The 46,434-nt window shown below is 52.3% G+C and carries 33 protein-coding genes, 1 tRNA gene and 3 pseudogenes; 15 read left to right on the top strand and 22 right to left on the bottom strand.

Annotated features, from left to right (window positions below; all coding sequences use genetic code 11):
* The 4 genes and pseudogenes from FH871_RS33865 to FH871_RS30220 form a co-directional block, all read right to left on the bottom strand.
* Positions 1-177, bottom strand: a pseudogene (locus tag FH871_RS33865) (NAD-dependent epimerase); the annotation flags it as partial.
* A 210-nt stretch (positions 178-387) separates the two neighbouring features.
* Positions 388-618 carry a hypothetical protein gene (locus tag FH871_RS30230; RefSeq protein ID WP_138995080.1) on the bottom strand — a complete coding sequence of 77 codons (231 nt, stop codon included), beginning with the start codon at positions 616-618 and terminating at the stop codon, positions 388-390.
* A gap of 81 nt (positions 619-699) precedes the next feature.
* Positions 700-2,493 (bottom strand): M3 family oligoendopeptidase, encoded by a 1,794-nt coding sequence (locus FH871_RS30225; protein WP_138995079.1) that lies wholly within the window; start codon positions 2,491-2,493, stop codon positions 700-702.
* 69 nt (positions 2,494-2,562) lie between these two features.
* Entirely contained in the window at positions 2,563-3,633 is a 1,071-nt protein-coding gene (locus FH871_RS30220; RefSeq protein ID WP_138995078.1) for a ferredoxin--NADP reductase, read from the bottom strand.
* Between the two features lie 239 nt (positions 3,634-3,872).
* On the opposite strand from FH871_RS30220, the gene FH871_RS30215 reads away from it, so the two are divergent.
* Both FH871_RS30215 and FH871_RS30210 read left to right on the top strand, forming a co-directional pair.
* Positions 3,873-4,982 carry a glycosyltransferase family 4 protein gene (locus FH871_RS30215; protein WP_138995077.1) on the top strand — a complete coding sequence of 370 codons (1,110 nt, stop codon included), beginning with the start codon at positions 3,873-3,875 and terminating at the stop codon, positions 4,980-4,982.
* A gap of 560 nt (positions 4,983-5,542) precedes the next feature.
* On the top strand, positions 5,543-11,926 hold the full coding sequence (locus FH871_RS30210) for a putative Ig domain-containing protein (protein ID WP_171063004.1): 6,384 nt from the start codon (positions 5,543-5,545) through the stop codon (positions 11,924-11,926).
* 98 nt (positions 11,927-12,024) lie between these two features.
* On the opposite strand, the gene FH871_RS30205 is transcribed toward FH871_RS30210, so the two are convergent.
* Both FH871_RS30205 and FH871_RS30200 read right to left on the bottom strand, forming a co-directional pair.
* On the bottom strand, positions 12,025-12,891 hold the full coding sequence (locus FH871_RS30205; protein ID WP_138995075.1) for an N-acetylglucosamine kinase: 867 nt from the start codon (positions 12,889-12,891) through the stop codon (positions 12,025-12,027).
* A 21-nt stretch (positions 12,892-12,912) separates the two neighbouring features.
* Positions 12,913-13,167 carry a cytochrome b5 domain-containing protein gene (locus tag FH871_RS30200; RefSeq protein ID WP_138995074.1) on the bottom strand — a complete coding sequence of 85 codons (255 nt, stop codon included), beginning with the start codon at positions 13,165-13,167 and terminating at the stop codon, positions 12,913-12,915.
* Between the two features lie 128 nt (positions 13,168-13,295).
* Here FH871_RS30200 and FH871_RS30195 point away from each other — a divergent pair, with 128 nt between their 5' ends.
* Complete coding sequence (locus FH871_RS30195) at positions 13,296-13,742, top strand: hypothetical protein (protein WP_138995073.1); 447 nt, start codon at positions 13,296-13,298, stop codon at positions 13,740-13,742.
* A 93-nt stretch (positions 13,743-13,835) separates the two neighbouring features.
* Positions 13,836-14,870 (top strand): thiamine-phosphate kinase, encoded by a 1,035-nt coding sequence (gene thiL / locus FH871_RS30190; RefSeq protein ID WP_138995072.1) that lies wholly within the window; start codon positions 13,836-13,838, stop codon positions 14,868-14,870.
* Positions 14,871-15,002: 132 nt separating this feature from the next.
* Here the strand turns inward: thiL and FH871_RS30185 are convergent, their stop codons facing one another.
* Complete coding sequence (locus FH871_RS30185) at positions 15,003-16,076, bottom strand: mannose-1-phosphate guanylyltransferase (RefSeq protein WP_138995071.1); 1,074 nt, start codon at positions 16,074-16,076, stop codon at positions 15,003-15,005.
* Between the two features lie 472 nt (positions 16,077-16,548).
* On the opposite strand from FH871_RS30185, the gene FH871_RS30180 reads away from it, so the two are divergent.
* Positions 16,549-19,521 carry a TonB-dependent receptor gene (locus FH871_RS30180; RefSeq protein ID WP_229317721.1) on the top strand — a complete coding sequence of 991 codons (2,973 nt, stop codon included), beginning with the start codon at positions 16,549-16,551 and terminating at the stop codon, positions 19,519-19,521.
* Positions 19,522-19,572: 51 nt separating this feature from the next.
* On the opposite strand, the gene FH871_RS30175 is transcribed toward FH871_RS30180, so the two are convergent.
* The 7 genes and pseudogenes from FH871_RS30175 to FH871_RS34235 form a co-directional block, all read right to left on the bottom strand.
* On the bottom strand, positions 19,573-20,451 hold the full coding sequence (locus tag FH871_RS30175) for a MerR family transcriptional regulator (protein ID WP_138995069.1): 879 nt from the start codon (positions 20,449-20,451) through the stop codon (positions 19,573-19,575).
* A 222-nt stretch (positions 20,452-20,673) separates the two neighbouring features.
* On the bottom strand, positions 20,674-21,321 hold the full coding sequence (locus tag FH871_RS30170; protein WP_138995068.1) for a carotenoid biosynthesis protein: 648 nt from the start codon (positions 21,319-21,321) through the stop codon (positions 20,674-20,676).
* 81 nt (positions 21,322-21,402) lie between these two features.
* Positions 21,403-21,478 (bottom strand) — tRNA-His (locus FH871_RS30165).
* A 109-nt stretch (positions 21,479-21,587) separates the two neighbouring features.
* On the bottom strand, positions 21,588-22,196 hold the full coding sequence (locus tag FH871_RS30160; RefSeq protein ID WP_138995067.1) for a superoxide dismutase: 609 nt from the start codon (positions 22,194-22,196) through the stop codon (positions 21,588-21,590).
* A gap of 67 nt (positions 22,197-22,263) precedes the next feature.
* On the bottom strand, positions 22,264-22,701 hold the full coding sequence (locus FH871_RS30155) for a nucleoside deaminase (protein ID WP_138995066.1): 438 nt from the start codon (positions 22,699-22,701) through the stop codon (positions 22,264-22,266).
* Positions 22,702-22,748: 47 nt separating this feature from the next.
* Positions 22,749-24,425, bottom strand: a complete 1,677-nt coding sequence (locus FH871_RS33320) for a T9SS type A sorting domain-containing protein (protein WP_171063003.1) — start codon at positions 24,423-24,425, stop codon at positions 22,749-22,751.
* Between the two features lie 1,095 nt (positions 24,426-25,520).
* A pseudogene (locus FH871_RS34235) lies at positions 25,521-25,727 on the bottom strand (hypothetical protein); the annotation flags it as partial.
* Positions 25,728-25,761: 34 nt separating this feature from the next.
* Between FH871_RS34235 and FH871_RS34035 the strand changes: the two are divergent.
* Positions 25,762-25,890 carry a hypothetical protein gene (locus FH871_RS34035; protein WP_255516990.1) on the top strand — a complete coding sequence of 43 codons (129 nt, stop codon included), beginning with the start codon at positions 25,762-25,764 and terminating at the stop codon, positions 25,888-25,890.
* A gap of 104 nt (positions 25,891-25,994) precedes the next feature.
* Here the strand turns inward: FH871_RS34035 and FH871_RS34230 are convergent.
* The 4 genes and pseudogenes from FH871_RS34230 to FH871_RS30135 form a co-directional block, all read right to left on the bottom strand.
* A pseudogene (locus FH871_RS34230) lies at positions 25,995-26,669 on the bottom strand (hypothetical protein); the annotation flags it as partial.
* Between the two features lie 641 nt (positions 26,670-27,310).
* Positions 27,311-30,295, bottom strand: coding sequence for a glycoside hydrolase family 3 N-terminal domain-containing protein (locus FH871_RS30145; protein WP_306439257.1), 2,985 nt, complete (start codon positions 30,293-30,295; stop codon positions 27,311-27,313).
* Positions 30,296-30,689: 394 nt separating this feature from the next.
* Positions 30,690-30,923: a hypothetical protein gene (locus FH871_RS30140; RefSeq protein ID WP_138995063.1), complete on the bottom strand. Its 234-nt coding sequence runs from the start codon at positions 30,921-30,923 to the stop codon at positions 30,690-30,692.
* A gap of 323 nt (positions 30,924-31,246) precedes the next feature.
* Positions 31,247-32,101 carry a T9SS type A sorting domain-containing protein gene (locus FH871_RS30135; protein WP_138995062.1) on the bottom strand — a complete coding sequence of 285 codons (855 nt, stop codon included), beginning with the start codon at positions 32,099-32,101 and terminating at the stop codon, positions 31,247-31,249.
* Positions 32,102-32,290: 189 nt separating this feature from the next.
* Here FH871_RS30135 and FH871_RS30130 point away from each other — a divergent pair, with 189 nt between their 5' ends.
* The 4 genes from FH871_RS30130 (at position 32,291) to FH871_RS30115 (ending at position 37,354) form a co-directional block, all read left to right on the top strand.
* The gene (locus FH871_RS30130) at positions 32,291-34,207 is read left to right on the top strand and encodes a sensor histidine kinase KdpD (RefSeq protein ID WP_138995061.1); all 1,917 of its coding nucleotides are present in this window, start codon (positions 32,291-32,293) and stop codon (positions 34,205-34,207) included.
* A gap of 106 nt (positions 34,208-34,313) precedes the next feature.
* Positions 34,314-34,994 carry a response regulator transcription factor gene (locus FH871_RS30125; protein ID WP_138995060.1) on the top strand — a complete coding sequence of 227 codons (681 nt, stop codon included), beginning with the start codon at positions 34,314-34,316 and terminating at the stop codon, positions 34,992-34,994.
* 42 nt (positions 34,995-35,036) lie between these two features.
* A complete protein-coding gene (gene hemB / locus FH871_RS30120) occupies positions 35,037-36,023 on the top strand; it encodes a porphobilinogen synthase (protein ID WP_138995059.1) in 987 nt (328 codons plus the stop codon).
* On the top strand, positions 36,020-37,354 hold the full coding sequence (locus tag FH871_RS30115; protein WP_138995058.1) for a dihydroorotase: 1,335 nt from the start codon (positions 36,020-36,022) through the stop codon (positions 37,352-37,354). Before hemB ends, FH871_RS30115 begins: the two co-directional genes overlap by 4 nt.
* Positions 37,355-37,406: 52 nt before the next feature.
* Here the strand turns inward: FH871_RS30115 and FH871_RS33860 are convergent, their stop codons facing one another.
* A complete protein-coding gene (locus tag FH871_RS33860; protein WP_114404339.1) occupies positions 37,407-37,610 on the bottom strand; it encodes a hypothetical protein in 204 nt (67 codons plus the stop codon).
* A 196-nt stretch (positions 37,611-37,806) separates the two neighbouring features.
* Between FH871_RS33860 and FH871_RS30105 the strand changes: the two genes are divergently transcribed.
* The 3 genes from FH871_RS30105 to FH871_RS30095 all read left to right on the top strand — a co-directional run bounded on the left by FH871_RS30105 (position 37,807) and on the right by FH871_RS30095 (position 41,348).
* Positions 37,807-39,159, top strand: coding sequence for a BatD family protein (locus FH871_RS30105; RefSeq protein WP_171063002.1), 1,353 nt, complete (start codon positions 37,807-37,809; stop codon positions 39,157-39,159).
* A 96-nt stretch (positions 39,160-39,255) separates the two neighbouring features.
* Positions 39,256-40,344 carry a chorismate synthase gene (gene aroC / locus FH871_RS30100; RefSeq protein ID WP_138995056.1) on the top strand — a complete coding sequence of 363 codons (1,089 nt, stop codon included), beginning with the start codon at positions 39,256-39,258 and terminating at the stop codon, positions 40,342-40,344.
* Positions 40,341-41,348 carry an FAD:protein FMN transferase gene (locus FH871_RS30095; protein ID WP_306439256.1) on the top strand — a complete coding sequence of 336 codons (1,008 nt, stop codon included), beginning with the start codon at positions 40,341-40,343 and terminating at the stop codon, positions 41,346-41,348. The genes aroC and FH871_RS30095 overlap by 4 nt, the downstream gene beginning before the upstream one ends.
* Here the strand turns inward: FH871_RS30095 and FH871_RS30090 are convergent.
* From FH871_RS30090 to FH871_RS30080, 3 genes are all read right to left on the bottom strand, one after another.
* Entirely contained in the window at positions 41,320-41,712 is a 393-nt protein-coding gene (locus FH871_RS30090; protein ID WP_114404336.1) for a biopolymer transporter ExbD, read from the bottom strand. The two genes, FH871_RS30095 and FH871_RS30090, sit on opposite strands and share 29 nt — an antisense overlap.
* Before the next feature lie 100 nt (positions 41,713-41,812).
* Positions 41,813-42,514, bottom strand: a complete 702-nt coding sequence (locus tag FH871_RS30085; RefSeq protein ID WP_138995055.1) for a MotA/TolQ/ExbB proton channel family protein — start codon at positions 42,512-42,514, stop codon at positions 41,813-41,815.
* A 156-nt stretch (positions 42,515-42,670) separates the two neighbouring features.
* Positions 42,671-43,642, bottom strand: a complete 972-nt coding sequence (locus tag FH871_RS30080; protein ID WP_138995054.1) for a zinc-dependent alcohol dehydrogenase family protein — start codon at positions 43,640-43,642, stop codon at positions 42,671-42,673.
* A 165-nt stretch (positions 43,643-43,807) separates the two neighbouring features.
* Here FH871_RS30080 and FH871_RS30075 point away from each other — a divergent pair, with 165 nt between their 5' ends.
* Positions 43,808-44,407 carry a HupE/UreJ family protein gene (locus FH871_RS30075; protein WP_138995053.1) on the top strand — a complete coding sequence of 200 codons (600 nt, stop codon included), beginning with the start codon at positions 43,808-43,810 and terminating at the stop codon, positions 44,405-44,407.
* 197 nt (positions 44,408-44,604) lie between these two features.
* Positions 44,605-46,434: M1 family metallopeptidase (locus FH871_RS30070; protein ID WP_138995052.1), on the top strand; the 1,830-nt coding region annotated here is incomplete at its 3' end.

The following is a 46,434-nucleotide window of genomic DNA, read 5'->3' as shown; positions in this document are numbered from 1 at the left end:
GTTGGTATACGAATCTTTCAGACGGTCGCGGTTCCAATCGGTCGAACCGTCCGTACCGAAGAAATACTGTCGGAGGTTGTTATCGACGCCAATTACCAAATCGAATTTTTCTGAGAAAAAGGCAACTGATTCACTACCGATGAGCCCGGCAGAACCTGTAACTAATGCAATATTCATATCGCTTCTTGACTAAATAAGGTTGGATACATTAAAAAAATACTATTCTCCACTCGAAATCGGGTGTAAAGTAAATCAAAAAAAGTATAATAGTCTATACCGCAGGATAAAACCGGAAATCGAACAAAAGGCGATGCAATGACTTCATGAAGCCTTTACATCGCCCGTATCGTCTTGTCTATTTCTTTTTGCTATGGCAGCGTCACTCGATTACTTCGCGAACAGTTTCTGACGAATCTTGTTCGTGCGCTCGGCCAATTCGGGCCGTGAAGCATATTTATACGTGGTTTGAACGGCGGCCGAATCCAGGCCGGGGCCGTATACGTATTTATCGCCATCCCGGAAATCCTTCTGACGAATGGTATTATATTTCTGGTAATCGCAGGAAGTCAGCGAACCAACCACCAGCAGGAATACTCCTATATTCAAAAGACCTTTCATACAAACGGTTTCAAAATTCAGTACAAAACTATAGACTACCAGCCAATTCGCCAATAATACTTCAAATTTTTATCATTCTGATCAGAATCCCTTTTTCAACCGCTCGATTTCGTCCCAGACAAACCGGATCAGTCGCCCGATGTGTGCTTCTGAAAAGTCGAACGGAACGTCGGCGGCCCGGTAAATGTCGCGGATGGGCGCGGTATAGCCCAATTTCAGTGCGTTCATGTAGCCCTGTAAGCCCTTTTGCGGGTCCTGCCGGAAATTCATCCAGACACCAATGGCTCCCAACTGCGCAATCCCGTATTCGATGTAATAGAACGGCACTTCGTACAGATGCAACTGCTTTTGCCAGCTATAGGCTTCGTATTTCTCCAGCCCGTCCCAACTCGTAATCGTATCCGAAAACTCCTCGAAAATGCGTACCCAAGCGGTTTTGCGCGCGTCGACGGTCGCAGCCGGGTCGGCTGCCGTTTCATATACCCAATGCTGAAATTTGTCGATGGTGGCCACCCACGGCAGTGTTTCGATGATGGACTCCAGGTGCTGGATTTTGGCCCGCTTCAGGTCTTCGGGATTCTCAAAAAATACGTCCCAGGAATCCATCGTCAGTAATTCCATCGACATCGACGCCAGTTCGGCCACTTCCATTGGCGGATTGCGGAACGGTTTCAGCGGCAGATCGCGGGTCAGAAACGAATGCACGGCGTGGCCGCCTTCGTGTACCATCGTCACCAGATCGCGGAGGCTCGAGGTTGCGTTCATAAAAATAAACGGTACGCCGATTTCTTCCAGCGGGTAGTTATAGCCGCCCGGTGCCTTGCCTTTCCGCGATTCCAGATCCAGATGCCCCATCGCCTTCATAATCCGCAGACAGTCACTGAAGTAAGAACCGCCCACAGCGGCATCGAGCCGGTTGAAACAGGTGATGGTTTTGTTCAGTAGCTCATTACCGGTTTCAAAAGGTTTCAAAGCCGGTAAACCGTCGGGATCGACTTTGGCATCCCACGGGCGCAGCACATCGAAAGCAGCATCGACCCTGGCCAGTTTCGCTTTCCGTTCCAGCGCGAGCTGATCCAGCAGCGGCACCACGGCTTTTGAAACCGACGCGTGGAAATCGAAGCAATCCTGCGGGGTGTAATCAAAACGGCCCATCGCGGCAAATATATAGTCGCGGAAATTGGCAAAACCGGCGTTAACGGCCACCTGATGGCGCAGATCGCGCAGACGGGTATACAGTTCGTCGAGCTGGTCTTTGTCCTGATACCGCCGTTCCTGAATTTTCAACCAGACGTCCTCGCGCAAGGCCCGGTCTGGCGATTGGAGCAACGTGCCGGCTTGCGGCAGCGTGATTTCCTCCGGAACCCCCTCGGTGTTGTTCACCGAAATGGTCATGGCTCCGACCAGGGCCCCGTATTTTCGCTGCTCGGTCTGGATTTCGGTTTGCAGCGGAATATTTTCGTCGCGGAAGATTTCAATGGCCTTTTTCATGCCGCGCAGGGCAATGTCAAACCCCTTTTCCCGCAATTCGGTCAGGTACGGACTTTCGACGGTGCGTTTATCCAGCGTGTTTTCGTAGGCGGATAACTGCGGCTGAATTTCGGTAATGAAAAAATTGAACTGGTTGATCAGGTCGGCATCGGACGTGTCGCAGGTCATCCGGATATACCGCCAGGCGAAATTTTCGGACAGGTAAGATTCCAGTTCACTGCGGTCGGCCAGCCACCGGCGCAGTTCGTCGGCGTTGTTGAGGGGGCGCTCCACCAGGTTGTCGTACAGCGGTTTCACCTCATCCCACGTTTTCAGAACAAATTCTTCGCCAATAAACGGCCGGGCCGGGCGCATTGGCAGGGTTAGTGTCGTTTCCATAGGCATAGAATTACTGACTGGTTTCGCAGAAAAAACGCAGGTTTCGCTGCCCTTTTTTACCTCCGCGAAATATTTTTATTCAATTTCAATCACGACATCGTGGGTCATTGGATGGGCCACGCAGGTCAGAATATACCCGGCTTTCAGTTCGGATTCCGCCAAACCGTCTTCTTCGTCCAGGTGCACTTTGCCCGACAAACAGCGCCCCATGCAGGCCGTACACATGCCCGCCTGGCACGAATAGGGCAGGTCAATGTCCAGTTCCAGCGCGGCTTCGAGGATTGTTTGGTGTGGTTCGACAATAAACTTGTATTCACTGCCTTCGTATAAAACGGTAACTTCTGGTTTCGATGACGACGGATTGACCGGTTCGGCCTCCACCACCTCGCCGTGGGTTTCGTGCGGAGCGGTGGCGAAGCTCTCCTTGTGAACCTGATCGGTCGGAACGCCCAGAAGTTTTAGGGCTCCGCGGGCTTCATCCATCAGGCCGTCAGGGCCACAGATGTAGTATTCAGCCCGGCGCGTGGCATCAGCGGGGAGCTCTTCGAGCAGTTTCAGAATCGCCGACTGGTTCAAACGGCCCTCCAGACCGGCCCAGTTGCTTTCCGGCTGACTAAGGATATGGGTAATTCGAAACCGTCCGCCCGATTGCTGCGCCAGTTCGTTCAGTTCTTTTTCGAAAATAATCGACTGGCGGTTCCGATTGCCGTAGAGCAACCAGAGTTGCGTCTGCGGTTCAACGTGCAAAATTGATTTGGCCATCGAAATCAGGGGCGTGATGCCGCTTCCGGCTCCGATCAGAACGATCTGACGGCGGTTTTTAGGGTCTAATTTCGGAACAAAGGTTCCCAGTGGTTCGAGCGTTTCGAGAACATCGCCGGGTTTGGTGTTATCGCACAGGTAGTTGGAAACCGCACCACCGGGCAGGCGCTTGATGGTAACGGCCAGCGACACGTCGGTGTGCGGTGAACTGGACATTGAGTAGGAGCGACGCACTTTTTGACCTTCAAAAGGCAATATAAACGTCAGGTATTGACCGGGTTGATACCGGACCTCTTCATTGATGGGGTGCCAGAAATGGATGGTAACAGCGTCCGGTGTTTGCCGAACAACCTCTTTTACTTTCAAAAAATAACGATTTGCCATAATTCAAATATCGCCGGAGCGATTCCTCTTCATTCATTTAGTGGCGGTGAGTAAGCAGCACTGGAAACCATTCCGGAGACTGTCGGCCGACGAAGCCGCAATATACTATTGAATTGCCAATCCGCTTGGGTAACAAATTGTAGTTGATTCAGGTTTGCCGTTCTTTACGCCAAATTTCAATTCGCATCGCTTTTATAATTATTTAGGCAGATATTCGCAGCCGAAGTTCCGTTCGATCCATGAAAAAAATACTATTCTTTACGCCCTACGGGTCTTTTACCGGCTCAGAAGTTGTGTTGTGGACGTATCTGCAAAATTACGACCGGCAGCAGATCCAATCGGCTTTGTATAGTGAACAGCGCGGACCCCTTACGGCGCAATTACCGGCTGATATTCCGTTGTTTACTTCCCCATTCAACCGCGGTTTTGCCCGGAAAGTGTATTCGAAAGTGACCCACGCGATGGGGGTGAAAGTGTACGAAAACAACATCCGGCGTCTTCAGGAGCAGTACAAAGCCGACTACTGGTATCTGAATACGGTGCTGATGTTTCCGCTTTCGAAACTGGCCGAGCAGTTGGGCGTGAAGGTGATTTCGCAGATTCACGAACTGCATTCGTCCTTCGAATCCATTTCCTACGACGAAATGGCTCATGCCATGACGTATTCGGATCTGGTCATTGGCGTTACGCAGCAGATTTGCGAACTGGCGACGGTGATGGGCGCCAAACGGACGGCTTTGCTTTATCCGATTGTCGATTTGAGCAAAAAGAACATTTCCACCGAGCGGGTGGAGGCTCTGCGGAAAAAGCTGAACATCCAGCCGGGGGCTTTCGTCTGGACGATGGTCGGAACGCGCATTTACCGGAAAGGCGTCGATATTTTCCCCTTCATTGCCCAGGCCCTCGCCGACCAGCCCTGCCATTTCATCTGGATGGGCAATTCGAAGCCGACCGGTCTGAATTACCTGGTCGATAGCCAGATCAAAGCCCTGAACCTGCCCAATATGAGCTTCGTCGACGTCCAAACCGACGACTATTATAATTACCTGCAACTTGCCGACGGGCTGGTGATGACTTCCCGCGAAGAACCGTTTGGTAAGATAATGACCGAAGCCGCGTCGCTCGGAAAACCGCTGGTGGCGCCCAACGCCGGAGGGGCCAAAGAGTTTATTGTGCCGGGTATGGGCGAGCTGATCGACTACCCGACGCCCGACCAATTCCGGAAAGCCATGCTGACGGTGATGACCAGTCCGGATTCGTATGAGCCGAACCTTCTGATTGAAAAAAGTCACCAGTTTGATGCTTCCATTCAGGTAAAAAAGTGGGAACAGGCCATTTTGGCCCTCTGAAAGACCGGTTTTACTTCAGCAAATGTTACCGCTTACTAACATTCCGTTAACTTGAAGTAACCGTTTTTGCTACCGCATAATAAATTCGGACGCAGTCTGCACAATTTTTGCGGGCCTTATTCGCTACACCTTTTGAAGAATTTGTCAGATTACGACATATTCAATATCCGCATGCTCTTGTGTATCAAGTATCCAACTTTCATCCATTCATTTATTCATGCTGTGACGTATGCAGCGACAAGGATGGTTCCGCCGTCATTCCGGGCGTTCAAATACATTGGAATGATTTTTGTCTTTCGTAATAATCAAAACCGAGTTACAGCCAGCTAAACGATAGCTGGACTGGTAATCAAATCAACTCATTCGGTCAATGCGTACAGGGATTTTCTCTTGTTGAAATCGACAGACCGAACTTAGCCATTGATGAGTACGAATCATATCAATACGTGGATTTTCCCCGTATCTAAGATTTTTTGTATCCTTATCAAGCTGAAAAATTAAGTGAAACATAGCCCATCGCACTGATGATCAGGAATTTGACTTTAACCTTTACTTGTTTTTTGTTGTTTTTCGGATTGGTGTATACGAACGCAATGGCGAATGGCGGAACTGAGCCATCGGCCCGCTCGAATTCGGCACCCAAAATCCCGGAACGCCAGCGTTATCTGGCCATTGTGGTTTTCAACTACGAAACCGACCCGTCGAAAGACGATGAAATAATTGAAAATGCGGGCCGGATGGGCTGTAATGCCGCCGAAATTTCCGTACACTGGGACAAGGTGTATACCAGCCGCAACAGCGCTCCCAACTGGCGGGTTGTCGATTCTCACGTCAATACAGCACTTCGGATGGGCATGAAGGTCGCCATCCGGATTCACCTGGCCCGCGAACCACAGTCGCTCGGCGGATTCTATTCCAATTCTGAAGCCATGGTGGCCGCCGATAACACGGTTATGAATTTTGGGGGGGCTGTTCAGTTTAGTTTTGCCCACCAGCCCACGCTTGAATTAGCCAAGGATTTTGTCCGGCAGGTGGCGCAACATTACCAGTATTTGCAGGATCAGGATCAACTGCTGTTTATGTCGGCCACCGCTTCCCCAATTCAGGAAGCGGAATATTCGCCCCGGAACCAACGCGGAGACTCGACCTACCCCATTCCCTTCGACTACAGTGAGCCCATGAAACAGGGGTTCCGGCAGTGGTTGCAGGGGCGGTTTTCACTCGATGCGTTGAACCGGCGCTGGGGAAGTGACTTCAGTCGCTGGGATGCCGTTACACCAACGCCCTACAACCAGAGTGACCCCTACATCTCGTTTGGCCGTGGCCGCTGGGGGGAAGACTGGTACGTTTTCCGCCACCTGATGCTGAAGCGGTTTCTGGATGAGACGACGCGAACCATCAAAGAAGTAAACGGATCGATTCAGGTAGTTAATCAGCACGGCTGCGTCTGGGATCGCCAGAGCGGGTTGCGGTCGACGTTCGCTTTCAAAAACCTGGGTCAGAACTCGGATGGCCTTAAAATCAACGATGGTCCCGACTACAACCACCGCTTTTCGATCGATGTTGCCCGGAGCAATGTTCGGCCGGGCGCCTGGATTTGTAATGAAGTGGATGGGATGTACCAGGCCAGTGTGCCGGTTTCGCGTTTTTATGATCAGGTGGCCGAAAGTTTTGAACACGGTGCCCGGATGGTCACGCTTGCTAACTTTGCAGGCTGGGACGCCCGCCCGGCGCTGAACCAGGTGATTCAGCAGGTCGTTAGCCGGGGACTGCTCACGCAGCCGGTTACGCAGGTACAACCCGCCAGCAGCACCAGCTATAAACTGTCATCGATGGTGAGAGACGACGTCTCCGACCCCGAGGGCCGCGCCGGTGACCAGTGGTCGAGGCAATATTTCCAGAACGGACGCCGGGCCGTTAACATCACCATCAATGAAGACTGGCTGGAAGACAATGCCAACCAGGATCCGCGCGTTCGGCAGACCATTCCGAACCAGACGGCCTACGTGGAAAAACCGTTTGAATTCAGCATTCCGCCTTCCACCTTCGAAGATCCGGATGGTTCGATCACCAAAGTGGAGGTTACCTCCGGTTTGCCCGCCCTGGGGCTGTCGGCCAACGGCGTCACGATTTCGGGAACGCCCAACGGCACGGGCACGATCACGGTGACGGTTCGGGCCATTGACAATAAGAATTCGCCGGTAACGACGCAGTTTCAGATTACCGTGCAGGGGCCGAATGCCAACCAGGCACCGGTGGTTTCGCAACCGATTCAGGATCGTACGGCACTTGTTGGGCTGGACTACTCGTTCCGGATCCCGGACGAAACATTCAAGGACCCGGATGGCCGGATTGTCAGTGTCAATGTCTCGGATCTGCCGGGGGGACTTTCCTACAACGCTGAAACGCTGACGATCAGCGGAAAACCGACCAACGAAGGCGTTTCGACCATTACCCTCAAAGCTACCGACGACAAAGGAACCAGCGTTTCGACGAGTTTCAAACTGACCATTACCAAACAGGACGACGTCAATAAAGCTCCGGTGGTCAGCAGAACCATTCCGGCCCAGACGGCCACCGTCGGCCAGAGTTTTAGCTACACCATTCCGAACGAAACCTTCACCGATCCGGATGGCCAGATTACGAGCCTGGAAGTGTCGGGACTGACCAATGGCTTTACGTACGAAGCCGATAGCCGTACCATCAAGGGGACACCGGTTACGGCCGGTACGGTTACGGTGAAAGTAAAAGCCAACGACAACAAGGGGGCCAGTGTTACGACCGAATTCCGGTTGACCATCAACAACGGCAGCTCCACGTCTCAACTGGTGATTCTGGAGCCCACCATGGACTGCACGACCGGTGAAATCAAATTCCGTACGAGCGGGGGCGATGGCACAGCGGTTGAATTCCGGGCTGCCGGCATCACGGAATGGACGGGCAACAGCACCTTCACCGTAGCGCCCTGGCTCCGGAATGGCTCTACCCTCGATATCCAGGCCCGTCAGAGTGGCAAAGAAGTGAAGTTTACGTACACAACGCCCTGTAAAGGCTATGAGCCGCCAACGGTTGCCAAACCGATGAGCGACCAGTCGTATCCGATCGGCCAGTTTCTGATTCTGAAAATTCCGGCGGAAACCTTTCAGACCTCAACAACCGTCGTGATGGCGGCCAGTGCTTTACCCGAAGGACTGGCGTTTGATAGAAACACCCGGGCCATTTCGGGCACCCCAACGAAAGCGGGTGCAACCACCGTGACCATTACGGTTACCGACGAACGGGGTGCGAAGGCCGAAGATGCTTTTGTGATTACCATTCGGGAGAATGCCTCCCAGCCCCTGGTGATGATCGCGCCCACCCTGAACTGCCAGACGGGACGAATCACACTCCGCACCGAAGGCGGAAACGGGAGCGCTCTGACCTACTCGATCCCGGGTTTTGCCGACTGGAACACCAGTCCGACGTTCACACTCGCGGCTAATCAATTGAGCGGAACGGAACTCCGGTTGCTGGCTCGCCAGGGCGACCGTGAAGTGAGTTATACCTACACGACGGCCTGTTCGCCCCCGGGTTCGTCGACGCTGGCCGACCAGACCATTTACGTGGGGGAAGCGTATTCGTACGCCCTGCCTGATCCCGGTGCCGGTGTTAGCTATGTGGTCACCGGACTGCCGGATGGATTGACGTACAATGCGGCAAACCGGATCATCTCCGGGTCGCCGGCAAAAACCGGTGCTACCCGGCTGACCATCAAGGCTACGAATGACAAAGGGACCGAACTTGGGTCACTGTCTTTTAATCTGCTGGTCATTGCCCGACCGACCAATCCGACGAATGGCAGTTTTGAGGGCTACCTGGATGTGGTGAACTGTGTGAACATCGCGGGCTGGGTGTGGGATGCCAATCTGCCGAATACGCCCCTGACGATTGAGTTTCTGGTAGGCAGTACGCTGGAGTCTGCCAAACTGGTCGGAACCACGGTTGCCAGTCTGTTCCGTCAGGATTTGAAAGACAGTGGCAAAGGCAACGGGAGTCACGGCTATCGCTGGGATGTTCCGGAAGAATTAAAGAACAACCAAACCTACTCGATCTGGGCCCGGGTTCAGGGAACGACCTATCTGCTGAAAGGTTCACCCAAGACGCTGACCTGCACCGGTACGTCAACGCCGAACAACCCAACGGACCCAACGACGAATCAACCGCCGGTAGCACCGAGTTTGTCGACCTTAACCGCTGCGGCTAACGTGGCTTACCTGACAATTTTACCGGCCTTTGTCGACGCAGGACCGCTGACGTATGAATTGACGGGAATACCAGCGGGTTTACAATTTGATCGCCAGACCCGGGGATTTGGTGGAACACCGACGACACCCGGAATTTACACGCTGACGTATACGGCAACGGATAGCCAGGGTGCTAAAACCAGCACCGAGATTACGCTGACGGTTACCGGTTCGGGTGGAAACACGCCCACAACGCCAACGACCCCAATCACCCCAACGAACCCGGTGAGTGGTAATTTCGAAGGATTTCTGGATGTGGTGAACTGTGCTAACATCGCGGGCTGGGTGTGGGATGCTAATCAGCCCAATACGCCCCTGACGATCGAATTCCTGGTGGGCAGTACGCTGGAATCGGCCAAACTGGTCGGAACCACCGTTGCGAACCTGTTCCGTCAGGATTTGAAAGACAAAGGAAAAGGCAATGGCAGTCATGGGTATCGCTGGGATACGGCAGAAGAATTAAAGAACAACCAGACCTACTCGGTTTGGGGCCGGATCCAGGGAACGACCTATTTACTGAAAGGATCACCCAAGACCCTGACCTGCGCCGGTAATCCCACCACGCCCACCACCCCGGCTACCAATCAGCCCCTGGTGGCGCCGACTCTGTCGAGTTTAACCGCTACCGTCAATACCGCCTACGCAACGCAATTGCCGGTTTTCACCGATCCCGAGGGAAGTACGCTGACGTATGAATTGACGGGAATACCAGCGGGTTTACAATTTGATCGCCAGACCCGGGGCGTAAGTGGCACCCCAACGACCGCAGGCAGCTACAAACTGACCTACAGTGCTACCGATAATCAGAACGCCAAAACCAGTATTGAGATTACGCTGACGGTAAATCCATCAGCCACCACGCCGACCACGCCCACCAGCCCGGTGAGCGGAAACTTTGAGGGTTATCTGGATCTGGTGGGTTGTCAGAACATTTCCGGCTGGGTTTGGGACGCCAACCGACCCAATACGCCCCTGGTCCTTGAATTTCTGGTGGGCAGCACACTGGAATCCGCCAAACTGGTGGGCACTACCGAAGCCAGCGTGTTCCGTCAGGATTTGAAGGACAGTGGCAAAGGAAACGGTAGCCACGGCTATCGCTGGGATACGGCGGAGGAACTAAAGAACAACCAGACCTACTCGGTTTGGGCGCGGGTTCAGGGAACAACCTATTTACTGAAAGGCTCGCCCAAGACGCTGACCTGCACCGGCAACACCACGCCGACCACGCCGGTTACCAATCAACCTCCGGTGGCACCAGCCCCGTTGAGTTTGACGGCCACGGTTGCAGTTGTTTACTTAACGCAATTGCCGGTTTTCACCGATCCCGAGGGAAGCACGCTGACCTATGCGCTGAGCGGCCAGCCGGCCGGATTGTCGTTCGATGTGAACAGCCGGGGCCTGAGCGGCACCCCGACGATCGCCGGTAGCTACAAACTGACCTACAGTGCTACCGATGCGCAGAACGCCAAAACCAGCACCGAGATCACGCTGACGGTGAATCCGGCCGCCACCACGCCCACCACCCCGACCAGCCCGGCTCTGGTTGTGCTGGCACCGGAGTACGATTGCCAGACGGGTCGAATTACCTTCCGCACCAGCGGGGGTGACAACACGCTGATCGAATACCGGGCCGTTGGTGTGACCGACTGGACGACGACCGCAACCCATACGCTTTACCTCACCATGCGGAAGGGAAGCACGTTCGATATTGAAGCCCGGCAAAGCCAGAAGGTGGTGAAATACACCTACACAACGGCCTGTGCTGACGGCAAAAGCCCCCTCAGCGATCAGATCATCACCAAGGGGCTGTTCCACACCTTTACGCTGCCGGAAGCCGGTGCCGGGGTTCAGCTTGAGGTGACCGGTTTGCCGGATGGCATTGCCTACAATGCGGCTAACCGGACCTCGAGCGGAAAACCGCAAACGGCCGGGGAGTACATTGTAACGGTAAAAAGCACGGGCCCCGACCAGAAAAGCAGCAGCATTACGTTCAAGCTCACGGTTCGGGAGCCTCAGTTAACGGTTCAGTTGATGAAGGCCGGCAACGCAGCGTCCCGCCAGGTCATTCAGGAGTTGTTGAACAACAGCTCGATCGGGATTGCCAATTTGCCGGATCGGGTCAATTTCTTCTGTACCTCGAACGTGCCGGTGGGCAGTATTTCCTTCGAATTGACGGGTACTTCGCAGAACAACTATGTTGATAACCAGTCTCCGTTTGGCCTCTTCGGCGACGACGACGGTTTTAAACCGCAGACCGGCGCGTATGTGCTTCGGCTGGCAGCTTTCACGGGAGCCAACGGCAGTGGGGAAACGATTATCACCAAAAATATCGCCTTCTCATTCGTGCCGGGCGGTGGTCGGATCGCCGTTCAGAGCATCACGGACAATGCCGAAACCGAAGGTGACGCGTGGCTGGTGTATCCCAACCCGGTTCGGGAAGAAATCAACCTGACCCTGCCGTCTTCTACGCCAACCCCTTACCGGTTTTCGCTCTCGTCAACAACCGGAAATCAGTGGGAGTTGCAGGACAACACGATCAATACCGTCCAGCGCAAGGCCGTTCTCAACGTCAAAACCCTGCAACTGCCGACCGGTTTGTACTTCCTGCGGGTCGACAATGGCAACGGGGTCTTGAAAGTGATCAAGGTGTTGAAGCAGTAGGTTCAGAGGCAAGACGATCGATCTGAGAGAAGAGATTACAAACCAAAAAAGCGACGGACAGTCCGTCGCTTTTTTGGTTTTGCCAGCAAAGGGTTAAGCTATTTACCGGACAACAGTGACTCGGCATCCTGGTGGTAGAGCGTCAACCCGGCGATGGGTGTTTCCAGAATGTGGCGAACCGTTAGTCCTTTGTCATTGGCCACCTGCCGCAGAATATCGCTGTAATAGAAGGCCACCGAGCCGACGAAATGGATCGGCAGGTTTTTGGCATCGGCAAACTTGCGGATGTAGGTATCAAAAAACAGGCTGAAGGCGTCGTAAACCATCTGATACGCGACCGGATGACTCCGGTTGTCGAACAGAAATTTGGAGAAGGACGCAAAATACCGGTTCGGAAAAGGCTGTTTATAGGCATGATCCAGCACCGTTAACCGATCGACTTTGGGGTAACGTTTCCGGAATTTTTCCGCTAATTCCGGCGGGAGCTGGTCGTGGAGATACCGAACCACCAGCGTCTTGCCCAGATAACCGCCACTGCCTTCGTCGCCCAGCCAGAACGCCAGCGAACCGCTCAGTTGCACAATGTCGCGTCCGTCGTAGAGGCAGGCATTGGAGCCCGTTCCGAGAATGCAGGCAATCCCGGCGTTGTGGTGGCACAGGGCACGGGCTGCTCCCAGCAAATCGCTGCTGACCTGCACGTTCTGCGCATCCGGAAAAACCGCCCGAATGGCCTTCTCGACCACCCCGCACGATTCTTCGCTGTTGCAGCCGGTTCCGTAATAAAAAACGTCCGTCACCGTTTCTTGAATGGTTGGTAACAAACTGGTTTGTAGCTCGGCAGCGATGGCGGCACTGTCCTGGTAATAGGGATTAAAGCCAATGGTGCGGGCCTGGTCTACCCGGCCGGTGGTGTCGATGGTTCGCCAATCGGTTTTGGTGGAACCGCTGTCTGCGATGAGTATCATGTTCGGACTGTGAGTTGCTGGTTAACTGATTAATTTTCCGACCGGTTTGAAACGCCCAAACACCCATTCACCGTGGGGCGCATCGGGCAGTTCGTCGGTGAGATCCTGACCGGCCCAGTGTTCGTAATGTTTTCCGTTTCGCCAGAGCCGGCTTGGTGATACGTCGTAAATAATACCCTGGTACGCGCACCAGATTTCGTCGCGGTCGGAGCCGTTTCGGAGCGCGAGTTGCGAGCGGGTGTATTCTTTCAGCGTATCCTCTTTGCCAACATTCATGGACTTATCAACAGTTCAGTCGGCAAAAATGCAACTTTACGGAGAAGTTTGTACAGGGATTTCGTAAAAACACTTAACTTTAACCGCTTACTAATGAACACAGTCGCGTCTTTAAATTTTTACGTTTTATGAAAAAAACTACACCAATCGCCTTTGTTGCCGTGTTGACCTTGTTTGCGGTTTTAACCGGCTGCAACAAAGACAAGACGACCCCGCTTTCAGACCGCATCAAGAAAAACTGGACGGCGCAAAAAGTAGAGGAAAACAACGTGGTGGTTTATACCAAAGGTGGAACCAGTAACGTCAAGCCGGGTTATTCACAATATTCACTGGATTTGAGCAATCCGCCCACCGTGGTGATCAAGCAGGTCGATGGGTTTACATCGACCGGGCAATACGAATTGCAGGGCGATACCAAGCTCATTCTGAAGAGCCTGAGCCCGGCACCGACCGATGGCCCAACCATTGAATTCAACATCGGCACGGCCACTGAAACCTCCCTGGAACTGACCCGGACGACGGCAGACCGCAAAACCGGTGGCACGACCAACAAGTATACCCTGGCCAATCCATAGATCTGTCCGGTTCCCGGTTGGGATCAACCGGGAATTGCTCCGTATATTTCGCCGTTTTCGAACCGAAAGCGGCTTTTTTGCTTTAGTATCTGTATGAATACACGAACCGAACTGGATTCTTTGGGCGAAATTGCCCTCATCGATCGCATCAACCGGGCATTTGGCCAAACCGCCCAGCCCGAAACCGTACGCGGAATTGGCGACGATGCGGCCGTGATCGATACCGGCGGGCCGGATTACTGGCTCCTTTCCACCGACATGCTGCTGGAGGGCGTTCATTTCGATCTGGCTTATACACCCCTGAAACACCTCGGATTTAAGGCCGTTGCGGTCAACGTCTCCGATATTGCGGCCATGAACGGAATCCCTTTGCAAATCACGGTGAGCGTGGCCCTCAGCAACCGGTTTTCGGTCGAAGCCGTGGAGGAGTTATACGAAGGGATCAAAGCCGCCTGCGAAGCTTATCAGGTCGATTTGATTGGGGGCGATACCACCTCCTCACGCTCGGGGCTGGTTATTTCGGTAACGGTTACCGGCCGGGTAGAACGGGATAAAATCACGTACCGCAACACCGCCCAGCCCAACGACGTCATCTGCGTGACGGGCGATTTGGGAGCGGCTTTCTGCGGATTGCAATTATTGGAACGGGAAAAGCAGGTTTTTCTGGCCGATCCCACCATGCAGCCCGAAATCAGCGAAGACAAATCGTATGTGCTGGAACGCCAGCTTCGGCCTTCTGCGCGCACCGACATTGTGTATGAACTCCGGGATCTGGGGGTGGTGCCAACGGCGATGATCGATGTGTCGGACGGCCTGGCTTCGGAACTGATTCACATCTGTACGCAATCCAAAACCGGGGCGGTTATTTTCGACGAAAATCTGCCGATCGACGATGTGACGTATCTGGCCGCTACTGAGTTGAATATCAGCCCTATCACGGCGGCTCTAAACGGCGGAGAAGACTACGAACTGCTGTTTACGATCCGTCCGCAGGAGTTCGAGAAACTAAAAAACCACGCCCGCATCACGCCCATCGGTTACCTCACCGACAAACCGGAGTCGATTTTGCTGGCCACCAAAGCCGGGCAATATACGCAGATCAAGGCGCAGGGGTGGAAACACTTTTAAAAAGCAAAATATCGAACACTGAATAGTAAATAACGAATATTGAAAGCCAGATCACTTACTTCAACATTCGTTATTTACTATTCAGTATTCGATATTTTGCTTTTTCAGTATTCGATATTTATTCTCTTTCAACTACACAAAGTGTATTCCGTGATTCTTGGCATCGGCCACGAACTCTTTCACTTTTTGTTCTTCATCTTTGGGGCAGATCATCAGAACACCGTCGAATTCAGCGACGATGTAGCCTTCCAGGCCGCTGATAACGACCAGCTTGCCCTTCGGTGTTTTGATGATGCTGTTGTTGGTATTGTAGAGCATGTGGGTGCCATCCGTGACGTTTTCATTCTCGTCTTTTTCGGATACTTCATACAGCGACTTCCACGTTCCCAAATCCGACCAGCCAAAATCACTCAGCACGACATAAACGTTGCCGGCTTTTTCCATAATACCGTTGTCGATGGAGATGTTTTTGCATAGAGAGTACGCTTTGTTGATAAACGAATGCTCCTTTTCGGTGAAATACCACTCGTCGCCCTCGGCAAAAATCTCCGCCGTTTCGGGCATGTAACTCTCAAATGCCTTGCGAACGGCCTGTACGTTCCAGACAAAAATACCGGCATTCCAGACAAATTCGCCACTTTCCACAAACTGTTTGGCCAGCTCCAGATGCGGTTTTTCGGTGAACGTCTTCACCTTTTTACTGCCTTGATTGTCCGAGTCCGGGATATACTGGATGTAGCCATAACCGGTGTCGGGGCGGCTGGGCTGGATGCCGAGCGTAACCAGAATATCCTGGGTGGCCGTGGCTGCCAGCGCAATCCGGATCGTGTCGCGGAACTCCTCTTCTTTCAGAATAATATGGTCGGCCGGCGCAACGACCATGTTGGCTTCGGGGTCCTGCTGGGCAATTTTATAGGCTGCGTAGGCAATACAGGGAGCGGTATTCCGGCGGACGGGTTCACACAGGATCTGATCGTCGCTGAGATACGGGAGTTGTTCTTTCACCAGTTGCTGGTATTCGGCGCTGGTCACAATATAAATATGCTCTTTCGGGCAGATTCCTTCGAAGCGGTCGGCGGTTTGCTGGAGGAGCGACTTTCCGGTTCCAAGAACGTCGTGAAATTGCTTGGGGTTGTTGGTACGACTAAACGGCCAGAAGCGGGTTCCGACTCCGCCAGCCATGATAACGACATAGGTATGGTTCATAGTGAAGAATTCTGTGTATGGGATTAACCCCCTAAATTGAAGAAGGGGTTCCTAAACTACAAGGAATGCGTTAAAAAGTTAGTTAAGACGGGACTTTCTTATCGAAACACCAAATCGAATTATCGGACAAATATACGTAATCGCAAAATTAATGCCGTCGGAGGGAAGTCATGATTTTGTTAAATGAACACTGCAGGGTGGGCCACGGGTAAAATCAGTGGTGAACGTATACGGATCAGTCTGGTTTTCAGGGTAAATAGGGCTTACACACATAAGAATGTGTTTTCTTAGTCGTTTGATAGTCAATTACTTGAATAATAATTCAACAATTTAATCACGGGTCTGTGCTAATTTTTAGCATTTATTGTAATTTTCTCCCGTTCCACTTTCCGGAACGTATGAACCCTTGTTTAACTGGCCGCTTATGAAAAAAAGTACTACCCGACTTGCCTTGTCTATTGGATTCTGTCTCTTGATAACCATAAGTTGTTTTGCGCAAACAAAAATTTCAGGTACGGTAACCGAGAGCAACACCAAAATACCCCTGATTGGGGTTAGCATCACCGTAAAGGGAACGGTGGCGGGTACAGTTACCGATGCCAAAGGGCAATTTGCCTTAACGACCTCAGCTTCGGGACCCTTAACCGTAGTGGTTTCATCAGTGGGTTTTCAGACCCGGGAGATCGCCGTTGGCAACCAGTCGGATTTGAAAATCGAACTTAGCGAGCAGGTGATGCTGGGGCAGGAGGTAATTGTGTCGGCGTCGCGGGTAGAAGAAAGTGTGATGCAATCGCCGGTTTCGGTCGAAAAAATGGACATTCGGGCCATTCAGTCGGCACCAGCCGCCACCTTCTACGATGCCCTGCTCAACCTGAAAGGCGTCGACATGAGCACCCAGAGTTTGATGTTCCGGTCGGTGAACGTGCGGGGGTTTAGTGCCAACGGCAACACGCGGGTGGTGCAGTTGGTCGACGGCATGGACAACCAGGCGCCGGGGCTGAACTTTTCGGTCGGCAACATTGCCGGAATGTCAGAACTGGACGTCGAAAGCGTTGAACTGCTGCCCGGCGCGGCTTCGGCACTCTACGGTCCGAACGCGATCAACGGGTTGCTGCTGATGACGAGCAAAAATCCGTTTCAGTACCAGGGCTTGAGCGCGTATGCCAAAACCGGTATTATGTCGGCCAGCAACCGCAGTACGGCCACTACGCCTTTCTACGACGCGGGCATTCGCTACGCCAAAGCATTCAACAACCGGCTGGCTTTCAAGCTCAGTGCTTCCTACATCAGCGCAACCGACTGGCAGGCTACCGACACCCGCGATCAGGGTTTTGCGAACGGTTTTACGTTGGACAATGGCAATCGCCAGAACAATCTGGGTTACGACGGCATCAACGTTTACGGCGACGCCAGTGCCAATCTGAATGCTTTTCAAAGCACGGTGGCGCAGCTTTTACCGCTTCCCGTCGCCCAGATTGCCCTGATTTCACCGGATCTGGCCCGCATCATCGGGGGAGTCAACCAACTTTCGGCGGCCACAAAAATACCGGCTACACAGATCGTCAACGATGTGTTGTTGCCCAACGTGACGGTTTCGCGGACGGGCTACAACGAAGGCGATCTGATCAACTACAAAGTCAGCAGCCTGAAGTTTAATGGCGCATTGCATTACCGCATCAACGACAATCTGGAGGCTATTTTGCAAGGCAACTGGGGAAGCGGGACAACCGCCTATACCGGTCAGGACCGCTACTATATTAAAGGCTTCAGCATTGGTCAGTATAAAGCCGAACTGCGCGGGTCCAACTTTTTCATTCGGGGCTACACCACCCAGGAACGTTCCGGCGATTCGTTTGCCATCGGGATTTTGGGGCAGGGCATCAACGAAGCCTGGAAGCCCAGCCTGGACCAAAGCAATTTAGTGGGATCGTGGTTCCCGCAATATGCCTTTGCCTACGCCGGTGGCGCTTTGCAAACCTTCAGTACGGCGCTCCAGCAGGCGCTGGCCACCAATCCGGCCACGGCCTACCAGACGGCGCTCAACGCCGTGAATGCGGTTTCCGGCACCTTGCATACCACCGCCCGCACCACCGCCGACCAGGGGCGGTTTTTGCCGGGGACGGAACCATTCAATCAGGCTTTGACGACAGTGACGGGCCGACCGCTGCCTGGCTCACTGCCTAACCTCGGGGCGAAATTTATGGACAAAACGAACCTCTACCACGGGGAGTTTATGTACAATTTCACCAAGCTGATCGATCCGAAAACGGTCGAAATTCTGGTGGGTGGCAATTACCGCCAATACGCCCTGAATTCCAGCGGAACCATTTTTGCGCTCGACGAAAACAATAACGAGTATCGAATCAATGAGTTTGGCGGCTACGCGCAGGCTTCCAAAACCGTGGCTGAAATCCTGAAGCTGACGGGCTCGGTTCGGTACGATAAAAACAGCAATTTTAAGGGGCAGTTTAGCCCCCGGTTGTCGGCGGTTTTGACGCTGGCAAAGTCCCACAACATCCGGGCGTCGTTTCAGCGCGGTTTCCGGATTCCGACAACGCAGTCCCAGTACATCGACCTGAATACGCCCACAAGCCACTTGATTGGCGGGTTGAAGCAGTTCAGAGACAAGTATAATTTTGGAACCAATCCGGCCTATACGCTGGAGTCGGTTCGGGCCTTTGGCGATGCGCTTCAAAAAGGGATAGCCTTGCCGCAGGCGTCTCAATTGCTGCAACGCTACCAGGACGCCCAGTGGGATCCGGAGCGGGTGGAAACCTATGAGATTGGTTATAAGGCGCTTGTCAAGAATAAGTTATTCATTGATGCCTATTATTATTACAACCGCTTCCTGAATTTTGAAGGGGTTCAGGCTACCATTCAGGGTACCCAACCGGCGACAGTCGACAACCCGGCTTCGCTGCTTCAGCTTCTGAGCAGCACCACGCGGACCACCTACGGTTTTTATGTCAATGCGCCGGTGCAGGTGAAAAATCACGGCTGGGCCGTCAGTGCCGATTATTTGTTGCCCGGCAATTTCGTCGTTGGAGGCAATGTGGCCTACAATGCGCTGGCGGACCGTGACAAACTGCCGACCGGCTTTGTGACCTTCTTTAATTCGCCCAAATACCGGTACAATCTGTCGGTGAGCAACCGCAACATTCGCAACAGCGGTTTTGGTTTCAACGTTGTTTTCCGGCACCAGGATTCGTTTCTGTGGGAATCGAGTTTTGCCAATCCTGAAGCGACGCTGCTCCGGCAAACCGTGATTCCCGCTTTCGGTTCGCTCGATGCACAGGTGAGCAAACGCATTCCGGGGATCAGGTCGGTTCTGAAAGTGGGCGGTACGAATGTGCTGGGCAAATTGTATACCCAGGCTTGGGGCAATCCAAGTGTGGGCGGCATGTACTACGTTTCGCTGACGTTCGATGAGCTGATGAATCGCTAAAAGTCCGGCGGGAAATACCGGCAGACCGTCCTGTCAGGGCTGTCTGCTTTTTCAGGTGCTGGCGATGCGAATCAAATCTTCTGCATTGTTGACGATCGTGGTGTTGGGCGGGGTGCGAATATCCTGGCCAACCACCTGATACCCCGTAAACAGCAGGTGAGCGTCGGGGAAAGCGTTGGCTAATTTATCGACATACGGCTGCACCTCGTGGTTGCTGGGCGACGACGTAATGGACGCAAAAATATAGTCCGGTTTATGCAGATTGTAGGCAAACTCCAACTCCCTGAACGGCAGGCTCTGGCCCAGATAGACCACTTTGTTGTTCCGCGCCCGGATCACATAATTGGCAAACAGCAACCCGATTTCGTGTAACTCGCCTTCCGGTAAGAAAAGCAGGTATTTTTTAGCCGCCGGCCGTTGTTTGTTCACCTGACCGTCGATGGCAACGATGATTTTCTGGCGAATCAAATTCGACATGAAATGCTCCTGCGCCGGGCCGATAGAACCCGTTACCCAGAGCGTACCGATCCGGCTGAGGAAAGGATAGATGATGTGGATCATCGTGTTTTCGAAGCCAAACTGGAGAATGTTGGTACTGATTATTTTCTCAAACCGATCTTCATCCAGATCGATCATCGAAATGGTCAGGGCATGAATCTGATCCGGGTAATTGAGCTTCCGATCCGAAATCGTCATCACCTCGCTGGTCATTTCGCTCAGCGACATTTTAGAAATCTCGGAGATTTTAAAACCGTGGTCTTTCAGGAGCGAAATATTGAGGACCAGTTTCAAATCCAGGTCATCATAAGTGCGGATGTTGGTGTCCGTCCGTTTGGGCGAAATGATATTATAGCGTTGTTCCCAGATCCGAAGCGTGTGGGCTTTGATTCCGGAAAGCTGCTCCAGATCCTTGATCGAGTAATTACTCATGGGAATTGTACAAATTATAGTTGACCTAAGCCATTTGATTTGAAAAACAAGCGACGTATAAGCGTCATTATGTGCAATTCAATCAAATTAAACCCTATAAAACCAGGGACAAGATACCAAAGATTGTTAATATATTACAATGTCAGGTGGCTAAAAATTGTAATAATCGGATATGGAATAAACGCCAATCAATCTTGTATAACCGTCTGGGACTAAAAATGTTTATGGTTTAGTCAGGAAGAATACCAGATTCATGGCGGCAAAAAACAGAAACTGAAGAATCAGCAAGGGCAGCGCCAGGCGGTTTTCTTTGCGAAAGGGCAGACCGTACCAGATGCCAAGTATGATCAGCGACACGATCCACCAGCCCAGGTAATTTCGGATCGGGACATCGGCTTCGAACCAGTTCCAGAAATCGAGACGGATGGCAACCGGCTCAATCAGGAGGTCGAGCAATACCATCAGCGAGGCTGCCACGATCGTTTTCAAGTACACCCGGAGTGGCAAGGCATCGCAAATGACCCCGCAGCAATAGGTCAGCATCAGCCAGTTAATGCCAATCACAACAGGAACGTCCCAGAGCTTCCAGCCGAGGGTTTCGCCGTAGACGTAATTGCCGAACACAAAACCGGTATGCACGCCCAGAACTTCAATCAGAAAACCCCACAAAATGGCCAGAATGCAGTAAAACCGGAAAGACGGTTTCCAGTCGGTATGAAACGCCAGCAACAGCAGGAGGGAGCCCAGCAGGTTATACGGCACGAGGCTGCGGAAGAGCGGAGCCAGCGAGGGTGTTTGCAACCCGATGACGCCTGCGGTATAGGCCAGGATGAGGAGCGTCAGCACGGGGCGGTAAAATCGATCGGGCATGACGGAGTTGCTGGGTGAAAGGGTCAAAAAACGAAGCGAAAAGGCGTAAAAAAGGCCCTGTCAAAAACAGGGCCATCAGGAGGGAGAAAGACGGGTCTCGAACCCGCGACCTCCAGAACCACAATCTGGCGCTCTAACCAACTGAGCTACATCCTCCGTATTATGACGCAAAAGTAATAAAAAATGATGAATGAAGAATGATGAGCGATGAAAATTTATTCGCAAACGCGATCCATCGGCCATCATTCACCATTCATTGTTTTTTATTAAACCGCTTTCGTATACCGGTCGTCGGCACCTTTCCAGTCGACAAGGTTCCACCAGGCGGCAATGTAGTCGGGACGTTTGTTCTGGTATTTCAGGTAATAGGCATGCTCCCAAACGTCCAGACCGAGGATGGGCGTGCCTTTTACTTCGGCGATGTCCATCAGCGGGTTATCCTGATTCGGGGTTGACGTCACGGCCAGTTCACCGTCGGCCGTAACGATCAGCCACGCCCATCCTGAACCGAAACGCGTGGTTGCGGCTTTGGTAAATTCTTCTTTGAACGCATCAAATGAACCGAATTTCTGCGTAATGGCCTCGGCCAGTTTGCCGGTAGGTTCACCACCGCCGTCGGGCGACAGAATGCCCCAGAAAAACGTATGATTCCAATGGCCTCCACCATTATTCCGAACTGCCACCGGATATTTGCTGATATCGGCGACCAGTTCTTCGATCGACTTGCCTTCCAATTCGGTGCCTTTCACCGCATTGTTGAGGTTGGTCACATACGCATTGTGGTGCTTGCCGTGGTGAATTTCCATCGTCTGTTGGTCGATGTTGGGTTCCAGCGCATTGCTCGGATAAGGCAGGGGAGCTAATTCAAAAGCCATATTATGATTTGTTATAAGGTTAGACATACATGAAAGTTGTCAAACGCGATAACAGCGACTTTTTCATTTATGTTCGTAAGCCTCGAAAAAAGTTACTCAGCAAGTGCATACTTTCGTCGGCCAAAATGCCCGTTGTAAGCCGGGTTTTGGGGTGAAGCAGTGACGGTTTTACGTTTGAATATCCTCTTTTGGGATCGGGAGCGCCAATAACGATGCGCCCGATTTGCGCCCAGAACAACGCCCCTGCACACATCGGACATGGTTCCAGGGTTACATACAAGATGCAATCGGTCAGGTATTTAGAACCCAGAAATTGTTCGGCCGACGTCAGGGCGAGCAGTTCGGCGTGGGCCGTTACGTCGGTCAGCCGTTCGGTCTGGTTATAGGCCTTGGCAATAACCCGGTTTCGGCACACGACGACGGCCCCGACGGGAATTTCGCCTTCTTCAAAGGCGTATTCCGCCTGTTGAAGGGCCATTCCCATGAAATACGCGTCGTTGAACATCCGCCGGAACGTTTCTGGTCAGGCTACGGAGGTAGCCTGACCAAAAGTTACTGTTTCATAATTTTCCGAACCGTGGTCCGGTTGCCAATCTGGATTTGCAGGAAATAGGTGCCGGCCGCCTGCTGGCTCAAATCCAGTTTGGTTTGGCGTTGCCGGGTCGTGAGTTGTTTGGAAACGCGGCCGGTTTCGTCGGACAACTGAAGTTTCGCGGGGTCTTTTTGCAGGGGCAGGTCGATGTCGATGGTCAGGATGGTTTCGGTCGGAACCGGGAACACCTTGACGTCGGTGATGAGCGGGTCCGGCTCCAGACCCAGCACGGGCAGCACCCGCACAATGGCCGTTCCCGTCGCCGTACCATTGCCACAACCGTTCGATACTGAAACCGCTTTGTACGTCGTCGATTTGACCGGCGTTACCGTAATCAGATGCGGGTTGGTGCTGGTTGTAATTTGGGTCGTTTTCAGGCTGTCGGAATACGCAAAGGTCCAGGGACCGTCGCCCGTCAGGGCAAAGGAAAGCGGGGTGCCTTCGTTGTCATAAATGTCTTTCGAGCCCGTCAGCGTAACGGTTGGCAGGGCGCGGATGTTCAGAATGGTTGGACTGCTACTGCCCGGCACCGGCACCTGCGGGTTGGTCGCCGTAACTCGAATCCGGTACAAGCCCTGCGCCAGTGTGGTCGGAATGGGGGCCGTAATCGGGCTTTGCAGGGCTCCGGTCAGAATCTCCGTTTTGTTGATAAAAGCCGTATCCGCAACGGGGGCCATCTCGACCCGGAATGTATTCCCGGCGGTAAATGGACCGACAGCGGTGAAAGGAACCTGAATTTGCGTACCGACACATATGGTGGTGACCGACAACGGGCTGGTCGTAACGGTCGGGACGACGGCGTTGACCGTAAACGTTCCGACAGGCGTTCCGGCTCCGCAGGAATTGGTGATGTTGGTGACCCGGTAGATGGTGGTTTTACTCGTCGGCAACAGAGTGATTTCCTTTTGCATGGTTGTCGATGTGCCGCTGGTGCCGTCCGACAGCGTATAGCTAAACGGCGGAACGCTGGTGAATGAGATTGTCACCGGGACCGTATTGCCCAGGTTGACCGTCGTCGTGCCTTCAATTTTGGCGGTGGGTGGGGCGTTGACAATCAGTTTGATTTCGGACTTCCGGCTTTCGCAGCCATTGGCACCGGTTTGCGTCACAAAATAGGAGTCACCTTCGGGTTTGGTCGAAATATTGGTGGTCGGAGGAACCGGTGTGGTGGTGGTTTCTCCGCCGTAAGGATTGATCCACTTCAGATTCGTTCCCGTCGCTTCCAGCGGTTTGGCAGTGGCGTTCTGGCAGTAAATAACCGGCGTCACGACCGTTGGTTTGGGCGTGACGTTGACTTTATAATTGACGGTTAGTTTGTCGCTTTCGCAACCATCTACTGTTTGGGTGGTCTTATAGATATACGTAACTCCTTGTTCAACGTTAGTTGATGGTTTTGGCGCATCTCCAAGAGGGTTGTTATCTATATCGAACCACTTGATGTTCTGGCCACCTGCTTGTAAGGTTTCTATCGGGGCATCCTGACAGACCTCTTTATTCGTTGCAATGGTCGGTGCACCAGGAAGCGGTTTGACGCGAATCTGCGTTTTAGTTTTTGGGCCTTCGCAGGCTTTAAGCGTTTGGCTGACAAAATAAACGAAGGTGCCAGCATTATCGGTACTTTGAGTCGCATTAGGCACGACTGTGGTCGAGTCACTAGCATACCATTTAAGGCCTTCCCCATTTGCTTTTAGAGGAACGGCAGCCTCTTTCTGGCATACTACTGGCCGATCAATCGTCACTGTAGGAGCCACCGGCGTCGGGTTGACAGTTACTTTGATTTCTGTTTGATCACTGGTGCATCCATCCAGCGTCTGGCTAACACGAAAAGTATAACTCGTGGCATTTGAATTCGGGATCACTGGTATAGTAGCAGAAGACGCTCCATTAAAATTGAACCAGTTTAGCTTGGCGCTGGCTTCTGGCGTTGCGGATAATTCGGGAGCTTTCGTATTTTGGCAAAACTCAACGGCGGGGTTGGTTACACCAGGCTTACCCGGTTTTCTCTTTACCGTAATCACAACTGAATCTCGGGGGCCTTCACAGGTGTTTACGGTTTGCGAAGCTAAGTAGATTTGTGTTCCGGGTTGATCTGTCGATGGGGTGGGTGCGGTATTCACTGCGCCTTTTGAATCGTACCACTTGATGGCCGTACCGACCGCTTTTAAAGCGGGAGCACTCTCGCCCTGACAGTATGGACCCACAGGCGTTATGGTCGGTTTTCCTGGCAAAGGATTAACCGTAAAATCTAATTTTGCACGGTCACTTGTACAGCCATTGACGGTTTGAGTGATGTAATAACTAATTGTACCGGTGCTGCTGGTGGGTGGAGTCGGTACGGCTGTTACACCTGATACACCGGTTGTGGACGTATACCAGGTAAGGGTGGCCGTAGGATCTTTCGTTACATTCTGATCCAATGGTGAAACCGGTGTGTTTAAACACGCGATTACCGCTTTGGTGCCAGGAAGCTCGGGTTTGGATTTAACGGTAATCGTGATTTTTACAGGCTCACTTTCACAACCATTTATTCGCTGACTGACTGTATATTCGAAGGTGCCCGCCGATGTAGAACTCGGCTTAGGAGCTACGGTTGCGTTTGTAACACCAGGACCGCTCCAAAGCAGCGTTCCACCAGTGACAGCCGTAGCCGATAAAACAGGAATGTTTTCGCCCTGACAGTATGATAAAGTTGTTTGTGTACCAGTTGGAGGGGCGGGCAATGGATTCACGTTCACAATAATGGCTGTTCTTGGGCCTTCACAGCCATTGACTGTTTGACTAACATAATAGGTTTTTGTGCCGGTTACTTTTGTGTCTGGTGTGATGGAAGCTGCGCTTGTGCCTGCTGTGGAAACCTCATACCATTTTAGATTCTGACCCGTAGCATTCAAGGCAATAGCTTGTGCGTTTTGGCAGTAAGCGACAGCAGTGGTGGCAGTAGGGGCTGAAGGTATTTGGTTAACAGTGACCAGAATGATTGCCTTTGGGCTTTCGCAACTGGTACCAACGGTCTGGCTGACGGAGTATGACGTAACGCCGGTTGCAGTGGTAACCGGTGTTGGCGGTGCGGCCAGTTTGCTGCCATCCAAACCGTACCATTGAAGGGTTCCTCCACTAGTGGCAATGGCTGTAAGAGGAACGGCCTGACCTCCGGCGCAATAATTGACGGGTGCAACCGTGGGAGCGGGTGCGGTTGGTTTTACTTCTACCGTAATCTCTGTCCGCTCACTTTCGCAGCCAGTTGTCGTCTGGCTGACGTAATATTTGAATGTCCCCGCTGTTTTTGTATCTGGGGTACTGGGAACTACATTACCACCCGTTGCTGCATTGTACCACTTGAGGTTTTGTCCGGTTGCGGTTAATGCTGTAGCCGTTTGATTTTGGCAATAGGTAACGGCGGTATTTGCAACTACAGGCTTTGCGGGACGAGGGCTGACCGTGACAACTAAGCGAGAATCATAAGTTGGTGAACTACGACACCCAGCATCAGGATTTATAGGTGCGTAATACAGCAAATAAGTTGTAGTACCTGACACTTTGGTATTAGGTACTGGAGGAATAAATGTGTCACTATTTGCTACACCTTCAATGGAATAGCCAACTTTGAAACCGGCTGGAGGGGAACTATGGCCATTGATATTGAGAGGAAGTGCAGAATCGCCTTGGCAGTATTGTAACGAACCAATGTAAGGTGCAGTATTAGTAGAATTAGTTGGGCTTGGGCCTGTACTGTATCTAGATCTTACTACAAGTGTAATTGGAAATTTGTCACTTTCGCAGTCACCTACAATTTGTGTTATGCTATATTTTTTTTCGTATGTGGGAACAGGTCCTGAACCCGAATTGCCAGGTACACTTATTGAATAAGTGTTTCCATTCATAGTAGAAGACTCAATACCTATCTCATTCCCGCTCTCATCGTAAACTTTTATTTTAGCATTAGGCTCCCCTTTAACAAAAAAATCAAATGTCACATCAATTGTTCCAGCTACTCTCTGGCACTCATATTGAACTGCATCGCCGGTTGGTGGAGCCGGTTTGCTTTTCACCGCAAACGCCGTCGCACTCGGTGTTCCCGTGACAGTTACTGAGTTTGTGGTGGTATTTACAGCAACAACCCGCATTTTGTAGGTCGTGCCTGCGGGTGTAGCAGATGGTATAGTGGCTTTTAAAGGTGAAGTAGTTCCAGCGGTCGGAATTTCACTGTATTCACCCCCAGTTGATAGTTGGACCTTAAAACCGATATTGGCAGCAAAAGTACCCGTGCGCGTAAAAGCGACGTCTACCTGAGAGCCTGGGCAAATTGAAGTTGGGCTAATCGTCCCCGTTGTAATGGTTTGGGCATGAAGTGTAGTAAAGCCGCCAATCACCACAACCAACATCCAATATGCTTTAAGAAGTATATTTTTTTTCATAAGTGCAGATAAAGAGGATATAATACTTCAAAAATAGAAGATTTTCCAGACAAGATCGCTATTCAGGCAAAGACTCTGATTGCCATCTGGTCACAACCCCCAGCAAATTACATCGACTGATAAATAATCTCGTGAATTTGTCGGCGAATTTTTTGGGTATTGATCAGGGTATTGCCTGCGCTGGGGTTGACGCGATTGGATAGAAAAATGAAGACAAGGTCGTAGTCCGGATCTACCCAGACCACATTTCCGGTAAAGCCCGTATGGCCAAAAGAGCGGGGCGACACCTGCGTGGCATGATACACACTGTTGCCATCGACTTCGGGCTTGTCCCAGCCCAGCACGCGGTGGCTGCGATCGCTTTGCGTTTTGACAAAAAGCGGTACGGTGCCGGGCATCAAAAACCGCTTTCCGCCGTAATTGCCTCTTTGCAGGTTCATTTGCAGGATTTTGGCAATATCGTTGGCATCGCCAAAGAGCCCGGCATGGCCCGACAAACCGCCCTGCAAAGCCGCGAGTTGGTCGTGAACCGTGCCTTGCAGCAGGGAGTTGCGGAAATACGTATCCTGCTCGGTGGGCGCAATCCGGCAATTCGGGTGGCACTGGAGCGGATTGAAACAGAGCGTTGAAATGCCCAGGGGTTTGTATAGGTTTAAATCCAGAAAACCATCCAGCGGTTGTTGGGTAACCCGCTCGACCAGCTTTTGCAGGATCACAAAACTCAAATCACTGTAAAGATAATTGTAACGCCCGCTTTCATCGACGCGGTTGGTCAGGGGGGTTCGAACAATCCATTGCCAGATCGAATCGCGCAGGGCGGGGGGCGCAAACAGGTTCGGACCCACCTGCAGCGAATAGAGCGTGTCGCGGGTAGAGCGGAAACTCGACATGCCCGGTGCCTTCGACCGTTCGATGGCCCGCGACAAACCCGCTGGCAAACCGGTTTGGTGCAGCAACACGTCGCTGACGGTCATGTTGCGTTTGCTGTTGTTCTGAAATTCGGGCAGATAATACGCCACTTTCTGGTTCAGGTCGATGGCTCCGCGCTCATTCAGCAGCATCACCGCCTGGAGGGTCGCCAGTACCTTCGTGAGCGAAGCCAGATCGTATAAGGTTTCGTCGGTTACGCGCTCGGCATTGTTGTAGGCCAGCGTACCGAAGCTTTTATCAAAAACCACCTTGCCTTTGCGCGCTACAAGCACCTGACAGCCGGGGAAGGCCCGGTCGCGGATGGCTTTCTGAACGACGGTTTCAATGTGCCGCAATTGCCCGGAACGCATGCCGACACTTTCGGGCAGGCTGTAGGCCAGCCGTTGGCTGGGTGCGGTCAGCAAACCGTTGCCGATGCGCCATTCGCCGATGGTGACCGGCATCACACCTTTGGCCGGAACTGCCCCAAAAATGATCTGGGGAACTACGCGCTGCATTTCTTCGCCGTCTTCGTACGCACACAAAACCGCATCGGCTTCCGTACCGATGAACGGGCGAAGGGCATAGGCTGGCCCAAAAGCGCATACCACCACCCGAACGCCTTTTTGCTTCAACCGGCTAATCAGATTCAGGGATGCGTTGGTGACGCCGTAGTTCCACTTGGCCGACGGACTCATCCGGTGGAAACTGACTACCACCAGATTGGCATCGCCCACCTGGGTCAGCATTTCCTCGACATTGTGATCGCCCGACGGTTTTTCGCCGTAGGTAATCTGCTTGAAAGGGGCATACCGTCCCAGCATTTTCTGGAACGCGTTGCCATAGTCGGTACCGATCGAGATCGACGCCATCCGCACCGTATCGAGTGAATGAACCGGCAGGACGTTATTCGTATTTTTAACCAGCGTAACGGCTTGTTCGCACAGCTCCTGTTTGAGCAACTGGGCCTCCGACGAATTCAGGTCGCGGCTGAGGTTTTCGAGTTGGATGGGCTGGTATTTGTTCAAACCCGTCCAGTATTTGGCTCGCAGAATTTTCTTAACCTTTTCGTCAATCAAATCCTGCGAAATCCGCCCTTTTTCGACGGCTTCGGCAATGCGGTGAACGGCGTCGGGGACATTTTCGGGGTAGAGTAACACGTCATTCCCCGCCATCAATGCCCGCAGGTTGATTTCTTCGGCGGGCAGTTTGCCGATACCGCCCATGTTTAGCGCGTCGGTAAAGACCAGTCCTCGAAAGCCCAACTCCTTCTTCAAGAGGTCGGTAACAATTTTTTCGGATAAGGTAGCCGCCAGCCGGGGGGTGTTATCAACCACCGGAACGTGCAGGTGGCCCGTTACAACGCCCATCAGACTATCCGCAATCAGTTTGCGGAACGGATACAGATCAATGTCATTTAATTGCGTAACGGAGCGGTTAATGGTCGGAAGCGTGAGGTGGGAGTCGCTGCTGGCGTCGCCGTGGCCGGGGAAATGTTTGGCGGTAGCAATCACGCGGGTATGTTGCAACCCTTTCATATACGCTGATGCTTTCAGGGCGACATTTTCCCGCGATTCGCCGAACGAGCGGTTTCCAATAACCGGATTGGAAGGGTTGCTGTTGATGTCGGAAACGGGAGCGAAGTTGATGTGAATGCCCAGGCGCTTGCACTGGCGGCCAATTTCGGCGCCCATGCGGTAGATTACCGACGTATCATAAATTGCCCCCAGCGTCATTTGCTTCGGGAAATCCATGGTGCTGTCGAGCCGCATGCCCAGGCCCCATTCACCGTCGATACCGATGAGAAGCGGGATGTTGGCGGCTGACTGATAGCGGTTGGTCAAAACCGCCTGGCGGTGGGGACCGCCCTGAAAGAAAATCAGCCCGCCAATGTTATAGTGACGGACCAATGTTTCGATGTATTGATAATGCGCTTCGTCCCGGTTTGAGAACGTCGCTACCATGAAGAACTGCCCGATTTTCTGCTCCTGGGTCATGTTCCGGAACACACTGTCGACCCACCGCGTTTGCTGCGGGGCAGAACCCCACACCTCCACCGGATGCGCATGGATTTTATGACGCCATACCTCGGCTTTCGCTACGCGTACCGGGGCTTTCTTTGAAAAAGAAGCCAGCAGATCCGTGGATGAGAAGGCATACCGCCAGCCTGATCCGTGCCACACAGGCCGGGTCGATCCGGAACGGTCCCATCCAAAAGCTGTCAAAAAACCGGCCAACAACAAAGCCAACACTACCCGAGAGACAACTTTAGTACGCATTTTGGTTAAGAAATACAGTTACGTCAGGTTGTACAGTTTATTCCATTCAAACGATAAAGTTAAGTAATTAACGAAAAGATGCCTAATAAAAACGCGTAATCCCCCGCCTATTTATTCATAAAACGACGGTTTTTAGGAAAATATTTTTGCCGGAAATGGTGCGATTCCCGGGCGGCAGGAGCGATTTTGTCCGTTAACGACGACAGTTTAACCGGCAATTCCTGTGCCACAAAAAAAAGCGGTGCCACGACCCGAAGTCGTGGCACCGCTACCCTTGAGGAAGGTATTCTATGCTGGCCTAAAGAAATTTCTTGCGTATCGTAACCCACGTTTGTAGAACCGAAGGGGCGGCCACCTTGACGCAATTTGTGAAGGTACGCTTATCGGTATCGGTAACCGTTGTCGTTTTGCAGACAACCGGCTTGTACTGCTTCGCCTTGCGGTGAGCAGAGAACAGGTTGTGCGGATGACCCATGGCTGAAGCATTCAGACTGGCACCAATCAACAGGAAAAAAATTACCAAAGTTTTCATACTCTTCACGGGCTTGCCCCTTGTTAAGTTCTTTACAAAGATATGGGTTTTCTATTGTACCTTGCAATACATAGTACCTTGTTTTTCTAAAATAATTCGTAAACGGTACTATTTCTTGATGAACGGTATTGACCTGCCAAACCTCCTGCAACTAATTTACTTTGAGACGTGTGTCCTCCTAAAAGGTAACGCAAAGGTAGTCGGTCTTTTTCCAATCTTTCCAGTAAAAATAGGTGAACTGTTCAAAACAACCGATCAACCCCCTGAAAGAAAGGACGAAACTTTGCCAGCGTCCGACAAATCACCTGATCCGTGGGGTGAAATCAGGGAATGACAATCCGCTTCACCGCCCCGTCATCATTTTGGGTGACGTTGACAAAGAAAACGCCTTTCGCTTTTTTGTCGACATCGATCTGTCCGGAATAGCTTCCCGAGAAGTCTTTCACGTCTTTCTTCGCTACTTCTTTGCCATCGGCCGTTGTCACCCGGATGCGGATGTCACCCTTCGACGGGGCCGTGAAACGAACGTTCAACTGGTTGGTTTCCGGATTGTTGGGAAACACCTGCAAATTGCGAATGGTGGGGGCTTTCACATCATCGTCGAGCGACCAGCTCCAACTGCGGAACGAGTCTTCCATGCGTTCCGCGAAATTTTCCGGCCACCGGAATTCAAACCGCTTCAGCCGATCGACCAGCGAGTCGGAATCGAAGCGATACCGGTTTTGTAGTTTTCCATCCTTATAATACCGGAATTCACTCGGTCCGTGGGACGAATTCGGGCTGGTGACGCGATTGGGCCGTCGGGCCGTAAGATCGCGTTCGCGTTGCGCCCGGTTCGTAATCCGGTCGGAATTACGGTTTTGATGATGCTGTGAATCGCTGTTGTCATCAATCACAATGGTGATCTGTCCTTTGCTATTGCCCCGTTTGGTTCGGATCGAATCGACCAGCCGGTTGACCAGCGCATCCCGCTCATCGTCTTTCAGGCCGTCCAGGCGGTAGGTACGTTCCAGTTCGCGGACTTCACCGGCGTTGGTACGTTCGATAATTTTTACGTTGACGCTGTTTTTATCAGCATCCGTTTTCGGGTCGGATTGGGCCAGCACCGTGGCCGAACAGGCGCAAACCAGCAAAGCAGCCAAGATGGAGCGGTAGCGGATAACAGATGGAATTCGCATGGTACGTTATTCGTTTTTACGGTCAGAACACAGGGCAAACCTAGGTCAAATCGAATTGTTTCGCTGTTAAAGTTTGTTAAAACAACAGGGCCGGTTTCGCCCGTGGCCCGGGGGTTTCGTAATTTTAGGTGGGTTAACCAATCAATAGATGCGAGGGAAACCGAAAATGTTGCACAGGAGGAATAAAAAATGACAAAACAACGCATACGCTGGATTGCCGTGTTGATGACCGTAGGTTTGCTGGGCCTGATTTCGCTGCAACTCTACTGGATCGACAATGCGCTGTCGTTGCAGAAAGAACAGTTTGATTATAAAGTGACCGACGGGTTGCAGGAAGTGGTGCGGACGCTGGAACGGAAGGAAATTCTGTATCTGGCCCGCCAGCGCATGAACCAGCAGCAGCAGCAACGGCAGCTCATCGCCATCTCGCGGCCCACGGTTGCGGCACAATCCCTGAACAACCGCGACCAACTGGCCAAAGCCGCCAGCCGGTTTTCGAAAAGAAACCGCCCGGAATCCTATGCGGCCAACCCGCCGAACGAAACTAAACCGGTGGTGTCTGCACCGGAAAGCACAAATGGCACGGTTCCGGTAAAAGTCTGGCAGCAAACGCAGGTTTCGCCATCAGACGCCTTTCAATCGGATGTTCAGAAGTTATCGGAAGTTCAGCAGCGGCATTTTGAAGACCTGGTTCGGCAGCAGGATGCCCTGGGGCCCGACGAGCTCTGGGATTTGCAGCTGCAACAGCAACGGCATTTCAATACGCTGGTCGATCAGGTATTTGAACGCCAGTTGCGGTTGATGTATGCCCAGCCAGACAGCGTGTTGGTAGTGCAAAAACCGCTGAAAAAAGAACAGATTGTTCGCAAACTGCGACCCAAACGGAAGGTTCCGGTGCCACCGGCTCCGATCGTGGCGGCTTCCGGTTCTACAGTGGGCTTGCAGAAAGTGGAACAGCAATCGGAGATGGTCAAGGGCGTGGTGCGGGATTTGCTGTTTGCCAATCGCCCCATCGAGAGCCGCATCAACCGGACCTTGCTGGATTCGCTGTTAAAGGAGTCCATTGCCGAGCGGGGCATCACCATCCCGTTTGAATATGGTGTGCGGACCAACGTGGGCATGGGACTGGCCAAACCGCAACTGCTGTTTGCATCGCATTCGGACAACCAGATGCAGGGGAAAAAGAAGATTTACAAAGCCGTGTTGTTTCCGAACAACTTTCTGGAAAAAGGCAACTACGTTTACGTCTATTTCCCGGATCAGCAGCAGTTTATTCTGCGGAAAATGAGCGCAATTCTGGCGGGGTCGGCGTTATTGGTGCTGGTCATTATGGCTTGTTTTTACATCGCCATCAATACCATCATGCGACAGAAAAAACTCGCCGACATCAAGAATGATTTTATCAATAACATGACTCACGAGTTCAAAACGCCGATTTCGACCATCTCGCTGGCGGTGGAAATGGCGCAGGAACAACTTAGTCACGGGATCGAGACGTCGGAAGAACCAGCCACGCGCCTGACCCGCTACATGGGCATCATCCGCGACGAAACCCGGCGCCTGGGCACACACGTGGAGAAAGTGCTGCAAATGGCGCTCCTCGACCGGGCTACGGCCGGAAAAGGAGCGGTGAAACTGAAACTCTCGTCGGTCAATATTCACGATACAATCGGCAATGTTCTGAACACGATCGGGTTACAGATCGAGCAGAAAGAAGGGGAAGTTCACCTGGATTTTGAAGCCGCCGAAGAGATTGTGGAAGCCGATGAACTCCACCTGAGCAATATTCTGTATAACCTGCTCGACAATGCCATTAAATATTCGCCCGAAAAACCGGATATTACCATTCGGACGCGGAATGTGGAAAATGGCGTGAGCATCACCGTTGCCGATCACGGCATTGGCATGACGAAAGATCAGGTCAGCCGGATTTTTGAGAAGTTTTACCGCGTTCCGACGGGGAACCTGCACGATGTCAAAGGCTTCGGCCTGGGGCTGAGTTACGTCAAGAAAATGGTTGAAGAACACCACGGTTCCATTCGGGTCGACAGCCAGTTGGGAAAAGGAAGTTCTTTTGAGTTAGTTTTGCCATACCAACACACCTAAACGCTCTGCTAACCTCTGATTTTCTCTGATCAACTCTGTGTAAGAGTTTTAATGGTTACACAGAGTTGATCAGAGAAAATCAGAGGTTAGCAGAGGAAAATACAAGATGCCTAAGCTCTTACTGGTTGAAGATGACCCGAATCTGGGAATGTTGCTGCAGGAATACCTGAGCTCGAAAGGATACGATACCGACCTGGCTATCGACGGCAATCAGGGCTGGCAGCGGTTTGTAGACAACGCCTACGATCTGTGTCTGTTCGATGTCATGCTTCCGAAAAAAGACGGTTTTTCACTGGCGAAAGAAGTCCGGATGTCGGGCCGGGATGTGCCGATTATTTTCCTGACGGCCAAGTCGATGAAGGAAGACACCATCCAGGGATTCAGGATCGGGGCTGATGATTACATGACCAAACCGTTCAGCATGGAAGAGTTGCTGCTGCGGATTCAAGCCATTCTCCGGCGGTATCACAAAACCGACGAAATGCAGCAACCGGCCACCTATCAGATTGGCTCTTTTTCGTTCGATTTTGCCCACCAGCTCCTGACCCGCAACGGAACCGACGTCAAACTGACCAGTAAAGAGTCCGCCCTGCTCAAATTGTTCGCCCAGAACAAAAACCAACCGCTCAGCCGGAGTTTCGCGCTCAAGCTCATCTGGGGTGACGATTCGTATTTCAACGCCCGCAGCATGGACGTTTACATCACCAAGCTCCGCAAATACCTGAAAGAGGACGAGTCGGTGCAGATTGTTAACCTGCACGGCGAAGGATTTAAACTCATGGCGTAACGTTGCCGTATGTTATCTTTGTAGTCAGAAACCAATTGCGTTATGCTACGAAGACCCCGCAGAAATAGAAAATCGCCCGTGATCCGGGAACTGGTCCAGGAAAACTTCCTTTCGCTGTCCGACCTGATTTATCCCATGTTCGTGATGGAAGGCCAGGGTGTTCGCTCCGAGATTACGTCGATGCCGGGTGTCGCCCGGTTTTCGCTCGACCTGCTGCTCGAAGAAATGCAGGAATGCGTCGATCTGGGTTTGCGAACCTTTGCCCTGTTTCCCAATTTGCCCGAAAGCAAAAAAGATAAATACGCGACGGAAAGCCATAATCCCGCAGGTTTGTATTTGCAAGCCGTGAAGGCCATCAAAAGCCGCTTTCCCGAGATTGCCCTGATGACCGATGTGGCGATGGATCCGTATAGTTCCGACGGCCACGACGGGATTGTGGAGGAAAGCGCGAACGGTTTTGAAGTGGTGAACGACGAAACGCTGGTGGTGCTGGCTAAAATGGCAGTGGCGCAGGCCCGCGCCGGTGCGGACATCATCGGGCCGTCGGACATGATGGACGGACGCATCGGTTACATCCGCGAAGCGCTTGACAAGGAAGGCTTCACCAACGTGTCGATAATGGCCTATACCGCCAAATACGCCGGTGCTTTCTACGGCCCTTTCCGCGATGCCCTCGACTCGGCCCCGCGGTTTGGCGACAAGAAAACGTACCAGATGAACCCCGCCAACAGCCGCGAAGCCCTCATCGAAGCCGAGCTGGATTATGCCGAAGGGGCTGATTTCCTGATGGTAAAACCGGCGATGGTGTATCTCGATATCATCAAATTATTAAGCGATAACTTCGACCTGCCGATTGCTGCCTACAACGTCAGTGGGGAATATGCGATGGTGAAAGCCGCAGCCGCCAACGGCTGGCTCGACGGCGAACGCGCCATGCTCGAAATTCTGACGGCCATGAAGCGGGCGGGAGCCAAAATTATTCTCACGTATTTCGCGAAGGAAGTCGCCCAACTCCGGAAAAAGGCATGAGCACGATTTTAATACGAAATGCCCGGCTGGTGAATGAAGGCACCATTCGCGAAACCGATGTCTATTGCAAAGACGGTTTTATCGAGCAAATTGGTTCGGGGCTGAGCCAGCAGGCGGATACCGTCATCGACGCGGACGGTAATTACCTGTTGCCCGGTGTCATCGACGATCAGGTGCATTTCCGCGAACCCGGTTTGACCCACAAAGCGACCATTCATTCCGAAGCGCGGGCCGCGGTGGCCGGGGGCGTAACCAGTTTCATGGAAATGCCCAATACGGTTCCGAATGTGCTGACGCAGGAGTTGCTGGCCCAGAAATACGAGATTGCTGCGCGGACGTCGCTCGCCAACTATTCGTTTTTTATGGGCGGATCGAACGACAATCTGGCGGAAGTTCTGAAAACCGACCCGACAACCGTCTGCGGGATCAAGATTTTCATGGGTTCCTCGACGGGCAACATGCTGGTCGACAACGTGACGGTGCTGGAGGAAGTGTTCCGGCAAAGCCCGATGCTGATTGCGACACACTGCGAAGACGAAGCCACCATCCGGGCCAACACCGCCCGGTATAAAGAGCAGTATGGCGATGCCGCCACGGCTGAAATCCATCCGCTGGTGCGAAACGAGGAAGCCTGCCTGAAATCGTCGTCGCTGGCGGTGGAACTGGCCAAAAAACACAACACCCGGCTGCACATCCTGCACATTTCGACGGCCGACGAACTGGCCCTGTTTGACAACACGGTTCCGTTGAAAGAAAAGCGGATTACGGCCGAAGTCTGCGTTCACCACCTGTGGTTTGACGCCGACGATTACGCGCGACTGGGCAACCTCATCAAGTGCAATCCGGCTATCAAAGCACCCCATCACAAACCGCAACTCTGGCAGGCGTTGCTCGATAACCGGCTGGACATTATTGCCACCGATCACGCGCCCCACACCTGGGACGAAAAGCAGCAACCCTACTGGCAGGCACCCTCCGGTTTACCGCTGGTGCAGCACCCGTTGCTGCTCATGCTGGAAGCCGTTCAGCAGGGAAAACTGTCGATTGAAAAAGTGGTGGAAAAGATGTGCCATGCGCCCGCCGATTGTTTTCAGATCGACCGGCGTGGCTATGTTCGGGAAGGTTACTGGGCCGATCTGGTGCTGGTGGATCCGAAACAGAAAACCGCAGTGTCTAAAGAAAACATTCAGTACCAGTGCGGCTGGTCGCCCCTGGATGGAACGACGTTCGGGACGGCCGTTACTCATACCGTAGTTTCGGGGCATCTGGCTTACGCCGGTGGTTCGTTTAATGATACGGTGACGGGGAAACGGTTGCATTTTGTCCGGTAATAAAAAAGGCCGACTTTCCAGCCGGCCTTTTTTTACTATGTATTTCGCCTGTTTACGCTAACCTTCGTCGGTAAAAACATCGGTTGAGAATAGACAAGTATAGATTACTAAACTTCTCGTAACACCACGATTTTAACTGTTTTACCTCCTCTGGAATGAGGAGACCGATCGCTTTTTTTAATTCCTTCTCAAACAATTTCTTGTCAAAGCTAACTTTTTGAAGGATAGTTTTAATGTACTCCAGCATTGTTGCCATACCACATACTACGGTTTTTTGGTTAGAGTTTTGAGGAGCTACTCCACATTCAAAAGATGTTCAACTGAATCGGAAATGATCCGTCGGCATCTCTAAAATTGTAACGCATTCTACGTATTTTTGTTGCTCAAATTTAGAGATGAAATTTTTAAAATTCCAATTTTTAGTTGCATTATTTTTTTACGGCCTACTGAGCATGAAAGCGTTAGCCCAGGAGCCGTCGATTTCCATTGATTTGGGTGAAACAGACATTTCGATCGAACGGCCCTTTACCATCTCCGTTGTCATCAAAAACAGCGATTCCCGGCCTGTCGTTAACTTTCCCTCCATCAAAGGCTTCATTAAAAAAGGAACGGTTACCAGTGTTTCGCCCGCCGAAATGAATGGGAAAACCGTTGTTTCACAAGTGATTACCCAATCATATGCCGCTATACGTCCCGGCCAGTTCCGCTTGCCTCCGTTTGAACTGATCGTGGGCGAAACAACGATCCAATCCGAAGAGGTCATTATTACCGTTAAACCGCAACCCACTCCCGGCGATAGCGTCAGGGCGGTGGCTGCACCTCCGGAGACCATCGCCAAAAATGACGTTTTTCTGTCATTAAGTACCTCAAAAAGCTCGGTTTACACCGGCGAGGGATTTTCGCTAAAATTGTCTTTTTTTGTGGCCGAATCCTACCCATTCGAATTAACGTTTTATGAACTTGATCAGCAGTTACAACAACTTCTGAAAATAGTGCGCCCGGCCAATTGCTGGGAAGAAAATGAAGGAATTACCGACCTGTCGCGGCACACGGTTTTCTTCAACGGTAAACGTTATGCCGAATACCGCATCTATCAGGCTACCTTTTTTCCGCTCAATAAGCAATCCATCCAGATTCCGTCGGTTCGGTTGAATTTATTGCAATACCGCCCGGCGACTAAACCAGGGGGGGAGCGCAGGAAAGAGGTTGTCGCCTACACGACTCGCCCTTTGTCGGTGAGCGTTACGCCCCTGCCGCCCCACCCGCTCCGCGATCAGGTGGCTGTCGGACAATACCGGCTGATTGAAACGAGCCTGCGGAAGAACCCCGCCGTTGGGCAAAGTGTGCAGTATAATTTTCGGATTACAGGCGAAGGAAACATTGCATCGTTGCCCGCCCCGGTGGTGCCTGACTCTACGGCGTTCGATATTTTTCCGCCCGGCGAAAAAACCATCATCAACCGAAATAACGGTATCGTTTCGGGCTACAAAACCTTTTCCTACGCCCTCATTCCCCGCCAGAACGGCAATTTTCCACTGGCGTCGTTTTTTCAGTGGATTTACTTTGACCTGAAACAGCAGCGGTATGACACCCTGCAATCGGCTATTACGTTACGGGTTGGCGGAACGGCTTTGCCCGAAGGCGATACCGTCCGGGTGAGTTTACCGGGTTCGATTTATACCGGAATTGAGCAGACGGATAGTTCGCAGCAGCCGGTTAATCTCCAGGAAATGCTTCGATTGCTGGTAAATATCCTGCTGGTCGGCATGATTGTGGGAATGATGTATTTATTTTGGAGAAAATAGGCGTAGACAAGAGAAGTGAGACAAGAGAATAAAGAAAGGTCAGCAACGGTTTTTTAATCTCACGTCTCTTGTCTATCCTCTCACATCTAGAAAGAAATGAGCAGTACATACGGAACGCTTTTTAAAATAGCCACATTTGGTGAATCGCACGGCGCAGCGATCGGGGTCATCATCGACGGTTGCCCGGCCGGGTTGGACGTAGACACGGCTTTCATCCAGTCGGAACTGGATCGCCGGAAACCGGGCCAGTCGCGCATCACGACGCAACGGCGCGAAAAAGACGAATTTCAGGTGCTTTCCGGCATCTTTGAAGGCAAAACCGAAGGCACACCCATCAGCCTGGTGATCTGGAACGAAGACCAGCGTAGCAAGGATTATTCGCACATCTCCCAGCAGTTCCGTCCTTCGCACGCCGATTATACCTACCAGGAAAAGTACGGTGTGCGCGACTACCGGGGTGGTGGCCGTAGTTCCGCCCGCGAAACAGCCGCGCGCGTGGCTGCCGGAGCCCTGGCCAAATTGTTGTTGAAACAGCAGGGCGTCAGCATTCAGGCGTATGTGTCACAGGTTGGGAAACTGAAGCTCGAGACACCATATCAGCAACTCGAACTGGCAAAGGCCGAGGAGAACGCCGTTCGGTGTCCGGACCCGGAACTGGCGCAGCAAATGTTCGATTACATCGACGAAACCCGCAAGCAGGGCGATTCCATTGGGGGCATCGTGTCGTGCGTCATCACCGGCGCTCCGGTGGGTTGGGGAGAGCCGGTTTTCGATAAACTACACGCCGAACTGGGCAAAGCGATGTTGAGCATCAATGCCGTAAAAGGCTTCGAATACGGCAGCGGTTTTGCCGGCGTCGAATTGCATGGCTCGGAACACAACGATGAATTTTACATCGAACCCGGCGACGAAACCGGGCGCGTTCGGACAAAAACGAACCATTCCGGCGGGATTCAGGGTGGAATTTCCAACGGCGAGGATATTTATTTTCGGGTCGCATTCAAACCCGTAGCTACCATCATGCAGGACCAGGACAGCGTGGATGTCAACGGCGATCCGGTGGTGGTTTCGGGCAAAGGACGGCACGACCCGTGTGTGGTTCCGCGCGCCGTTCCAATTGTAGAAGCCATGGCCGCGCTGGTGCTGGCCGATTTTTATTTGCGGAACAAAGGCGCGAAAGTGTGATTTTTTCTGATTGGAGTCGCCGAACGGTACTTTTTGTCCTTTTTTCACTGGCAAGTTGGGCAATCATCGCCCAGCCGCTCCAGCGGTACACGTTCGACCGGGGACTGTTTGGTACCGAATTCCGGCAGATTTTTTACGCGCCCAACGACAGCGTTGCGCAATACGTTCGCCGGGCGGTCGATGCCCGGATGGATTCGCTCAATGTCGTCATGAGTGATTACCTGGACGGCAGCGAAATCAACCGGTTGTCGGCCACGGCGGGTTCGGGTCAATGGGTGGCGGTTTCCCCGGATTTGTTCGACATCCTCAGCCGGGCGGTTGCCATTGCCAAAGCTTCCGACGGTTTGTTCGACCCCACCATCGGCCCACTGTCGCAACTCTGGCGCCGGGCCGTTCGGCGCAAAATCTTTCCCACAAAACCCGAACTCCGAAAGGCCCACCAACGGGTCGATTACCAGTTGATCGAATTGAAAAAACCGGGTTTGGTACGGTTGAAAAAACCGGGTGTGCGGCTGGATGTGGGTGGTATTGGACAAGGCTACGCCAATGACGAAGGACTGAAGGTTCTTCATCGGTTGGGCATCAAATCTGCTTTGCTGGATATCGGGGGCGACATTCTGGTGAGTGACCCACCACCGGGTGAACGGGGCTGGCGGATTCTGATTGGCTCTGATGCCGATACGACGACCTTGCTCCTGCAAAATGTGGCAATTACTACTTCAGGTGCCACGCACCGGTATCTCGAACACAACGGCAAACGGTATTCACACCTGATGAATCCGCGGACGGGTCTGGGATTGCTGCACCACGCCCAAACGACGGTTTTGGCCCCCGACGGCACGCAGGCCGATGCGCTCACCAAAGTTTTCAGTGTCGCGGGAATTCAGAAAAGCAAGCGGCTGATAAAGCGGTTCCCGGGCGTAAGTGTCTGGATTACGGAAGAACGAAATGGGAAATGGAAGAAATGGCGTTCGGTTACTTCGACGTCGCCATCACCATTTTGATGTTCAGTTTGGCCCCGGTTTGCAGCACATCGACCAGATCCTGAACGGCCAGGGTTTTATCGACCCGTACCACAATCGTTGGTTCAGCAACATCCTTCAACACCGATTTCAGTTCCATTTCCAGGTTTTCGGGAGCAATGGGCGTTTTATCGATGAAATACTGCTTCTGACCATCGACCGACAATGTCACCTGTTTCTTGCTCAATTGCTGCGAAGAGGCCGCTTTGGGAAGCAATAGCTTGATGACGTTGGGATTCGCTACCGTCGAGATGATTAAAAAGAACAACAGCAGGAAAAACATGATGTCGTTCAGGGATGAGGTGGCCACCTCGGCGGCAAACTTATGTTTTCTTCGGAATTTCATGGAAGAAGATTCTAGAGAAAAGACAAGAGAAGAAAGACAAATAAATAGCGGTATGCGCAGTCTTTACGCTCTTGTCTATCGTCTCTGGTCTAAATAAAATTTATCGTACGCGGGCCGCTTCAGTCGGTTTTTGCAACACCTCCATGAATTCGAACGAGTTGATTTCCAGCTTCAGCGTGAATTTTTCAATGAACATGTTCAGCAGGTGATAGCCCGTGTAGGCAATGACCCCCACGATCAGACCGGCACCGGAGGTGATCATTTTTTCGTACAGACCACCGGCAATGATGCCGACACTGATGTTGTCAGACAGCGAAATATCGTAGAAAATCCGGATGATCCCCGAAATGGTCCCGATGAAACCCAGCATTGGCGCAATACCGGCAATAATTCCCAGGTAGCCCAGATTCTTTTCCAGCCGCGACAACTCGATTTGCCCGACGGTTTCCAGTGTTCCTTCAATTTCCCGAATCGGCGAACCGATGCGGCCAACGGCTTTTTCAAAAATCCGCCCGATGGAATTCCGCTGGTTTTTGCAGAATGATTCGGCCGATTTGATGTTGCCCTGCAAAACCATGTCTTTCACGTTGTCGATAAAATTATCGTCGACCTTCGTATTGTTCCGAATGAACAGCCAGCGTTCGATAATCATGTACAGGGCGAAAAAAAACAGGAGAGAGATCGGAATCATGACCCAACCACCTTTGGCGACCAGATCGAACAACTGCATGCTTTGGGCCGGGGCTACTGCCGTGGAATCGACGGCCGGAGCACCAGCCGTTGGAACTTGTAATAGAATCATGTGCTATGAATCAGATAAATCGGTTTTACTGGTTGCAATGGAACCGGAGCCGGGCAAACGTCTTCGTTCTCAACGTCCTCCCCGCCGGATTTATTGTTAACGACGGTTGTTCAAATATAACGAAACAATAAGCAGAATAGTCAGAAAAGTTACTGACTAGACCTTAATCAAAATCTTGCCGTGTCGGCCAGCCTGTTCGCTGTGTTCAACGGCTTTTTTAATTTCCGAAAGCGGATACGTCGCTTCAACCGGCACCTGAATCTGGCCACCAACGAGCAGCGTAATCACGTTGCGGGCCACGGTCTGCCGGGTCTGGCTATCGACCCGGCGCATCCAGTCGGTGAGCCAGAAGCCTTTGATGGTCAGTTCCCGGAAAATCATCAAGCCCACATTGAAAGACGGATTTTGCATGCTCAACACCCCGTAGAGGATCATCGTGCCGCCTTTCGCCAGGCATTTCAGCGCGTCGGAGGCCGTGTTGCCGCCCACGGCTTCCAGCACGCAGGTCACGCCCTTGCCTTCCGTGAGGGCTTTCACCCGGCTGGTCAGTTTCTCTTTTTCCGTATTGACGATGGCCGTGATGCCCAGGGCTTTCAGCTCGTCGTCAAGTTCATTGTGCCGAACCGTACCGATGGTTTGAATGCCTTTGAGTTTACACAACTGAATCACGAGCTTGCTAAACGACGAACCGGCGGCTGTCAGCAACACCCACTGTCCCGGCTGTAGACCCGATTCTTCGAGCATGGCGTAGGCCGAAAACGGATTGACGAACAACTGGGCGGCCACCTCATCCGAGAGAGCGTCCGGCACCGGAATCAAACTGCGCTGATTGGCCAGCACATACGCCGACCAGGCTCCGATGGCCGTGAAACTCACCCGAATCCCGGTGCGCATCGTAACGCCTTCCCCCAGCGCATCGACAATGCCAACGCCTTCGAAACCCGCGCCTGAGGGCAATTCGGGCTGAATACCGTACAGATTCTGCACGAACATCAGATCCGAGGGATTGATCGGGCTGGCGATGACCTTGATCCGGACTTCACCGGGGCCGGGTTCGGGCAGGAAGGTATCGATGACCTGAAGCGTGTCGGCAGGTTTTCCGATGGTTGCGAAGTTGACCGTCTGCATGGATACGACAAAAGCAATGGCGTGCGAAATATCACTTATTCGACAAAAGTACAATGCATTCGGTAGTTACTGACTGGATAATAGGTCAGAATGAACAAACTTTCTATTTTTGCGGCACAATACCACCCGGTCCCCACCGGCAACTAACCAACAGAAACCGATCTTATGAGTGAATTCTGGGCTTATCTCCAATTGGGCTTTGCGCACATTACCGATCCGGGTGGTTACGACCACATTTTGTTTGTCGTGGCTTTGTGTGCTATTTACAGCCTGAACCAGTGGAAACAAACCCTGATTCTCGTGACGGCTTTTACCATTGGCCATTCCCTTACGCTGGCGCTGGCTACCTTGCAACTCATCAACTACAGCACGGAGTTGATCGAACTGCTGATCCCGGTGACGATCCTGATTACGGCCATCAGTAATTTTTTCTTCAAAGTCCCCAAAAGCCGGTTTAACGAACAGCCCAAACAACCCCGGGGGCGGTATGTGCTGGCGCTCCTGTTTGGATTGATTCACGGCATGGGTTTTTCCAATTACCTCAGGAGTTTGCTGGGGCAGCAATCCAGCATCATAAAACCGTTGTTTGCGTTTAATATCGGGCTGGAATTTGGCCAGATTTTTATTGTATTTGGCGTGTTGACCATGGCCTTTATCCTGATCGAAATCCTCAAAGTCCGCCGACACGACTGGAATCTGATTATCTCCGGTACCGTCGCCGGGATGGCACTCTCCCTGATCATCACCAACCCCTATTTCGCCTGACGGCATTGCGACCGTCAACGCAGCCAGGTGCTGGTTGCCAGGCCTTTGTACACGAACAGGAACTAGGAAAATAACAGGGATAAATAGAAACTTTAGTAGCATTGCGGTTTCCGGCAACCGTTCGATAGATATTGTTTGGCGGTTTTTAGTAACTTCATAGCCATATTCATCTACAAATTATATTCTGATACCTAACTATGAAGTTGAGATTCTCCCTGTTGGTTGCAGGATTGACTGCAATAGTATTTGGTGCGGGGGCCCAGGCACCACCTTCGCCAACCTACAAGGCCAACGATCGTTTTGAACAAATGGGCTCGATGTTACCCACGCCCAATACCTTCCGCACGGCTTCAGGCTCACCGGGCCGTGATTTCTTCCAGAACCGGGCCGACTACGATATTAAAGTTGAACTCGATGATGCCAATCAGAAGATCATCGGATCGGAAGTGGTGACGTATTTCAACCATTCGCCCGATGAACTGAAATACATCTGGCTGCAACTGGAGCAGAATCTCTTCGAAAAAGGCTCAATTGGCGGCATTTCCCGAACGGGTAGTGTGAATGAAACGGGCATGTCGGCGGCTTCACTGGGTGCGCTGACTGCAACGGCGGGCCGGGGACGCGGGCCAACCGCCAACCGGGATTTTGGCTACAAGATCACCGCTGTGAAAGACAAAACCGGTAAGCCTCTGAAATACACCATCAACCAGACAATGATGCGGATCGACCTGCCAGCCCCGCTGAAACCAGGTCAGAATTTCGTGTTCGCCGTCGACTGGAATTACCTCATCACCGAATACTACGGACGAAGCGGGTACGAATATTTTCCGAAAGACGGCAATTATAATTACTTCATCGCCCACTGGTTTCCGCGGCTGGCGGCTTACGACGACGTGAATGGCTGGCAGCACAAGCAGTTTCTGGGGCAGGGTGAGTTTACGCTGATTTTTGGCAATTATAAGGTGGCCATCACGGTTCCCAACGACCACGTTGTGGCGGCTTCGGGCGAGTGCCAGAACTACAAACAGGTGTTGACGCCTACGCAAAGCCAGCGGCTGCAGAAAGCCGCTAACTCCAAAACGCCCGTTGTGATCGTGACGCAGGACGAAGCCGTAGCCGCTGAAAAGGCGAAACCGACCGGCAAGAAAACCTGGATTTACAAAGCCGACAACGTCCGGGATTTTGCCTTTGCCTCGTCGCGCAAATTCATCTGGGACGCCATGCAAACCGACGTCTACGGTGATGGGAAAAAGATCTGGAGCATGTCGTTTTACCCCAAGGAAGGCAATCCACTCTGGGGCCAGTATTCGACCCGAACGGTGGAACATACCCTGAAATCCTACGGCAATCGCACCTTCAAATACCCGTATCCGGTCGCCATTTCGTGCCACGGAACTGCCGGAGGTGGCATGGAATACCCGATGATCAGCTTCAACGGCGGTCGGCCTGAACCCGACGGAACGTATTCCGAAGCGGTGAAAGCCGGGATGATTGGGGTGATTATTCACGAAGTGGGTCACAACTTTTTCCCGATGATCGTCAACTCCGACGAGCGGCAGTGGGCGTGGATGGACGAAGGGTTAAACACCTTTTGTCAGTACTTGGCCGAAAAAGAATGGGACTACAAATTCCCGACCCGGCGCGGAGAACCCCAGCAGATTGTCGATTACATGAAATCCGACAAATCGGTGCTGTCGCCCATCATGACCTCATCGGAAAACGTGATCAGTCTGGGACCCAACGCCTACGCCAAACCGGCCACGGCCCTGAACATTCTGCGCGAAACCGTCATGGGCCGCGAACTGTTCGACTACGCTTTCAAGGAATATGCCAATCGCTGGGCCTTCAAAAACCCCACCCCGGCCGATTTCTTCCGCACCATGGAAGATGCTTCCGGCGTCGATCTGGACTGGTTCTGGAAAGGCTGGTTCTACGGCGTCGAACCTGTCGATCAGGATCTGGTCGAAGTCGACTGGTTTACGCTCAACACCCAGAATCCCGAAATTGAAAAAGCCCTGGCCCGCGCC

The sequence above is a fragment of the Larkinella sp. C7 genome, from assembly GCF_006149005.1.
Classification (GTDB): Bacteria; Bacteroidota; Bacteroidia; order Cytophagales; family Spirosomataceae; genus Larkinella.
Note: the sequence above shows the minus strand (reverse complement) of the source record. Positions and strands in the feature narration are given on the sequence as shown.

What these genes read in the sequence shown, in the direction of transcription:
- FH871_RS30230 (WP_138995080.1), bottom strand. Translation starts at nt 618, where the DNA reads ATGAAAGGTCTTTTGAATATAGGAGTATTCCTGCTGGTGGTTGGTTCG.
- FH871_RS30225 (WP_138995079.1), bottom strand. Translation starts at nt 2,493, where the DNA reads ATGCCTATGGAAACGACACTAACCCTGCCAATGCGCCCGGCCCGGCCG.
- FH871_RS30220 (WP_138995078.1), bottom strand. Translation starts at nt 3,633, where the DNA reads ATGGCAAATCGTTATTTTTTGAAAGTAAAAGAGGTTGTTCGGCAAACA.
- FH871_RS30215 (WP_138995077.1), top strand. Translation starts at nt 3,873, where the DNA reads ATGAAAAAAATACTATTCTTTACGCCCTACGGGTCTTTTACCGGCTCA.
- FH871_RS30205 (WP_138995075.1), bottom strand. Translation starts at nt 12,891, where the DNA reads ATGATACTCATCGCAGACAGCGGTTCCACCAAAACCGATTGGCGAACC.
- FH871_RS30200 (WP_138995074.1), bottom strand. Translation starts at nt 13,167, where the DNA reads ATGAATGTTGGCAAAGAGGATACGCTGAAAGAATACACCCGCTCGCAA.
- FH871_RS30195 (WP_138995073.1), top strand. Translation starts at nt 13,296, where the DNA reads ATGAAAAAAACTACACCAATCGCCTTTGTTGCCGTGTTGACCTTGTTT.
- thiL (WP_138995072.1), top strand. Translation starts at nt 13,836, where the DNA reads ATGAATACACGAACCGAACTGGATTCTTTGGGCGAAATTGCCCTCATC.
- FH871_RS30185 (WP_138995071.1), bottom strand. Translation starts at nt 16,076, where the DNA reads ATGAACCATACCTATGTCGTTATCATGGCTGGCGGAGTCGGAACCCGC.
- FH871_RS30175 (WP_138995069.1), bottom strand. Translation starts at nt 20,451, where the DNA reads ATGAGTAATTACTCGATCAAGGATCTGGAGCAGCTTTCCGGAATCAAA.
- FH871_RS30170 (WP_138995068.1), bottom strand. Translation starts at nt 21,321, where the DNA reads ATGCCCGATCGATTTTACCGCCCCGTGCTGACGCTCCTCATCCTGGCC.
- FH871_RS30160 (WP_138995067.1), bottom strand. Translation starts at nt 22,196, where the DNA reads ATGGCTTTTGAATTAGCTCCCCTGCCTTATCCGAGCAATGCGCTGGAA.
- FH871_RS30155 (WP_138995066.1), bottom strand. Translation starts at nt 22,701, where the DNA reads ATGTTCAACGACGCGTATTTCATGGGAATGGCCCTTCAACAGGCGGAA.
- FH871_RS34035 (WP_255516990.1), top strand. Translation starts at nt 25,762, where the DNA reads ATGATTGCCTTTGGGCTTTCGCAACTGGTACCAACGGTCTGGCTGACG.
- FH871_RS30140 (WP_138995063.1), bottom strand. Translation starts at nt 30,923, where the DNA reads ATGAAAACTTTGGTAATTTTTTTCCTGTTGATTGGTGCCAGTCTGAAT.
- FH871_RS30135 (WP_138995062.1), bottom strand. Translation starts at nt 32,101, where the DNA reads ATGCGAATTCCATCTGTTATCCGCTACCGCTCCATCTTGGCTGCTTTG.
- FH871_RS30130 (WP_138995061.1), top strand. Translation starts at nt 32,291, where the DNA reads ATGACAAAACAACGCATACGCTGGATTGCCGTGTTGATGACCGTAGGT.
- FH871_RS30125 (WP_138995060.1), top strand. Translation starts at nt 34,314, where the DNA reads ATGCCTAAGCTCTTACTGGTTGAAGATGACCCGAATCTGGGAATGTTG.
- hemB (WP_138995059.1), top strand. Translation starts at nt 35,037, where the DNA reads ATGCTACGAAGACCCCGCAGAAATAGAAAATCGCCCGTGATCCGGGAA.
- FH871_RS30115 (WP_138995058.1), top strand. Translation starts at nt 36,020, where the DNA reads ATGAGCACGATTTTAATACGAAATGCCCGGCTGGTGAATGAAGGCACC.
- FH871_RS33860 (WP_114404339.1), bottom strand. Translation starts at nt 37,610, where the DNA reads ATGGCAACAATGCTGGAGTACATTAAAACTATCCTTCAAAAAGTTAGC.
- FH871_RS30105 (WP_171063002.1), top strand. Translation starts at nt 37,807, where the DNA reads ATGAAAGCGTTAGCCCAGGAGCCGTCGATTTCCATTGATTTGGGTGAA.
- aroC (WP_138995056.1), top strand. Translation starts at nt 39,256, where the DNA reads ATGAGCAGTACATACGGAACGCTTTTTAAAATAGCCACATTTGGTGAA.
- FH871_RS30090 (WP_114404336.1), bottom strand. Translation starts at nt 41,712, where the DNA reads ATGAAATTCCGAAGAAAACATAAGTTTGCCGCCGAGGTGGCCACCTCA.
- FH871_RS30085 (WP_138995055.1), bottom strand. Translation starts at nt 42,514, where the DNA reads ATGATTCTATTACAAGTTCCAACGGCTGGTGCTCCGGCCGTCGATTCC.
- FH871_RS30080 (WP_138995054.1), bottom strand. Translation starts at nt 43,642, where the DNA reads ATGCAGACGGTCAACTTCGCAACCATCGGAAAACCTGCCGACACGCTT.
- FH871_RS30075 (WP_138995053.1), top strand. Translation starts at nt 43,808, where the DNA reads ATGAGTGAATTCTGGGCTTATCTCCAATTGGGCTTTGCGCACATTACC.